The following is a 54,899-nucleotide window of genomic DNA, read 5'->3' as shown; positions in this document are numbered from 1 at the left end:
CGAAGGGATCCGTCTGCTTCCCGCGCTCGACTTGCATGTATTAGGCACGCCGCCAGCGTTCGTCCTGAGCCAAGATCAAACTCTCCATAAAAGTTCGTTTGATTATGATTGACACCAATCAATCATTCTTGTCTTAGCTTTAAAAATTGAAATCAGGGTTTAAAAGTTTAACTTTTTTAACCTGTTTTCTTGACATACTGGTTGTTTTGTTCAGTTTTCAAGGAGCAAATTTCATTGCCGCCTCTCAAAATGGCGACTTTTTAAATATACCATATTAACATCAAAACTGTCAATAGATAATTTAATTTAATTTGTTTAGTTGCCTTTTTTGCGCAACCCATTAAATATATCATTCTAGCAATACGCTGTCAATAAGAAAAATCATTTTAATAAAATAGCGTCGATAGCTGCATTTCTTTGCCACTTAAGCAATTACAGTAAGCTATATTTTTTAACAGCGAGATTAATATTACAGCTTTTCAGGGAAATAGTCAATAAGCTTCAAGAACTTTTTTCAGGTTTTTAGCTGTAAATTATTTCCTTGCCACCATGAAGGAATATACTTAAGCTAACATTCCGTACATTAAATCCTTTTCCCTCTATTATCTAATACTAAACCTATAAACCAAATTTGTTATACATGATCTATATCTATTTACTATTCATATTCGTAATCGAGGTTCCAGGATAATAAAACTGAATAATTTCCTTATAACTACTTCCTGTTTGCCCCATTATATGTGCTCCCCATTGGCTCATCCCCACACCATGGCCAAAGCCCCTTCCTGTCATCGTATAGATCCCATTATTTTTTTCAAGTGAATCAATTAGATAACTCTTAAAGATAGTTCCACCAATCAAAGGACGAATATGATCTATCGCAACCTCTTCACGTACAAGCTGTTCAAATAGGATAGTTCCCTCTGGTAGCCTATGCAAAAACTGGATGGTAATCGATCCAGTTATCCTGCGCTCAGATTCATGCCTTTTATTGGATAACTCAAAGTGGGGAATACTTAGAATTTTAATATTCCCAGGGTAACCATTTCGTTGGAGCCAACGTTTCATCGATGATGTGATTGCCTGATCCTTCTCCACAGTTTCCCTCCACCAGTGTGGATTCTCCCAATTAATCGTATTAAGCGAAATTTGTACTTCCTGCAGATTAAATTTCCAGGGATGAATTGGATCGTATGGATCTTTTTTTACCGGGAAATATGGCAATGGTTTACCATCCCATACATGTGCATTGTTCTCAGTAACCCCGCCATTACTTGCAGAATAGAAAGCATTAATCGGCTTATTTTGGTAGGTAATCACCTCACCATGTGTTTCCTCAACAGCCTTTGAAGTATTTTTATACCACGTATATCCACCATAGACCTGATAGCGTATTGTATCATCGATGACTTCCGATGTATGGGTAGCGGCATACGTCCTTGCAGCCAGTGTTTGTGCCTTCAGCGTTTCAAGCCCCCAGGAGGGGAAAACTTCATTTGGCACTACTCCTTTCAAGTAATCTTCAAGTGGCAATTGATTGACTGGACGAATAAATTTTTTATCCTCAATTACAAATTCCATTGCTCCTAAATATGGCCGGTCATTTACTGCAATACGGTGAGCATGATCGTAATTGCTTGGTATCAGAACCAAGGATTCCTTTATTTTAAGTTTCTCGCCAGCACCCTCCAAAATAAAAAAATCGTTATTTGTGACTGTTAAAGAATAATTCACTCCTTCGTGTAGTGATAACATAGGATCAAGCGTATAATATTCTCCTTTAAACTGAAAATTTAATTCTGATGTTTTATCAATATTATTCACAAGTTTAACCTTAATCATTTCCTCTGCTTTAAGTGACTCCGGAAACATAACTAATATGACTGTCATAAAAAATAGTAGAAGGTGTCTCATATCCTTATAATACCAACGACTGATATGATTATTCACTTCTTCATCGTTTATTTTCCCGACAGGCTATTTAATGTCTTCCGATAAACTTAGAAAGCTTGGTATTCGCCAAGCCTTAATGGCGAGTGCTTTAGTGGCGCTTATGCAATAAGAAAGGATTTATACTTTCTTAACTGCTAAAAAAGGTAAGAAAACAGGACCAACCTGATTTCTTACCTTTATCAATTCTCTTATTCTGTTAGCAGTGGATAATATCCTTCTTCATTATGTGTTTCAGTTCCAACTAGTGGAGGATTAAATACACATACCATGCGCATTTGTGTTCTGGCACGGAGTCTATGCTTTTCGTAATCATTTAAAAGATACATTGTTCCTGGTTTTAGTTGAAAGACTTCACCAGTTTTTAGACTTTCAACTTCTCCTTCTCCTTCTATACAATAAACTGCTTCGATATGGTTTTTATACCAGAAGAAATTATCTGTGCCTGCTTTTATAATTGTATCGTTCATACTAAATCCGACTTTTTCTTTATTTAGAATAAATCTGCGACTCGTCCAATTCTCTCCAGATGTTTCATCTTTTGTTCCTTTTATATCTTCAAGTGATTTTACGATCATACCTAATTCCCCTTTAGCGTATTTTTTTGTAGTATATTCTATTTAGTAAGAACATGTTTTATGCTATCTTCAAGAATTCCCAATCCTTTTTCAAGGCCTTCTATATCAATAATAAGTGGTGGAAGGAATTTAATAACTTCATCGTCTGGTCCGGAAGTCTCCACAATTAAGCCACGTTTAAATGCTTCTGCACAAATATCATCTGCAAGCCCATCAACGTTGATGGCTATTCCCTGCATTAAACCTCTGCCTCGTGGTGTACCTTTAAGCTCAGGATATTTTTCTATAATCCTTTCCACATTTTTAGTTAAAAAGGCTGCTTTTTCCTGAACTGCTAACCCAAAGTCATCTGTTTCCCAATTGGTTAGTGCTTCAGTTGCTGCAATAAATGCAAGATTATTCCCACGGAACGTACCATTATGCTCGCCTGGACCCCAATATTTATCATATTCAGGTTTAATTAGCGTAATTGCCATTGGTAAACCAAATCCACCAATTGATTTTGAAAGACATACTATATCAGGGTTTATACCAGCAGGTTCGAAGCTAAAGAACGTACCTGTACGTCCGTTCCCTGCTTGAACATCATCAATAATTAATAAAATATCCCAGCGCTTACATAACGCATCTACTTTCTTCAGCCATTCCATTCTTGCAGCATTGATGCCACCTTCTCCTTGAACAGTTTCCAGAATAATTGCAGCTGGCAACGCTACTCCGCTTCCGCTGTCTTCCAGAAATCTTTCCAGGTAAGCAATTGTATCTTGATCTTTCACATAATCATCAAATGGCATTGATACTGAATGATGCAGCGGAACTCCTGCCCCATGACGCTTAAATGAATTCCCTGTTACAGAAAGTGACCCAATAGTCATTCCGTGGAACGCATTGGTGAAGCTAATAACCGAATCACGTCCTGTTACTTTTCTGGCAATCTTCAATGCACTTTCAACAGTATTGGTTCCGGTTGGCCCTGGAAACATTACTTTGTAATCAAGCTCGCGAGGTGTAAGGATTACTTCTTTGAAGTTTTCAAGAAATTCTTTTCTCGGGTTAGTTCCCATATCGAGGCTATGAATAATTCCATCATTACGAATGTATTCAATTACTTTATCCTGCATGGTTTGATCATTATGGCCGTAATTAAGCGTTCCTGCCCCTGCAAAGAAATCAATATATTCTATTCCATCAATATCCCACATCTTATAGCCTTTGGCCTTTTGGAAAATGGTTGGCCAGCCTCGACTGTAACTTCTTACTGCTGATTCTAATTCTTCAAACGTCTTCATTTTCGCATCAGTAAGTTCTGCTGTTGCCATTTTATCATCCTTTTATAAGTTTATTTTCTTCCTTAATAGGTCCAATCTTAAACAATAGCTCATCTTCATGTCCTTCCCGAGGGAAGTCATCAGCTGAAAAATAGTCATTTATTAAACAATTCGTTTCAAGTTTCATCGCAAGGCCCTTAAATAATTGCTGAGATGGTGTATTCGATGGGGAGACAGTTGCTTCAACATAGGATACTTCTTCACAAAATGTGCGATTCAGTAACTGATACAACATCTTCGTTCCCAGACCTCTTCCACGCTCAGACTCATTTACGGCAACTTGCCAGATAAATAGTGTGTTCGGGTTGTCGGGATGAATAAATCCGGAAATAAAACCAACCGTGTTCCCTTCCCTTTCAGCAACAATGGATGTTTCAGAAAATAGTTCACACCACATGAGATAGCTGTACGAAGAATTTAAATCAAGAACTCCAGTATCTTTAATCAATTCCCAAACTGCCGCTCCATCATTTTTATCAGGCTTACGAAAGAGAAATTCTGTTTTTATGTCATTTGGTATTGTTATTTCACTAGTTCCGCCTTTATTAATGCTCTCACCTCCCAAAAATTTACTTACTATAATAGCTTATATTGAAACGACCGAAAATATCAAAACGATTTAACCGTTATTTAGCCTGTTTAAATGTTATTTGCAACGGTGTACGCCATTTAGTTGCCATGAACTAATAGTAACTATAAATTATTAAAGAATAGAGCGAATTTTAAAGAATCTGGTGTAAAATACCAAATTATGTAATTTTTAATACAAAAATAAGCATAGTAAAAACAATTTTTCAACCGTTTTAATGTATTAATCTAATAGATCTTTCATATTTATTAGGTATGAATTTTTAGGGTTGTTCCAATAATGTTATTCGCATTAAGTCTTTGCCAATTTTAATAAAGGAGGTAGTTATTAATGGCAAAAACCGGAAAAATAGGGTTACTGCCGCAAATTTTAATTGCTTTTGTAGTCGCTATTATTGCGGGGGTTATTTTTGGGCCTGATATTAAGGTTGTTCAGCCATTAGGTGATCTGTTTTTGCGTCTTATTCAATTTATTATCATTCCTTTAGTTGCATCTTCCCTTATTGTAGGTGTCGCTAGCACTGGCAACATGAAAACACTTGGACGAATTGGTGGAAAAACAATTGGATACTACTTGGCTACAACACTTGTAGCAGTTACCATCGGCTTATTTGCCGGATTGTTGTTTTCCCCAGGAACAGGAGTTGATGTCTCCAATGCTGGAGAAATTCCTGAAGCAACCGAAACAGGCAGTGTGGTCGACATATTACTCAACATCATTCCAACGAATCCAATAGCCAGTTTGTCAGGCGGCAATATTCTGCAGATCATTTTCTTTTCACTTTTCTTGGGTGTAGGGATAACAATGGTAGGGAAAAAAGCAGATCCGGTGTATCATTTCTTCGATGGACTTGCAGAAGTTATGTACAAAATCACTTGGGTTATCATGAAGCTTATCCCTATAGGTATATTCGGCTTATTAGCACCAATTATTGGGGAGTACGGTCTATCGGTATTGCTTCCATTGATTAAGCTGATTTCCGTCGTGGCCATCGCCTGTATTGTACATGTTCTGGTTACTTATTCCATTGCTGTTAAAACGCTTGGAAAAATGAATCCAATCCAGTTTTTCAAAGGAATTGCACCAGCCAGTCTAGTTGCATTCAGTACACAAAGCAGTTCAGGTACATTACCTGTCACAATAAAATGTACCGAAGACAATTTAGGTGTTTCGAAAAAAATATCAAGTTTCATATTGCCGTTAGGTGCAACAATTAATATGGACGGTACATCACTGTATTTGAGTGTTGCAACACTGTTTACAGCACAAGCATTTGGAGTTGAATTATCGCTTGGACAAATGTTAATGGTAGTTTTAATTGCAACGCTTGGTTCAATTGGTACAGCTGGGGTACCTGGTGCTGGCTTAGTTATGCTGGTACTTGTTCTAACTGCAGTAAACTTACCTCTTGAAGCTATTGCGTTAATTGCCGGTGTCGATCGTTTCATGGATATGTTCCGGACCGCAACGAATATTACAGGAGACGCAGCAGGCGCTCTAATTATCGGAAAATCCGAAAATGAAGTTGATCAGGATCTTGATTTTAATTCTGCAGCAAGTTAGATGAAATTTCTCACTTGCTAATCAAAAGGACAATGGGGATAAGTGATATACCCATTGTCCTCTCTGTTTAAATACTTTTATCAATACTCGCTATCATTCTATTTTCGATATCACGGGCAATTTCATTAAGGGACTCATCTTCAACCATTTGGATTAATGCAGTTGGCTTTGGCATACCAATTTTCGTCATTCCAGCATCTTCATAAACAACAATTTTACATGGCAAAAAATAACCTACAAGCTGATTTTGTGATAACACTCGTTGTGCTTCTTCTGGATTACAAACCTCTAAAACTTGAAAAGGCTGATTAAATTCAAACCCCTTTTTCTGCAATGTGTCTTTAACATCAAACTGCCAGAGCACTCCGAATTTTTCTTCCTTCAAGCTTTGCTCAAGTGATTGGGTAGCTTGCTCTAATGATTCGGTTGTTTCAACTGTATAATGAAACATAATAGTCATCTCCTTTTAAATAGTTCGTTATTTTTATTCAAGCTGACTTTACCATTCGTTCATTCCACTAACCATATCTTTCGCTTCCTAACCAAATGCACTAACGTGTTTTGCACGCTACAATCAGGCGGGATTCTTAGCTGTCAGAAATATTGACTTTTTTTATCCTTAAGTCGGTCACGTGAATTGTTTTGCCGTTCGTCTAAACCCAGACCCCCATGCCACCTTTTACATTATTCACTTTCTCGAATCCTTTTTTCTTTAAAATTTTAGAAGCCTTCATACTTCTCATGCCGCTTTGGCAAATTACAACTACTTCTTTGCTTTTATCCAAGTCAGCTGATTTGTTTGCCAGCTCGGATAATGGAATGTTCTTGAAAGGCTTTCGATGATTCGCTTTGTATTCACCGGGTGTTCTCACATCAATAAACTGTGCTCCATTTTTTTCGCTGAATTTATTTTTTGCTTCTTGCGTTGTGATATTTGAGATACCCTTAGCAGGCATAAATCGACTAAATATAAACCATGCTGCACCAATTATTATTATCCATTGAATAATCATTTCCACGACAACTCCCCCTATAATGAAAGCAAATCATGAGAGATTGGCTTTCTATTAATTGAATTCTTATTAAGGCTGTTTCTGCAAGTATGTTGCAATCATCTGTATATTGTAACGTATCCTATACGTTACAAATGAACCACCGCTGTGGAAAAACACTAGATCACCTGGTGCAGTAGTTCATCCTACTCATAACAAATCAAGCTCACTGCTGGGGCATTACTTGCTGCTTTATGAGCTTGCATTTTCCACAGTTGCGGTGTCATACCACCCAAAATATTTTTCGATATTACAGTTTTAATTGTCTGGAAAAGCAACAATTTTGCAGACAATTAACTTAAGAAGTCTAACCAGATTTTGATAGCTGTTCCAAGTATGAGAATAGCTAGAATCCATTGCAGAATTTTTGTATTTACTTTTTGTCCGAATTTCGCACCAAGTGGTGATGCTATTAAGCTTGCTACAATCATAATTATCGCTGGAATAAATAAAACCTGACCAGTCAGCAATTTACCTGTCGTCGAACCAATTGAAGAAATAAATGTAATTGCTAATGAAGTCGCAATCGTCATTCTTGTTGGTACTTTTAAGACAATCAGCATAATTGGAACTAGGATAAATGCGCCTGCAGCACCGACAATACCTGCTCCTACTCCTACAATCAAAGCCAGAGATGCTGCTAACCATTTGTTAAACGTAACCTGATCAAATGGTATATCATCTAGACCATTTTTCGGCACAAACATCATAACAGCAGCAATTGTAGCTAATATGCCATAAACGAGGTTAATTCCCGCATCTGTCATGAATTGGGATCCATACCCACCGACAAAGCTACCGATTAAAATACTGATTCCCATGTAAATGATCAACGTCTTATTTAAATAGCCACCTTTACGATATGCCCAAACACCACCGATAGTGGCAAACAGAACCTGAACGGCACTTATCCCAGCAACCTCATGAGCAGTAAATGTAGATAGACCTACCATTGCTGGGATATATAATAGCATAGGATATTTAATGATAGAGCCACCGATTCCAACCATTCCTGAAACAAAAGAACCGATAAACCCAATAAGAAAGATTGTTACTAAAAATATAATACTGTATTCCATAGTTTATCCCCCTAATAAGAGGGGACCCATGCTACCGGGTCTCCTTTATCCTTTTTTAATCCAAAATTTGAGTACATCGTCTTCTTCTGTATCTTTTAGTAATTCATGACCACCAGATTTTGCCCATGCAGCCAAGTCGCTTTTAGCTCCTTTATCAGTAGCATGAATTTCTAAAACTTCGCCTGTATTAATATCCTTCATTGCCTTTTTTGTTTTTACAACAGGCATTGGACATGCCATTCCTTTTGCATCTAACAATTTTACTGAATCCATTATTATTTCCTCCTTATATTATCCTTGAACCGCACAACGGTTAGGTCCAATTTCCATTTCTCTTTGTTTTTCGTTTTCAGGTGTTATTTTACCCATATTTGTTTTACGAATATCTTCATATGCGTTTGGCTGTGGCGGAAGGTTTTCCGTTACCATTTTTCTGAATTCATTCTCATCGTCTACTTGTAAACCATCATTGTTTTGGTAAAGATCTCCCAAACGAGCTGATACACTACCATCATCCCCTAGTTCTTCTGCAAATGAGTAATGTGCAGGTAACACAATTAAATCATCAGAAAGCTCTTTGTAACGACTATAAAGTGTATTGCGAAGATCTCCTACCCAATCTTCTGCTTTTCCTGCTAAGTCGGGACGACCAATTGATTTCACAAATAGAATATCTCCTGTTAACAAGTACTTATCATCAATAATAAGTGAAGTACTTCCAAGCGTGTGTCCAGGTGAATAAACAGGTTGTACGTTAACGGTTGTATTTCCAACAACTATATCATTACCTTCTTCAAGTGCAGCATAATCAAATGTGACTTCATCCGCATCCTTTGGAGGCAGATGATAAGTTCCACCCGTTTTTTCTGCTAACTCACGACCACCTGAAATATGATCAGCGTGTAAGTGAGTATCAATGAGATGCTTAATCTGCACACCCTCTTCACCCGCAAATTTTTCATAATTACTAATCATGCGGTTTGAATCCACAATTGCTGCTTCACCATTGGATTCAATAAAGTACGACAAGCACCCTTTACCAAGACGGACAAATTGATAAAGACTTCCACCATCTTTTAAGTCAGCAATTTTCACTGGTTCTAAATGTTCGCTCCATGCTTTCATTCCACCTTCAAGATCATACACATTGGTAAAACCTTCTTCTTCCATCATCTCAGCTATCATCTGTGATGATCCGCCTTTTGCACAGACAACGATAATCTCCTGATCCTTATTAAGTTTGTCAGCTACAGGCTCTACACCATCTAACAAATTAAAATACGGTTCATTTATTACTTCTACTTTTCCGCCTTCAATTTTCCAGTCATCAAATTCATCTGTATTACGAACATCTAAAATTAACGTTTCCTCATGATTAACAACTTTCCTTGCTAGTTCTTTTGTTGTCATTGTTTGTGACATAATACTTTTTCCCTCCTAAATTAAAATGTTAATGTTATATTCGCATCCTTCGCATAATCGATAAATGAAGCAGCACCGCCAACTTCTATCCCTTCAATAAATGCATCTTTTTCTAGGTTCATAACATCCATAGTCATTTGACATGCAATTAGCTTAATTCCCATTTCCTGGGCGATACCTACAAGTTCCTCAATAGAAGGAACATTTGCTTGCTTAAATCCTTCTTGGAAGTGCTCTTTTCCTTCAGGAAGCGGCAAGTTTTTATGTCCTTCCTTATGAATTAAATTTAACCCTTCAAACGTAAAGAAAATTCCTACCTCTTCGTCTGAAGCTGCAGCTGCTGTAGCTACGTTAAATACCTTATAAGCGTCAAATAAACTTCCGTTTGCAGCAATAATTGCTACTTTTGTATTAGCCATTTTAAATTCCTCCAATTTATTTTAGTTATTTTTTTCTGTTGAACCTACCCATTTGGACATTCCTGGTATTACATTTTTTACATTTTTATAGCCTTTTTCAGTTAGCTTTTGAGCCGCTAAATCACTACGGTTTCCTGTACGGCAAACTACATGCAGTTCTTTATCCTTAACTAACTCTTCAAATCTTTCTTCAAGTTCCCCAAGGGGTATATTTAAAGCACCAGGAATATGTCCAAAAGCAAATTCTGCCGGCTCACGTACATCCAAAATGGTGATATCCTCATTGCCATCTACTTTACTGCGAAGTTCTTCCAAATCTGTAATTTCCTCATGTTTTGTTTCTTCTTTCGCTTCTGCCTCATCTGCCTTTCGCAGATAGTGCTTCAATACTTTTTCTTCTTCAACTGTGCCAAGATAATGATGACCTGTACTCTCTGCCCATGCTTTAATATCGGCAGTAGACCCTTTATCAGTTGCTTGCACTTCCATCACTTGACCCGGATCCAGGTTTGTAATAGCTTTCTTTGTTTTAACAATTGGCATTGGACAAGCCAACCCTTTTGCGTCTAACGTTTCATTTGCTGTAATAGTCATGTTAACTCCTCCTTTATTTCTCTACTTCATCTTTCCAATCAAGCATTCCGCCTGCCACGTTCGTTACATCATATCCTTGTTCTTTAAGAAATTCACTTGCTTTACCACTTCTTCCCCCGGAACGGCACACCATATAATGATGTTTATCTTTATCAATTTCATCTAACCTCTCCGGGATTTGGCCAAGCGGTATATGGGTTGCACCTGGTATTTTCCCTTGAGCTACCTCATCATCTTCTCGCACATCGATAATATTTACGTTCTCTTCACCTTTTAATTTTTTTGCTAAATCTTTCGTTGTAATTTCCTTCATTACTTTCCCTCCAAATGGTTATATTTCTATATTCCCCTAGCAGTTTAAAATCATAATTTATACCTATCGGGGTATATTTACAGCTAAAAAAATTTGATAAAATATGCAATGAGTAATGGTTTCATGGTAATTAAACCGAGTCCGCGCTCTCATAAACCTGGCCGAGCAGGCCTCATTACATTTATATTAAATAAATAAACTTACATTGCCGTCTTCTGCTTCACCAATATATGCTGCTACTCCTCCATATTCAATTTCATCAAGTAATTCATCTTTTTGGAGTCCAAGCAAATCCATTGTCATGGTACATGCAATTAGATTTACATCTTGTTCTTGTGCCATTACTACTAGCTGAGGCAGAGGCATTGCATTGTGCTTTTTCATAACATTTTTGATCATCTTTTGACCCATTCCTAAATAGTTCATCTTGGAAAGTCCCATTTTATCAACGCCTCTTGGCATCATTTTCCCAAACATCTTTTCCATTAAACCTTTTTTAACTGGAACCTGGTTCTCTTTACGAAGTGCATTAAGTCCCCAAAAAGTATGGAATATGGTTACTTCGTGGTCATATGCCGCAGCACCATTCGCTATGATATATGCTGCCATCGCTTTATCATAATCACCACTGAACAGAACAATCGTTGTTTTTTTCTGGTCTGACATTCCGCATTCTCCTTTTCAAATTAGATAATAATCCGAAATACACATACCTGTATGGGTATTATTTCGCCTTTAAAAAATGGGTTAACCTTTTTCGCTTAACCCAATTTGTATAGTAAAGGACTTAAAAATAAATGTCAACTTTATCTGCTTATCTGCTTTTAACTAGTAAATTAACTGCTTCCTTGATAAGGTCTTCAGATGTTTCTCCTTCTCCCTTTTCCTCACGAATGCATTGCTCGAGATTAGTGCTGACGATTAATGCTGCAGTACGATCCATTGCACTTCTTACTGCTGACATTTGTGTTACAACATCACGGCATTCCTTTTCTTCTTCCATCATTTTCAATAAACCTCTAACTTGTCCCTCAATACGTTTCATTCTATTTTTCATTTGATCATCATATTTCATCTTAACGACACTCCTTTCGTTAATCTTTGACCATGTGATAACCTACTACACGTTTCCCTTTATTTCGTAGAATTCTTGTACTTACATTTCTCCCTACGACATCAGAAGCAATTACTACAATGTTTTTATCTGGGATATTATGAAAGTGCCGACTTAAATATGGCACCGGAATGCTATACGCTTGGTCTATTATATCATTAAACGAATCCTGATAATCTCTTGTGTCAACAATTGCTACATCTTCTTTAGAATAGGATACATAATTTAGGTCCATTTTGCCAATCCCAAAGACCGGCATATACCTATGGTAGAGAAAAAACAGGAGAAAAGTTATTATTATAATAAGTGCTATACTCATTGCTTTCCCCTTTCACTATTTATCAAATCATCACCAATAATATACCCGTATAGGTATTTTGTCAATAACTAAATTTGCAGAAGAAATAACCGCCAAGCAGAGGCCCTGCAAAAAATAAGGAAAAATTAACATTAAAGCAGACTTTAGCTCGATCCCAATCGTTAATAATGTAGGGAAGGAGAGATGAGCAGGTGACCGAATATACAAATAATACGACTAACCTTACTCGTGATCAAGCAATTGAATTCATCATGGATCATTATGGTGAAGCCGTTAAACGAATAATTTATTCATATGTTAAAAATCATCACACAACTGATGATTTATTTCAGGAAGTACTAATTCTTATCTATAGAAAATGGGAAAAATATGATGGTCGATCTCAATTAGTAACTTGGGTGATCAGAATTGCCATCAACCGTTGCAAAGATTATTTGCGCTCACCACTCCATCGCATCAAACTCGTAAAAGATCAATGGCTCGACCAAAAGGATTATCAGGATGCAGAAAAAACTGTTATTCAACAAGAACAATGGGATGAGCTCGCAGAAGCAATATTAAATTTGCCCATCAAAAATAGAGAAGTAATGATCTTAACGTTTCAGCAGAACATGTCCCTCAAGGAAATTGCCGAAGTAACAGGTGCTCCTGTTTCAACAATAAAAACCCGCATGCAACGAGCGAAAAGGCTGTTAAACCAACATGTCAGTAAGGAGGAATGGACCCTTGAATAAAAAAGAACTTAAAAAATCCCTTGACCGGAATATAAGTGAAAAACCCCTGTTTACCGATGAAGACCGGGAGCGATTTTATGAATGGAAACAAAATACAAATCATAAAAAGAAGCGGTTTAGCGCATTCCCAAAGGTAGTTACAGCATTGTTCTTTATTGGCTTGGTAAGTGGAGTTATGTATTATGCAGATTCAGAAAATCCATTTCAACAGCCTTTACCTCCTGATCAATCTGCTGACAAAGATAACAAGGAACCAAATGAAAATAAAAATCCAATTGATTTCTCTTCTAAAGTCGAACCGAGAGCTGAACAAATTAAAGAAAGCTTCAATTATGACTTAACTTTACAGGAAGCACAATCATTATACGGAAAGTACGGAGAAGGAATAACGTACGAGAAAACAAACCCATCAACAGGCAGAACGAATTTAACCAGTGAGTTTGTCTATTTCAAATCTGATGAATTCAAGCATGTGAAAAACATGTCTTTTAGTGAAAAAGACTTTAGACAAGGAAAACTTGGTATCCTATTTCAAATTACCTGGAAGAACGAAAACGAATTGCAATCAGCAATGCTCACCTATTTATCAAAAAACGGCGAACGTATTGTAACTGAAAAATTTACTTCCGATGGTTACTTTGAAGGTAAGGATCAAGAGCGGGTACAACTGAAATACACACTCGATATGCAAGGGCTAGTATTGGAATCCATAGGTGAATCCATTAATAAAAACCCAGAGAGTTTAACAAAAAATGACCTTCAAGAGGTAGAAACATTAACGATAAATGCTTCTGAATCGAGCGGTATCTATGATGTAAAAGGCGATCTTGAACACTTTAGTTCCATGTCTCAATTAACATCGCTTACCTTAAATCAAGCTATCATTCCTGAACACCTTTTGGAAGTAATTCCAAACCTGGATAAAATGACATTTATTGGACCAACTCTTAATGATTTAAGTTCTGTTTCATCTGCGTTAGATAAAATCACTTATTTGAACATTAAAGAAAGTTCATTTAGAGGAAATGCTGAAGATATTATGAAGTTAGAAAATATAGAAATCGTTATACTGGACAAATCGACCGTGACAGACTGGAACAAACTAGAACAGAACGGAATTACAGTACTGGAAAATCCTCCATCAAATTAATAAACACGAAGTATCGTTAAAGAGAATCATACTTCGGGGTGCAAGCCTTAAATTGGTGCAGTATCCTTTCTGAACTGCCAAAAAAAACAGTGATGAACAAATCTGTCATCGCTGTTTTTTTGTTAGTCAGACTGACTCAATATCAAAAATACTTATATTCATTATTCAACTTTCGCAGCGTAAAATGAACGCATAAACCTTGAAGGAATAAGAAAGGCTGAAGATACACTACTTGAGTTGACCTTGGATCAACGGTACGTATTTGATATATAATGAAACTTAGCTTTTTGCTGCTTTCCCTATTTTTAATGAAGGCTGAGTGCTTCGATTCGTTCCGGCAGAATACTTCGCTTTCCATGGGCACGACCTCAGCCTCCTTGCCCCGGCAAGGGGTATGCCGACGTTGTCCGCAAAGGACGGTCTTAGTCGGCCTTCATTTAATTGCTTCTTCCGGGGTATTCGGAACGTGCTGTTCCCATAGGAGTCTGCGTATTCTGCCTCCACTGGAAGAGGCTTTCTTGATTAGAGGCTGAAGTGTACCCTATGGATAAGAAAATCAAGGTAAAAACAGTCCTGCGTAGGAAATACACGGAGACTCCTGCGGGAATAGCAACAGCTGAAGATCCCGCAGGAAGCGGTTTTTGCTTCCGAGGAAGCTGAAGTGTTGCCCGCGGAAAGCGCAGTGTATTTCCGGAGCGGCTTCATAGCATTTAATACTTTCTACAAAAGATTTTAACTACGTCGCATTTTATATCTTATGTGTACAAAAAACTTTTATCAATGTTGTTTAGAAAACAATTAAAAGCGTTCTTAGATTATCAAGATAGCTGTTTGAACTTATTCTATAGATACGAAAGTTAAATTCATTATTTATCCGAACAATGTTACGAACTTATTTTTTTCAGGTTTAACTATATGATAGTGAAGTCAGGGAGAGATACTTTCTATAGAGACAATCTTTATTAAAAATAACGTTATTAAGGAAATACGGAAAAACCGGCTAAATGAAGATCAAACGATACTCCACGTTACAGATGCACAAGTGTTTGGAATTAAACAAGTAGAAGCTTATTACCAGAAAGTCTTTCAAAATGGCGATGATTGGGGGATCGCCGGTGGGCTTATCCAGGAAACACATATGCCGGAAGAAGACAGAGCCTATGTCGCTGAAGGTGATCAGATTAAACAAATATCTCACTTCTTTTTCTGGACTGCTTGGATTTCCAGTACCGAAAGAGTTGGTGGAGAAATTACGTACACAAACAACTGGCCTTATTATAAGGATGCTGGCAACACCATGTCATATTCGGCCATACTCTGGAGTGGTGTAAGTATTACAATTCTGGCACCGTTTATCGCTATCATTCTATATGTTTTTTATCGTTATCATTTTGGTATGGAACCAGCATTTACTAAAGATAATTAAGGAAGCCTGGAAATACAACAGAAAAATCATTGCCGGATGATGAATAACATCTGTTAGGAAAACGTTAGCTTTTCTGTATTTGTGTGAAATAAGGTCCTTGGTGTCCGCTAACCTGCATTCAGCAGCCATGGTGATTGCTTAACTACTGACAAAAAACTACTGAAAACTAAAAAGCATTCGCTGTAAACTGAATATACCTAAATTAGGACTGAATAACACTGGGCGAAAACTGATTAATCGCCCTTGTGATAGATCAAAGACTGAATAATTGCTGGGAGGACTGAATTGGGGTTCTCCTCTCCATGGATTATGACCAACGTCCTTCCCCGGCATCCCTCATGCATAAATATTTACAAATAAAAACAGGATAGACAGTTCATACTTTGTCTATCCTGTTCAAGCTTTATCTCATTTAGTCGGCGCTAATACTTATTTTTCCAGCCATTTATTTACTTTGTCCTGATTTTCCTCAACCCAGGCTTCTGCTAATTCTTCAGGTGTTTTACCTTCAGAATCAATGGCCATGATCCACTTCTCCACTTGTTGAAGCGTCAGTTTCATATTAGAAAACAGCGTATAGGCTGTCGGCGATTGTTCTTGTAAGTCAGGAGTAACACCTACTTGAACATCATCAAGCTTCCATACATTTTTGGGATCATCTAAAAATTTCAAATCCATTCGCACGAACATCGGATGAGGACGCCATGCATTAAAAACAATTCCACCTTTATCTTTCATTACACTTTCGACCTGAGCAAGCATCGCTGCTGTACTGCTGTTTTTTATTTCAAAGTCCTTCATGTCATATGCTTCTACCATTTTCTTTGTCGTATCTGCCATCCCACTGCCCGGATCGATTGCATAAACATTTTTGTCGAATTTCTCTTTATACTTGTTTAAATCCGCAATTGAATTAACATCTTCCATGTATGCTGGAACAGCAACTCCTAATGGCATTTCGGAGTACAATGTACCTGCAATCTCAAATTGGCCTTCATATTCCTTCAAATAGGAACTTTGCAGGTTTGGTGCCCAAATATCAATAAATGCATCAATTTCCTGATTAGCTAGCGCTTCATATAATATACCAATCTGTCCTTCTACAATCTCTACCTCAAACCCTTCCTGCTCTAAAATTTCCTTTGATAGATATGCAGGTACGGTTGCATAATCATATGGATCTAACCCTATTGATATTGTTTGTTGTTCTTTTTTGTTATCTTTGTTGTCTTGACTTTCCTGTTGCTCCCCATTACATGCTGTTAACACAAGAATAAAGCTCAAACTCAAAAAAAGGATCATCCTTCTTGCACTTTTTGCTGAATTAATAATTATACTCACACTCTTCCATTTTTATTTTTAAGTACGAATTAAACACTAACTCCTTATCTTCTCGTCGCACTTCGAACTTTATAATAACACATTCTGAACATTTTTTTTAGAAAACTTGGCTTATGCCAAGCCTTTATATAGATAAGCCTTAGTTGCACTTATGCAGTAAGAAAGGATTTATACTTTCTTATCTGCCAATGAAAATAAAAAGGATTACCTGCCTTCACCTTTATTATAATGAAATAATCCGTGAACTCTAATAAATTAGAACTCACGGATTTGGTAATATTTACTATTTACTTTTTTATAAACATTTGAGTCCAATGGCGACCATCATCCACATAGCCTACACCAATGTGTGTGAAATCTTCATTTAAGATGTTTTCTCTGTGTCCAGGACTATTCATCCACGCATTTACAACTTCTTCTGCGGATGCTTGACCCCTTGCAATGTTTTCCCCTGCTGATTTATAGGAAATTCCAAAGTCCTTCATCATCGTAAATGGTGAACCATAAGTTGGGCTATTGTGGCTAAAGTATCCAACATTATTCATATCTCTGGATTTATATTTTGCTACTCTAGCAAGCTCCCAGTCGTATTTCAATGCAGGTAATCCCGCTTCGGCTCTTTCCTTATTAACGAGTCTAATAACTTCCTGTTCCTGATTATATTCCTCATTTATCACGATATTAATTTTCTGTCCGGGATAAATCAGATTGGGGTTTGAAAGCTGAGGATTTGCTTCAATTAGCTCACTTACCCCTGTAGTAGTTTTTAAAGCGATTTTCCAAAGGGTATCCCCAGGTTCAACAGTATATGAATCTGCTGCCATTGTCGTTGCCGGAAATAGTAAAGCGATTGACAGGATTGATATGATAGCGATTTTACTGATTTTATTACTCATGAAAAACATCCTTTCTTTTGGCTATACTGATAGAATAAAGAGTTTCAGAGATTTAGTCATTACTAAATATTTGGAAAGTTTATTACAATATAATTACATTGATCCATAAAAATCGGCAAACATTATGATAACGCATTCTATTAGACTATCTATCGTAATATAAACGAAATATTAATGCGTATATTTTTTATAAAAACATTTGCCTTAAGCTCAGTTGCCCTAATCCATTAATAAAGAGTGCCTTCTTATCTGACAAAAAAATCACCATGCAAGTAATTCACATGGTGATACTAATGATAGATTAACAAAACGAATCTTTTGATTTAGGGACAGACAACCCGAAGAGTGGTCTGAGATATAGTGCTACAAAGGTTCCAGCTAATGCCAGTATCCCCCAAATATACCCGTGAAGACTGAATGACGCAATTCCACCAAAGTATGCGCCAATATTACAACCGAATGCGAGGCGTGCGCCATAACCTAACATTAATCCTCCAATTACAGCCGCAGCAACATTTTTACTATTTATTTTCGTAAATTTGAAAAGTCCACCCGCCGCTGAAGCGAGAAATGCTCCTAAAATAACCCCTAGATTCAAAACAGTTGTGGAGTCCATAAAAATCGATGACTCTAAGACAGCTGCGTTTGCTCCTTGCCAATACCCCCAGCTAGCTACATCGATTCCTAGAAATTGTGCTGCTTTAGATCCCCATAATGCGAAAGCTGAAGTAACGCCCCAAGGTGCACCTCGAGTCATTAGTGTTATCGCATTAAGAACTGCCAATGTAATTGCTGCTGCGAACAATGGCCATGATCCACGTAGAATTCTCTTCCATCCTCTAGTTGACGGAATGGTTGCCATTTTAGGTGCTTTTCTCTTTTTCTCTACAACTAAAGTAATCCAAGAAATTAAACCAAATAACACAATCGACAAAATCCAGGCACCACCATATCCTAGTCCTGTGGATGTTGCTAAAGAAATAGGTTCAAACGCTGGTAGCTCTTGAGTCCAAAATGGAAGATGATAAGCTCCGATTGTTGAACCAACAATAAAGAATAATAGCGTTACAAACATAACAGAGCGTCCACCACCAACAGCATAAAGCGTTCCGGATGCACACCCTCCGCCAAGCTGCATGCCTATCCCAAACATGAAAGCACCGACAAAGAGACTAACACCAACTGGCGCTACATATCCAGCTACTCCTCCTCCAAAGAATGAATAACCAAATGCCAGAATTGGAGCAAATAATGTAACTGCAACAGCTAACATCAGCATGTGCGAACGTAACGCCTTCCCATTCCCAACAGACATAAGCCTGCGAAATGCTGATGTAAAGCCAAAGCGAGCATGAAACAGCGTATATCCAAGCGACAGGCCAATTACAAGCAGTAACGGCTGAACAATATTTTGCGTAACCATAAGATAAATCATTAAGATAGCCCCAACGATCAGCCCACCAATTATTAGCGGCATTTGAGGCTTATTTAATTCAGTACTATTCTGTTGTACCGGATCTTTCACTTCATCTATAGGTTGAACTTTAGTAGCCATTTAAAACATCCTTTCCTTATAAAGTTAATAGGAATTATTCCATAATAACGACTAATCATTTTAGTGTCAACGGAAGTTTCGCAAAATAAATAACCCCGAGTAAGACTCCATTAAATGAAATCTTACTCGGGGTAAAAAACACCTTTATTATAGATTATTTTTCCTGAATAATTGCAGTAAAATGAGAAATAATCTTTGCAGTCATCCCCCATATAACTTTATCTCCGTAAGTATAGAAGTATTCGTCAATTTTTCCGTTCCGCCAATTATAGTTACGTCCCCCAACGATCAAATCAAAAGGAAAATTTTCCTCCGGTTCAATACCCATGTTTACGCTATGAATTTCCGGATTCGTTTCCATAAAAAACTTCAGCGGAACCGTAAATACCTCCTCAACTTCGGAAGGATTTGCTTGTATACGATCAGTTTCCCTCAGAAAACCTGCGTACGGATAAACAATCATTCCAAACGGAGAAACAAGATAATCTAATGGGTGAACTTGTGAAATATCTGTACTCTCAATACCCAGTTCTTCCGTTGTCTCCCTTATTGCAGCATCCTTTTCTGTTTTGTCACGGTTATCAAGCCTTCCTCCAGGAAAACAAATTTCTCCCGGCTGTCTCTTTAAAGAATGTGAACGAACTTCAAATAGCACATGAATTCCGTCATCCTTCTCAACAAGTGGTATAAGTACTGCAAATTTAGAAAAACTTTCACTGCCAAGAATTTTAGGGGTATGTTCTTTCACTTTAGTAAAAATTGAATTTGCATTCATATAGTCACCTCAATATAATTTAGAAGAGATTATATTCAATCATAACATACCATTGAATGCCATTACTTCCATTTAGAAAGCAAACTATAATCACGAAAAAACTCTGGAAAGAATTATCGATCCAGAGTTGTTCAGTAAGTGTTATTTTACCTTATTGACATATTGCCGTTTATTATCATCCATACCTGACAAGCAAATGGACGCAGGATCGTTATTTATATCCAAATTAATGGTTGATCCATCAGTTGGCAGCGTCTGCTGGAAAATTTCTTCATATTCCGAAACCGTTACTTCTTTTCTTGAGGAAAATAAATCGTTATGTTTTCCAACATACAAGTGCTCTCTGTAGTTTGGCTGCAAGATACCGGTGAAGAACTCTCCAACAGCCCCGGAACCATAGCTGAATAACCCAATTCTTGCTCCAGCTGCCAAATCATCTTTTTGTTCAAGAAGCGAAAGCAAACTTAAATATAATGAGCCAGTATAAATGTTTCCTACATTCCTATTGTAGCCTGTACTGATTTTGTAGTTTGCTACTAATCGTTGTTTCACATCCTCTGATCCCTCATCCAAAACAGTTCTCAACGCTTTAAGTCCCATCTTTGTGTATGGAAGGTGGAAACAAATTGCCTCAAAGTCATTTAGCACAAGATTCGCTTTCGTCTTGTATTGCTCCCATACTTTGGAAAAGAAAGAAATGTATTGCTCATTGGACAACTTCCCGTCAACAAAAGCTTTATCTGAATACACTGGACGCCAAAAGTCCATAATATCAGAGGTGAAATATACACTCTGATCCTCAAGTGCCATAATATTAGGATCTGCACTAACTACTAATGCAACTGCTCCAGCCCCTTGCGTTGCCTCTCCTGGCGTATTCAAACCATATCTTGCAATATCTGAGCCAAGCACCAATACCTTACTCTTAGGATTCAATGCAATATGTCCTTTCGCCATTTGAACACCAGCTGTCGCCCCATAACAAGCCTGTTTTACTTCAATAACGCGAGAATATGGATTTAACCCTAATAAGTCATGTACATAAACACCAGCTGACTTAGAGCTATCAATACCTGACTCTGTTCCAAAAATAACAAAGTCAATCGCTTCCTTATCTTCCTCGTCCAAAACTTCCAATGCGGCATTCGCTGCTAATGTAACAGGATCTTGTGTGATTGGAGGTATTGACATCTTTTCCTGTCCAATACCAATTGTAAATTTCTCAGGCTCCACATTTCTGCTGACAGCCAGTTTGTTCATATCAACATATAAATGAGGTGCATAAAACCCTATTTTATCTATCCCTATTTTCACGATGAGTTCTCCTTTTCTTACCAATATTAGAAAACTTGGCAATCAATCGTCAAGCCTTAATGGTGACTGCCTTAGTGCATTTATGCAGTAAGATAATTATTATTCTTCCTACTACTAAAATCAGGCCACAATATATACATAAAGTGGCTAAACTATATTTTACTATAAATAACACGAGAATTAAATTTTCATGATGTTGAAAAATTCTAGTCGTTATTAAGTATCCTGCTCAAGCTGTAATTTAATATAGATGTTTATTGTTATATAAATGAGGAGTCAGTTATCGAATTAAAGCAATTAAAAAGGTGGATAACGGAATGGGGATCCGACAAATCAGCAGGATGAATCCTCATTCCGCTAATAGGTGGAAAATGTCTTTCAAGAGGGGTGAATCGGATCCTCGTTCCGCTAATTGCTTAATATTTATCGAATATGAGGTTTAAACAGACCAATAACGGAATGAGGATCCGAAAGTAGCCTTTAAACGAAGAATTTTTAAGGAATAACGGAACGAGGATTCATCATCCTAAATCCTCTAATGAAATTATTTAAGCGGACACTAGTATTTCTGCTTCAGCTAGATTCAATGCCTGCTTTCAAAAGTGCAACTTATTTGCTTAATATACTTTATCCCCATTAAAAATGGAATTCTTCACAACAACATAGTCTACATTACGTATTGCCTGCAATTTGGTTCCTCCAGCATAGGAAATGGCAGATTGAAGATCCTGTTCCATTTCAATCAATGTATCTTTGAGTGAGCCTTTATGCTCCACAAACATTTTCTTGCCTTCCACATTTTTCTTTTCACCTTTTTGAAACTCTGAGGCAGAACCAAAGTATTCTTTAATAAACTTACCATCTTTTTCAATCGTTTCACCTGGAGATTCCTCATGTCCAGCGAACAATGAACCAATCATGACCATAGATGCTCCAAATCTAATCGACTTAGCTATATCGCCATGCGTACGAATGCCACCATCCGCAATTATCGGTTTACTTGCTGCCTTTGCACACCATCTTATGGCTGCTAATTGCCAGCCCCCAGTTCCAAATCCTGTTTTTATCTTTGTTATACATACCTTCCCTGGGCCGATACCTACTTTTGTTGCATCCGCACCAGCATGCTCCAGTTCTCTTACCGCTTCTGGAGTACCAACATTCCCAGCGATAACAAAACTTTCAGGCAGGTTTTTTTTAATATACTCAATCATGTTAATGACTGCATTGGAATGTCCATGTGCAATATCAATTGTGATGAATTGTGGTGCAAGCTGTTCATCAGCTAAATGCTGTATAAAATCATATTCTTCTGCTTTCACCCCTACACTAATAGATGCGATTAATCCACGTGAAATCATTTCTTTTATAAAAGCGACACGCGCCCCAGGTTCGAAGCGATGCATGATATAAAAGTAACCATTTTCAGCTAAGGATAATGCAATCTTTTCATCTATTATAGTTTGCATATTTGCCGGAACGACAGGCATTTTAAAAGTGTACCCACCTAAGCTTACAGTTGTATCACATTCGGACCTGCTATTTACCACACATTTTGCGGGAATTAATTGAATATCTTCATAATCAAATGCATTTTCCATAGTAACACCTCTTAAAAACGAATATTTTATTAATATTTATAATCAATGTTCGTACATTAGGTAATTTACATCATTAATTGTATTCTGTCAAAGGATATTGCAACTATTTATATAAAACTCCTTTTTTGCATAAAAAGCAGAATTTATTCTCATCCTATATTTCGAGGTGAACCATATGTTAAATCGATCGATAATAACGGCTTTAATAGGTATAGGTGCTGCTCAATTTCTAAAGGTCCCACTGAAATATTTAGAGGAAGGTACATGGGACTGGACGAGGCTGATTGGTTCTGGCGATATGCCAAGTTCTCATTCTTCAGCAGTTACTGCCCTTACCACTTATGTAGGACTTGAAAAAGGTGTTCCTTCAATCGAATTTGGGGTCAGCAGTATTTTTGGTTTAATTGTCGTTTATGATGCAATGGGAATTCGCAGACAAACTGGTGAAATCGCCATGGAAGTAAATGTGTTAAACGAACAACTGGAAAGATTTGCAAATGAGCATCCCGGCGTTTACCACAAAGAACGTAAGAAAAAATTGGAAGAATTGCTTGGTCACATGCCAATAGAGGTAGCTGGTGGTGCGTTATTAGGGATTGCAATAGGAGCTATAAGCTATGTAACCGAAAAAAATGATTCACAGTGAATACATATCAGAGTTGTACGCTGTAAACGAACTTGACCCACAAGGCTGTTTTTATATTCCTGTTACGAAGTCATTACAAAGCAAATCTTTGTATGAAATAGTTTCAATTACACATATTACTGTCGAGTAAAAATTATGGAGGTTTTAAAATGGGAGTATTATCAACATCACCAACAAACATGGATAACTGTATTGATGCATGTCTAAAGTGTGCTCGAGCGTGTGAGGAATGCACAACCGCTTGCCTGCAAGAACCAGATGTTCAGGCTAGAATCAGATGTATTCAAACATTAAATGATTGTGCTGAAATTTGTTTTCAATCGGCAGCTTACATGTCCCGAAACAGTACATTTGCCAATCAGCACTGCCAGATTTGCGCGACTATCTGTGATGCGTGTGCAGTCGAGTGTAAAAAATTTACAGATAACCATTGCCAGGAGTGTGCAAAAATATGCCGTGAATGCGCGGAAATATGCAGGAATATGGTTTCTTCTTAATCTTATCATCCCCACTTATAGTGGGGATTTTCTTCATTAATATAAAGGAGAGATAGTAGTATGGATTTATGGTTATCAGTGATCCCGCCAATTGTTGCAATTATTTTTGCTATATGGACAAAACAAGTAATCCCATCCTTGTTAATCGGACTTTGGATTGGCAGTTTCATTTTAACGCAGTCGTTTTTTGGATCGTTTTATAAAACTGTTGATTACATAACAGGTGTTTTAACCACCTCTGGCAATATTCACGTTGTCTTGTTTCTATATATTTTTAGCGGTCTGGTTGCTCTTATCCAGTTATCAGGAGGGATACAAGCCTTCGCAAAATTTGTTGGGAAATATATTGACAGTAGTCAGAAAACATTTGTCGCATTGTGGGCATTGTTGCCTGTTACATTTGTTGACTGCGGTTTTCGTGTTGTAGCTACTGGAGCAATTATTAAACCTTTAGCTGAAAAATATAAAATTGCTAAAGAAAGATTGGCATACATGTTAAATAACTCATCGAGTCCTGTCATTTTGTTAATCCCTATTGCAACAACATTCGTAGGTTATATTATCGGAGTTGTTCAAAATGGAATGAACACTACTGGTATTGAGGGGTCAGCATTTTCTTACTACTTGCAGTCACTTCCTTACCAATTTTTCAGTTACTTTTCTATACTTATCGCACTAACTACAATAATGCCCAAGTTAAATTTGGGTCCAATGAAGGAACTAATTCAAAATCACTCTTCAAAAAAAGCTGATTTACAAACTGAATTTGCTGAAGATATGTCCCACCATCACAAAGCGGAAACAAGTAAAGACCAAACTGGTAATGCCATGAAAGGTAATATGGAACATAACCATGATATGAATCAGGAACCATCACTTAAGCCAAAGTTAATGAATCTTTTAATTCCCTTATTAACTTTAATACCGCTAAGTTTCTTTCTGATGATTGGGAGCGAAGAATCATCAAAAGCAATGTTAGTAGCATTGATTCTTACACTAATTGTGACCTTTCTTTTATATTTTTTTCAAGGTCTCAAACTGGCTGAACAAGTGGATAATTTCATTAAAGGGGGTAATAAACTTATTGTCACCATAGGTATTTTAATTGTTGCTTGGCCAATTTCAACGGTATCACAGGACCTTGGATTAACAACACTCATTGAAAATACCCTTTCGAATACGATTAGCTCCACTTTTGTCCCGGTAATTACTTTTGTTGTAACAGCTGCTGTCTCTTACTTTATTGGTTCATCTTGGGGAAGTTGGGCTTTAATGATGCCTGTTGCATTTACATTAGCTGTCGCAACTGGGGCTTCCATTCCTATGATTGTGGCAGCAGTATTATCAGGTGGAACATTTGGGGATGTTACCTCGCCAGTATCAGGAATGACTGCAATGTCTGCTGGTATCGCAGAAGCAGATCATATGAAATATGTAAAAGCTATGTCTCCATATAATTTAGGAGCTGGTGTGTTGGCAGCCAGTGCATTTTTTCTTGTACCAATAGTTTTTTAACATCATATAAAAAGGCAGTCCCAATATTGGGACTGCCTCTAATCTAAGTTATAATATCTTGCTTAAAAATGATTGAGTTCGCGGATTTTGAGGGTTATCAAAAATTTGCTGCGGATTTCCTTCTTCCATAATAATACCTTCATCCATGAATAACACACGGTCCCCCACTTCCTTAGCAAAACCCATCTCATGTGTCACAACAACCATTGTCATCCCTTCTTCTGCTAAATCCTTCATTACCTCAAGTACATCTCCAACAAGTTCAGGGTCAAGAGCAGATGTAGGCTCGTCAAACAGCATAACTTTCGGATTCATAGCAAGAGACCTGGCAATTGCCACACGTTGTTTTTGTCCACCGGATAGACTATCTGGATAATCATCTGCTTTATCAGATAATCCTACTTTTTTGAGAAGTGAAAGTGCGACATCTTTCGCTTCATTTTCGGATAGATTTTTTACTTTGAGTGGACCAAGTGTAATATTTTCTAAAACCGTTTTATGAGGGAATAGGTTGAAGTGCTGAAAGACCATACCTACTTGAGAACGTACTTCATTAATATCGACATTGGGATCTGTTAATTCGTCTCCGTCAATTGTAATTTCCCCTGCCGTGATATCCTCGAGAAGGTTAATACATCTAAGAAATGTACTTTTTCCGGAACCAGACGGCCCAACAACGCATACAACCTCACTCTCATCAACTTTAGCATCAATCCCTTTCAACACCTCTAAGTCACCGAACGATTTGTGTAAATCTTTTACTGTAATCATTTATACATCCAGCTTCCTTTCTAGTCTGTTCAAATAAAGTGCTGTTGGCACCGTTATACATAAGTAAAGTAAACAAACCATAACTAATGTTTCAAAAATTTCAAAAGTCGTATTGTAGTACTCTTTTGCCATAAACACGACATCATGTACTACGATAACCGAAAATACAGATGTATCTTTTAAACTGATAATAAATTGGTTTCCAAGAGGTGGAATCATTCGTTTAAATGCTTGTGGCCAAATAATATAACGCATCGTTTGGTTTTCCGTTAATCCCATCGAGCGTCCCGCTTCATGCTGCCCTTTGTCAATTGAATAAACAGCGCCACGAACAATTTCAGCAATATATGCACCAGCATTAACAGCAATTGCAATAACACCAGCTGTAAACGAAGTAATGTTCAAGCCTATTAAATCCTCGGAAACACCATAGTATAGAAATAGTGCTTGAGCCAGTATTGGTGTCCCACGAACAACCTCAACATAAACCGACCAGAACCCTCTGATTATTTTGTTTTTAGAAAGTTTCCCCAGGCCAGCTAACGACCCAATAATCATACCTATAAACAAACCGATAACTGTAATCATTACTGTTATTTTCAGGCCATTTAATAAGAAAGGCAAACTTTGAACATATGCTGATTCCATAAACGAAGTGTAAATCATTCTGTATATCTCTCCTTAATAAAACAGCGTAACAAGCAAATACTTGTTACGCTTGATTTGTAGTCTGCAATGATGACTATTCTAATTCTGGTGGTTCTGTTCCAAACCACTTCTTATAAATCTCTGCATATGTTCCATTTTCTTTAACTGCCGCTAAACCTTCATTTATCGGTTCGACAAGGTCTGATCCTTCTGGTAACGCAATGCCATATGGCTGACCTTCCATTACTTTACCAACTGTTTTTAATTTATCTGGAGCATTTTCCTTAATATAATACTTCACATTTGGTAAATCATATAAAACAGCATCAAGACGGCCTCTTTCCAGGTCCATATAGGCTGTAACAATCTCAGGATAAGCTTCAACCTCTGCATCTGTATTAGCCTTTAAATAGTCATTACTTGTTGACCCTTGACGTGATCCAACTTTTAATCCATCTACATCCTCAATTGATTCAATATCAGAATCCGAAGGGACTGCAAGGATTAAACCGGAATCATAATATTTGTCAGAGAAATCGATGAACTCCTCACGTTCCTCTGTAATAGAAATACCAGCAATACCTATATCATTTTTTCCTGTTCTCATTGATGCAAGCAACCCATCAAACGCCATCGTTTCAAATTCTACATTAAAGCCAGCTTCTTTAGCGATAGCTCTCATCAATTCAATATCAAAGCCTTCCATTTCACCTGTGTCGGGATTCTTATATTCAAATGGCTGAAAGTTGGAATCCGTAGCAACCGAATAAGTTTTTCCCTCTCCATCTCCATCTCCGCTAGTCTCACTTGATCCACAAGCAGCAAGTAAGCTGATCGAAATAATTGCAATAAATAATAACGTTAGTTTCTTTTTCACGTTAACTATTCCCCCTTATTAATATAATTTATATTGTATTTTTATATATTCTCATAGTATTCACACTTTTCAAATTCCTGTTTGAGGCTATTTACCTATAAATATTGGTATATTTCAGACTCTTATAAATTTAGTGTATATTTGTGTACAATATCTCTTATATACTCAATTTATATAATACATACTATAATTAATAGATTTTATACAATAATTGGAAGGAATTTTCTAGTTACTGTAAAAAATATTACGCCAGCTTTCCTTTAAAAACCTTTAACTCCTCGATAAACGTATTAAATTCAGGAATATTCATCTGTTGAGCTGCATCGGATAATGCAACTGCAGGGTCTGGATGAACTTCCGCCATAATGGCATCTGCACCGATTGCCAATGCTGCTTTTGCTGCTGGAAATAGTAAATCCTTTCTTCCCGTAGAATGTGTTACATCAACTACAACTGGTAAATGGGTTTCTTTTTTCAGAATAGGGACAGCTGATATATCTAAGGTATTTCTTGTTGCTTTTTCGTAAGTTCGAATACCACGTTCACATAGAATGATCTGATCATTTCCTTGTGAAATAATGTATTCTGCTGCATTAATAAATTCCTGAATAGTTGCAGAAAGCCCTCTCTTCAGCAATACAGGCTTATTGACTCTTCCTACCGTTTTCAGTAACTCAAAATTTTGCATGTTGCGGGCACCCACTTGAATAACATCAACATAATCCAATGCCTCTTCTACATCATGTGGAGTAAGAATTTCACTTACAACTGACATGCCTACTTCATCAGCAACTTTTCTTAAAATATGCAGACCTTCTAACCCCATACCTTGGAAATCATATGGAGAAGTACGTGGCTTGAATGCGCCGCCCCTCATTAAGGTAAGGCCCTGTTCCTTCATTGCTAAGGCAACTTCTTTCACTTGTTCATAGCCTTCAACAGCACATGGCCCCATAATAAATCCTTGCTCACCATTCCCAATTTTCTGGCCATTAATATCTACAATTGTGTCTTCAGGACGTGCTTTCCGTGAGACTAATAAAGCCTTTTTGTGGTCGTCCTCCTGAAGCTCCAGACTTGCTTTAAAAATCTCCTTAAAAATATGTTGAATAGTTGATCTTTCAAAAGGCCCGTCATGGTTCTCGTTAATTAAATCAAGTGATTGACGTTCACGAACAGGATCAAACCGTACTGTACCTTGTTTCTCCTTTTGCTGGCCAATTTCCTGAACAACTTCAGCCCGTTGGTTCAATAATGTTAAAATTTCCAAGTTGATTTCATCAATTTTGTTACGTAGCTCATTTAATTCGTTTGCAGACATAAGATAATTCCTCCTGATTTTGTTTTATTTTTGACTCATTGCATAAACTATCAACCTGCTTCCGGTTCTCCAGAAGCATCACCTCCTCAAATAAGTAAAAAATCGCCCACTGCCGTCATATACGACAGGGACGATTTCACACGCGGTACCACCCATATTGTGAACAGTATAGTTCACCTCTTAAAATTGTTAACGATCATATGACCGTCCTCCCCTTTGCAAAGAAAAATTTCCTTACTTCGAGAAAGAAACTCCAGGATTGTAATTCATGCTTATCTATGACTGATTCACACCACCATCAGTTCTCTTATAACAGGGAGATAAGACACTACTTGTTTCCTTTCGTTGCCTTTAGCATTATTCAATTATACTAAAAAGTCCCTACTGGTCAGTAAAATAACCAGTAGGGACGATTAATATCGCGGTACCACCCTAGTTGTGAAGAATTACGCTTCACCACTTAAAATTGTTAACGGCCAATTCACCGTCTTTTCCTTCATAAGAATATTACCCTTACTACGAAAAAGAAGCTCAAGGATTGTAATTCATGTTTATCTTTGACTGATTTTCACCACCATCAGCTCTCTGGAACAGGGAGACAAATCACTAATAATTTCCTATCATTGCAAAATTATGTTAATTAATTTTTGTTAATATTATATTTTCATAATTGTATGCTAAAATTCAGTCATTTGTCAACGCTTTTTTGAAAAAAACTTATTTTTGTGTGATGCTACTTTTTTATGTTGGCATTCGATTATATTTTATCATTCTCCGACAGAAGACTCCCTCTTCAGTTGTGCGAAGGGCTTCAGTCCAGCGATAAGGGGAGATGAATGTCGGTTGGCGGTAGCCAAAACGCCTACTTCTATGGTATAATTAGAACAAACGTTCCTATGAAGTGGGTGGATTTCATGTTCGTCAAAAAAGCTTTCAATTTCCGCATATACCCCAATCTAAGGCAAATCGAATTGATCAACAAGACGATTGGTTGCTCCAGGTTTGTGTTCAATTTCTTCCTTGCAAAGCAGAAGCAAAAAGATGCCTACTGGTACATAACAGAAGAGATGGTACAAAACGGCCAGCTGCCTTCTAATAATTGGAAAGGTGCGTTTTTCAATAAATATGGCACGATAAAGGCGGTGCGCCAGTTAAAAGAACAAAATCCTTTTTTAAAGGAAGTGGACAGTATTTCCCTTCAAAAGTCCGTTGAGAATCTGACTGATGCTTAGCAACGGTATTACAGAAAACAAAATAAAGCGCCTCAATTCAAAAGCAAAAAGAATAAGGTCCAGTCGTATACCACCAAACAAACCAATGGGAATATCGCAGCTTTGGATAACCACATCAAGTTGCCTAAACTTGGTCTCATACGGTTTGCTAAAAGTCGTGAAATCGAAGGGCGAATCATCAATGCCACAGTCCGACGTAACCCGAGCGGAAAGTACTTTGTATCTGTTCTTGCGGAAGTGGAGATTGCGCTATTACCGAAGACCAACTCCAATACCGGTGTTGACCTGGGATTGAAAGACTTCGCTGTTCTGTCGGATGGAACTATCTACAAAAACAATCGTTACTACAAGTCCCTGGAGCAAAAACTGGAAAGAGCTCAACAAGTGCTCGCAAGACGTGTAGTGGGTTCCCGCAATTGGAACAAACAACGCATCAAAATAGCCCGCATTCATGAGAAAAACGCAAACAAGCGCGAAGATTTCCTGCATAAGACCTCTACCGATATCATTAAAAACCACGATGTGATTGGAATTGAGCGTCTGCAGGTATCGAATATGATGAAAAACAAGAAAAGTGCTCAATCCATTGCTGATGCGTCCTGGTATCAATTCAAGGTCATGTTGAAATATAAAGCTGAATGGTACGGCAAGACTTTTATGGAAGTGAGTAAAACCTTTCCCAGTTCGCAGCTGTGTTCGTGTTGTGGCTATCAAAACAAAGACGTTAAAGACCTGCGTGTGCGTGAGTGGACCTGTGTATGTGGCGCACATCACCATCGAGATATCAACGCAGGACTAAACCTTAAAAACGAAGCAATAAGACTTCTAACCGCAGGAACTGCGGGGATAGCCTAATCCATAACTGGCGGTTACGCCGGTGTTCTTAGGAACCCCCCACTTCAATCAGACCGTAAGGTTGATAGTGGCGGGGAGTTCAAAGAAAGGTACTATATGCAGTTCCCAGCAAAAAAGTTTATAATTGAACACGTTAAATGATAGAATTATTTTTTGAAAGAAAGAAACAAGGAGTGACATATATGCAAAAGACCATTCGAACTCTTAATAATGATGATTTTCGACACGTGGAAGCAATGGACACAGGAATTGAGGATGATTATATAAAGCGTGTTTTCAATAGACTGATAACTGGAAGGAATCGTTTATATGGATTATTCCTAGATGATCAAATGGTCAGTTTGGGAGGACACTCCATTTATGCCAGCCGTTACGTAATGTTAGGCAGATTGAGAACAGATCGTCGGTATCTGGGTAATGGCTTCTCAACTGAATTGATGAACCATATGACGAACAAAGCATTTCAAATTAATGGAATAAAATGGGTTGGTGCGAATACACAGGAATTTAATATATCTGCGCGACGTGTATTAGAAAGAACTGGTCTAACGCCGTATATCCCGCAACATGCTGCTCAAACCAAGGATACTAAGGCCCTTGAGACTGGCTCAGAACCTTTGACTCCTGTAACAGATCTTCAGCGAAAAAAAGACTGGATTGGGAACATGTATAGTAAACCAACATCAATATTTCCATACGAATGCTACTATTCATTTCCGGTTTCAGAAGATCTATTTCAAGAACAGGATTTAATGAAATGGTCTTTTTATGAAAATAAATTAAAAACCCGGGCACTTATCACAAAAACGGATCAAAAGAAACATCATTATCTGCATGCAATTTACCCATGGAATGACATTACCTCACAGGAAGGGCTATGGGAAACAATCGCAAACGACTACCAACAGCTTCGCAAGCAAAAAGAAGAAGAAACATATATATGGATGGATCTTACAAAAGAACAGGTTAACGCCCTGCCTGCAGATCACCAATTTGCATTGCCATCCCCATGGATCTTACATGGAATTGATAAATCAAATTGGGAAATGGTTCAGGCTCTTGCTTAGGTCAACCACTACTTATGCAGCAGGAAAATTTTATACTTTGTCTACTGCGAAAAAGACTGAATACAACTAAAATGCGTTCAGTCTTTTAATAGTAACGTTTCTATTAAAATGCAGCTGTCCAGCCTCCATCAGCTGTAACAACGGTCCCATTTACAAAACTAGATTCATCAGAAGCCAAAAACAGTGCAACTTGTGCAATTTCTTCCGGTTGACCTGACCGAGGCATTACTCCATGTGCGAGTTGGGTACGGCTTGCTCCGAATTCATTAATGTTTTTCATACTGGATGCAATGTTTGTTTCTACACCGCCTGGTGCAATAGCGTTACAACGAATGCCTTTTTCTGCATACATGAATCCTGTATTCTTCGTCAACCCAACGACTGCATGTTTCGATGCGCCGTAAGTAGCACCAGCATGAGCACCATTTAGCCCGCCAGTGGAGGCGGTATTAATGATGACACCTTTTCCCTTTTCTAGGAAGATGGGCAGTGCTTTACGTGTAGCACGCATAACTCCTTTTGTATTAATATCAAAAATCAAATCCCATCTTTCATCCGTAATATCACCGACTGGCTCCATTCCATCCATTATACCAGCATTATTGACAAGAATATCCAGCGTCCCATACTCACTCACGGCAGTATCAATCATGTTTTCAATATCTGCTAATTCTGCTACATTTACTTTTACTGCCTTAGCTGTTCCGCCATTACTCGTAATCTCTTCCGTAACTTTCTCAGCACCTTCAAGATTAAGATCAGCCAACAGAACTTTTGCTCCCTCTTTTGCATAGAGCTCAGCTATTGACTTTCCCATTCCGGAAGCTGCCCCTGTAACAACTGCAACTTTACCATCTAATTTCATGCTTATTCCCCCATAAGTTAATATTTAAGAATTAAATCAAGCGCTTTTCTATGATTATAAGGATTAACTTTTATGATAACGCTATCATCCTATAATCAAATCTTAATACACTATAACTTTATTATCAATAAAAATAAACGACCTCACTGCCTCCTTAATAGATTATTTAATCAATTTACGAATATCTATGTTCAACGACCACTCCTTTATTTTCTGCTCGACTACACTAGTATAAACAAGTTAGGAGGCTGCTTATGGGAAAGTATAAAATAATAGTTGAAACAACTGGACAGAAGAACAGTGCACAACAGCGATATAACGTAATGACAAGAAATAAAATAAATGCCGACATTAAAACTTATAAAACGGAGGGCGGTGAACTGTATAGTGTAGAAGTTGGACCATATTCAGGAAAAAAGCAAGTTCTTAAGGATGTTGATAACATTAAAAGCTTAGGAATAACAAATGCTTTTATAACGGGTGCATAGACATTTGCGATTAAAAAGCAAGTTTCTGTAATTAGCAGAGAGTTGCTTTTTTAATTTACATATTTAGAGTCAATTTCATAAATACTTCTATTTATCATTAACCGGACAATGATTGGAATGGAGCGCCGACTTCTGTTTGAAGGACTAACTGCTTTATCTTTAAAACGTGAAATGTAAAAAATAAAGAAGTTCACACATTTGACTCAGTTTCTCCATAAAAAATGGATATTTAGAAATTACAATTGCACTGTAGTAAACAAATAGACTTAAAGTTTAAAGGAGGATTTATATGAAAAAAGGATTATTAGCAGTACTGGCTCTAGGACTTATCCTATTTCTTGCAGCATGTGGTGGAAGTGACTCAGGTGACTCCAGCAGCGGGGATGACAGTTCATCAGCATCAGCTGCAGGCAATGAACTAAATATAACTGCATCAAATTTTGAATTTGATAAAGATAAATATACCGTTACTGCAGGTGAGGAAGTTGTAGTTTCTCTAACAAATGAAGAAGGTATGCATGGTATTTCAATTGACGAATTTGATGTGAAGATTGAAGGTGAAGGTGAAGCATCCTTTACCCCTGAAGAACCAGGTGAATATACCATTTACTGCAACATCCCTTGTGGTGAAGGGCACGCTGACATGCAAACAACATTAGTTGTTGAATAAATGTAGGTACTAAGAAGCTGTTCTTATGGAATAGCTTCTTATTTTTGTACATAAAGTGAGGGAGAGTATCTATGCATAAAAAGTTAATTGGAATTGGCCTTACAGTAGTGATTGCACTAACGCTTGTATTATTCGTTACCTTACCATCAGAAAATAACACTGCTGGGAATAGTCTGACACAGGAAGAAGTAGAAAGTGGGCTAAACCTACAGGAAAACGGGGAAAGCGGAACATATACTGTCAATCTTATTTCCGGAAACTTTGGTCAGGAATCAAAAGGAAAAGTACTTAATGATACCGACTGCACACCAGACGAAGAAGGTATCAGCCGCTGCCATAACGACATAGAACTAGTGGACTCAAACAAGAAAATCACCATTGTTAACCCCCATAACATGAAAAATAATCGTTGCTTAAGACCTGGCGAGACAGTCCATTTATCACGAAATCAAGATGGTAAGGTAACAGTTAAATTGATGGAATTATAATTGTTTAAAAACGGTGCCAAAAGCAGTTGTGCTTTTAGGACACCGTTTTTTAACAGGCAGCCTAGAAAGTACAAGAGACTCTAATATAACAATGTACCGTACTTATAAGAATCTCTTTGAATGGCTGGTTATCTAAGCTTTTAATAATTTAGCGTTAATCGCAACAATAATCGTGCTTAAACTCATTAATACCGCTCCGACTGCTGGACTCAATATAATACCTATTGGTGCCAGGACGCCCGCAGCCAATGGAATGGCAAAAATATTATAGCCTGCAGCCCACCATAAGTTTTGGACCATTTTCTGATACGTTTTCTTCGATAAATCCATTAACGAAACAACATCTTTAGGATTGCTCTTCACAAGAACAACATCGGCAGTTTCCATTGCTACATCGGTTCCTGCACCAATGGCAATTCCTAAGTCAGCTGTTGCCAGTGCTGGTGCATCGTTAACCCCATCACCAGTCATGGCCACCTTCCAGCCTTTTTCTTTAATTTTTTTCACTTGATTTGCTTTATCATCAGGCAATACTTCTGCATATACCTCATCGATACCCAATTGCTTAGCGACCCAATCAGCCACTTTTTGATTGTCACCCGTCAGCATGATGGAATGAATACCGTTTTCTTTTAAAGATGCAACTGCTTCTTTTGCTGTTTCGCGTACCATATCAGCAAGTGCAATCATTCCAATCAATCTATCTTCAACAAGTACAAATACAACCGTTTTTCCGTCTTCGGACATTTGATTGAATGCTTCATGATCATATTCCATATTCTGCTGATCAACGTAGCCAGGACTGACAACATTCACTTTTTTCCCATCTACTTTTCCTTCAATACCTTTTCCAGTAATCGATTCAAAGTCACTTATTTTTTTCAACGTCAGTTCCTTCTCACTTGCCTCATTAACAATACCTTCTGCAAGAGGATGCTCGGAATTTTGCTCCAGACTTGCAGCCCAAACTAATATATCTTCTTTTTTCACTTCATCAGAAGGGACAATATCTGTTACACCGAACTCTCCTTTTGTCAATGTGCCAGTTTTATCAAAAACAACTGCATTCAGATTCCGTGCACCTTCGAAATTAGCACGATTACGAATTAACAGACCCTGTTTTGCTGATAGTGATGTGGAAACTGCCACAACAAGTGGTGCCGCAAGTCCCAGTGCGTGTGGACAAGTAATTACCATCACAGTTACCATGCGTTCCAGTGCAATAACAAAAGAATATCCTAAAATAAGCCAAATAAACAAGGTTATGAACCCGGAAGCTAATGCAATATAAAATAACCATTTAGCTGCTCTATCCGTGAAGTCCTGCGTCCGTGAGCGTGATGCCTGTGCCTCTCTAACCAATTCTATCACTTGCGATAAATAGGAATCATCACCCGTTTTCTCTACTTGAATTGTCAGGGATCCCTCATTGTTAACAGACCCACCGATTACTTCATCACCTTTATACTTCTCAACAGGAACAGACTCACCGGTGAGCATGGATTCATCTACTGCGGATTTGCCATCAATAATTGTCCCATCTACCGGAATTTTTTCACCAGGTTTAACGAGTACTCTATCTTCATTTTGTAAATCAGATATTGCTACATCTTCTATATTATCCTTCTCATCCAATTTATGCGCTTCACTTGGCATTAGCTTAACAAGTTCTTCCAGCGCATTTGATGCTCCCATTACCGATCGCATCTCAATCCAATGACCAAGCAGCATAATATCAATCAGCGTGGCCAGCTCCCAGAAGAAGTCTTTGCCTTCCCAGCCAAAAACAGTAAGCGAACTATAGCCGTAAGCAACTACTATTGCAAGACCAATCAAAGTCATCATACCAGGGTTTTTATCTTTCAATTCACTAATACCGCCAGTAATAAACGGCCATCCACCGTAGAAAAACACGAATGTAGCAAGCGCAAACAGGATGTATTGATCAGCCGGAAATCCCCAATCAACGCCAATAAAACCCTGAATCATTGGAGACAAAATCAGAATAGGGATTGTTACAATAAGGGATATATAAAACCTTTTTTTAAAATCATTGACCATATCACCATGATCATGATGACCGTGTCCGCCGTGATCATGGTGATTATGTTCATCGTGCTGGTGTTGTTCATGATGTTCATGTCCGCCGTGTTCATTCTGATTATGTTCATCATGTTGGTGTTGTTCTTGTTGACTATGATTCTGATGTTCATGCTGCTTGTGGCCACGTTCAAAAGACTTACCATCTTTCCGTTCCATACATATGCCTCCTTACATTTACTTACTATATTTATTATCTGCTTGACACTATACCCCTATACAGTATTTTTAAATCATAACTTTCATTTTTTAACTTAAACAACATTGCATTCGTTCTTAAGCTTTCCTGACTGTTAAAAAACTTGGCTTATCGCCGATCCTTTATGGCAAAAGCCTTAGTTGGAATTATGCATTAAGAAAGGATTGCTTTCTTATCTACTTAAAAAAACGGAACCATCTCTAAGAAAGATAGTTCCATTCATGTTAGCTAATATAATAAACACTAAAATTGGTTATCCATGTGTCGATAAGGAAATTCATTACCATTGGAACCATGACAGTCTTGATACATCTGCTCCATCTCTTGTTGGTCCATGTTTGGGTGCATATCCTTCATAAAAGGAACCATATCTTCAAAACTCCACCCATTTTCACCATCGTTATCAGCAGTACCATGTGCGAAAACAACATTACCTAAACCTAATGCCATAAAACCAGCCAATGTTATTGCCAAAAGTTTCTTTTTCATTATGTGTTCCTCCCTTCATTCACTACTATAAAGATGAGGTTTCGAGAACTTATCAAGAAAATGTTACAACATAATGAACATTTCCGATTCTAGTTTATCCACTTATACCCAACTCCCCAAACTGTTTTAAAGTGATCATCAACCGGAAATCCTGCTTGTCTAATTTTTTCTCGCATATTCCGCACATGTGAATCAACCGTTCTTCCTTCTGTATTTGTATCAAATCCCCAGATTAAATCAATTAGCTGCTCCCTGGAAAATACCTGATTTGGCTTTTTCAATAGATGACCAACCATAGCGAACTCCTTAGGGGTTACTTTAATAGGCTGGTTCTTATAAGAAAGCTCATACCTTTCCTCATCCCATAACAGTCCATTCGTTTCTATGCGAGTCGCTGGAGTTCTTCTTCGTAACAAAGCTTCCATTCTGGCCAATAATTCATTTTCATCAATAGGTTTTGCTATATAATCATCTGCACCTAACTTTAGGCCTTTAACAATATCTTCTTTTTGGTCACGAGCTGTTACCATAATGATTGGCACATCAGATATACTTCTTATTTCCTGACAGAGCTCCCAACCATCCATTTCAGGCATCATAATATCAAGTAAGACAATATCAAAGTCTTCCTCTTCTAAAAATAGTAAGGCTTCATTAGCTCCTTGTGCTTTTTTACACGTATAATCATGCGGTCTTAAGTACAATGCTAATAAATCTAACATACGCTTTTCATCGTCAATTATAAGAACCCTATTCATCATTGCCACCTCTAATTAGTCTTATGATAACGCTCGTACTTTCACCTTGTTCACTTTTAATTTCTATCTTGCCACCGTGTGCTTCTATTATTTCCTTGGCAATAGTTAGCCCTAATCCCGATCCGCCGCTTTCCCTTGACCTTGATTTCTCAACCCGGTATAAACGATCAAATATATACGGCAAATCCTTCGCAGGTATGCCTTCTCCTTCATCGGTAATGGTAACGATCACTTCTTTTCCTACTTGACTTACTTCAAGCTGAACATTTGTACCTTCAGAAGAATGTTTTTTTGCATTATCGAGAATATTTACAAGAACTTGTTCAAATCTTTCAGGATCAACAAAGGCAACTGAATTTTCAGGACATTTTATTGTAAAGTCAATATTTTTTTCAGCAAAAGCAGGCTTAATCCTATCAGCTATAGAATGAATAAACTTATGCAAAAAGACTTCTTCACGATGAATTGTGAATCTATTCCTGTCCATCTTAGCTAATTCAAATAAATTCCTGATTAATATCGATAGGTGCTCTGACTCTTCACGAATGATAGTGATATACTCTTTCACCTCAGCCTCTGTTATCCCCTCCCTGTTAATAATGTCAGCATATCCTTTTATATAGGTCAAAGGTGTTCTAAGTTCATGCGAAATACTTGCCAGAAAATCGTTTCTCGCAGTTCTTAATTGATCCAGATCATTAGCTAATTTTGTAATTGACCCGGCCAGCTCTCCCAATTCATCCCTGCGATCATTATTTAACTCAACTCTATTTTCCCCACGGCTCAACTGTTCTGTAGCTTCCTTCATTTTAATAACCGGATGTGTGATAAACCTGGACAAAATAAAGATGGTAATAATCGTTAAGCCGATTGTGAGTAGAGCAATTACGATAAACTGATTGCTAAGCTGGTTCACATTTTTCTTTACATCAGCTGTGTCTGCAAACATAAAGACATGGCCTCTTTGCTCCCCATCAATATTTACAGGGCTTTCAGCCGCAATATATTGTTTATCATCCCACCGATCTTCAACGACTCGTCCTTCCATTTGGTCTGAGTTGTAATTAATGGCTTCAATCACTGGCCACATTTCCTGCTGAATAGTATCAGAATGATTTATTACATTACCTTCTTCATCTGTAATGACGACCACAAAATCAGAAGCTGATTCCATTATACCAACGTGTTCTAAGGTTGATTCATTAAAGTTCATCTCCAATACCTCGCTATGTGTATTGGCACGTGCTAATAAATTGTCAAGCACATCTTCAATTCGTTCATTCGCTATATTCGTGTATAGTACAAAAAATAAAAGCGATTCAATAATTAAAATAAATACAAAAAATAGAAACCCAATTTTAAATGAAAGTTTAGTAAACATAAACTACCTCTTTATTTCTAAATATAGATGACAGACTTATAACATTATTTTACTTTTCCATTTTCCAAAATCTGCAACCACGTTTCAGTTGAATCCTCAGATATATAGGCATTTCCTTTTGTAGTATAAATAGCTAACTCCTTATTATTTTGTTGATTTTCGGCAATATATACAGGCCCATCTTCAGTTAACTCTGGAAGATTAATTGTCACTTGCTCGCCATTTTTAATGTTAAATTTAGCAAGGGATGGTGTAGAGTCATAGCTTGCATAAATCAAATTTTTCTCATTAAAATAAACAGCTGTCCCCTGGACACTTTCGGTTATCATCTTAAAATTCTTTCCTCTGTCATTGGACAGAAAAATACCAGTAGTTGTCGCTACTGCTAAATAATCAGAATCAGACGGATGAATAGCTAATGCAAAGACCTCACCTTCTACACCTGAAGCGACAACGCCTTCCCACGACTCTCCATTGTCAGAACTTATATAAAAACCTACACCCAGCTTAGAATTTTCCTTATGATTTTTTAAAAAGATATCATGGCTAGTATAACCTACAGCCATTTCATGGAAGTCTGTTTCACCTACAAAATCGATACTTTTTAAAGTTTCTCCACCATCAAAGCTACGCTGAATACCTAGCGGATTCGGTAAGTCTGAATCTTTACCAGGATGTCCTGATGTGTAGAAACCTTGATCAACTGGACTAAATCCCATATAATCGTTAAAATTCTTCGTCGTTTCAAACCATTCACCACCCCGATAAATTTTCAGGCCAGTATGAGATGCAAAATATAATCCGCCATCATTTCCAGCATACCCCATTCCATGAACATGCTCTACTATCCCATCAAACGGCTCTTCAAATGCTTGATCGTCATTACTGTTACATCCAATTATTAAAACTCCCGTTAAAATTATAATAAGAAATACTAACTTTTTTATCATTTGGTACTACCTCCATTCAGTTATGGTAATGTGCAGCGTTTATTTTTCAGGAGTCAATACCAACTTTCTCATAATGGATGTCATTAAATAGTTTTGCTCCTTAACTGTTAAACCAGCCTTTTCTAAGTTTTCGATTGTTTTACGATTTACATTAGCACCTACAATCCTTACTGTTAGCGGGTTCACAGCATCAAGTATTCTGGCTGCAAACGGATGCTCACTCCGCATATGCTCAAGCATTACTATCTTACCGTTAGGCTTCACTACACGACGAATTTCTTTAAATCCGGCAACCGGGTCAGGTACTGAACAAAAAACACATGTTGAAACTACAACGTCAAACGTATTATCAAGGAAATCCATTTGTTGTGCATCCATCTCTTTTAGTGTAATAGAAGCTTCAGTCTTGTCTGTTTTGCCATACGCCTTTGCCAGCATTTTGGGACTGAAGTCAATTCCGGTGACATTTGCGTTTGAAGGATAGAATGGAATGTTGGACCCTGTACCCACCCCAACTTCCAAAATATCTCCTTGCAAATTACCAAGTAACTCCTCACGCCACGATGACCTAATCATATGATCCATCACATCGAAAACAGATGATATCCTATCGTACCTTTTTTTAATGATATCTGTATGTCGGTTCATGCTCATTACCCCCGTTTATCGCGTTCTAGTACGGATTTTAACTGTTCATACTCTGCTTCACTTATTTCTCCTTTTGCCAAACGTTCTTTTAGAATCTGTAATGGGGTCCTCTTGCGACCACCATTAAGATAATTTGTAATTAGGAGAATTCCTAAAATAAATAATCCAATCCAAAATATAATCATTATCCACCCAAAAAAACCATAACCATTCATCATGTGCATCGCATAACCACCTCCTAGCTTGTCTCAGTATATCCCAAAATTATCAAGAAAGTATGCAAATTTGCTAAGAGGTCTTATGTTTTACTATCTATTTAACTTAATTCCAATTATTTCAAACTCCTACGATAAACTCAATTCACTGAGCCTAATTTTACAAACTTCTGTTTATCGTTAGTTAATTCAAAATTAACAAGACTAGACTCATCCGCAAAATAAAAAGCGCCTTCCTTTATTACGGATAAGCGCTTGACCTAAATTGCGTTATAAAACATCACTATTATTTTGCTGTGCTTCCTGCACTTGCTGACGAGTATCGTGCAGCTGCTCATATGCTTGCTGAAATTGCGGGTTTTCTGTCGCTTCAGTTCCTGCTTGCTGCGCCTTTTGCAAAACCTGCTCTGCCTGCTGCAACTGATTGAGAGCTTGCTCCAACAATTGGGGATCTGATCCTTGCGCAAGCCTTGCAGCCTCTTGAGCATCCTGTATCTGATGACTCGCTTGCTGTAACTGTTGATGTAGATTCTGCTGTACCATAAAAGCAACCTCCATTTGTTTTAATCATCTATATTATTCCTTTGATTGAATGTTTTATGCTATTAAAGAAAGTAGCTGAGACATAACTAATTTTTTAATATTAAAGACGAATAATAACAATATAAGATGTTTGATTGTTCGTTTTAAATGGCTGGATATAATACATAGTTAGTATAAACTGCAAACAACTTTATCTAAATTCCTTCTATTCCTTATAAGATGGGTGCTAATCCAACGCTGCGGAACGTTAATCTTATGGAAAATAACTGCTTATTAATCAGGAAATCTCTATCAGTGGAGGCAGAATACGCAGGCTCCTATGGGAACAGCACGTTCCGAAGACCCCGGAAGAAGCAACTAAATGAAGGCCGACTAAAACCGTCCTTTGCGGACAACGTCGGCATACCCCTTGCCAGGGGACAAGGAGGCTGAGGTCGTGCCCATGGAAGGCGAAGTATTCTGCCGGAACGAATGTAAGCACTCAACTACCATTAGAACAAAAGAAAACCTTCACTAACTCGCAGTTTATACCTATCAGCAAAAAAAATAAATCCGAACTATTTTGAATCCTAGTTCGGATTCCACTTTAACTAAAACACTTTGGTCCTAGCCACTTTCAAAATGCAATTACTCTTCTAAAAGTCGTACTCCGCTTCTTTTGCTTCACGAATACTCGTATATGTTTCTGTTAATACGACTGTATCTTCAACTAAACGATCAATGCGGAATAACACATCATCATTGGTAATTTCTTTTCGATAGAAATCCTCTTCCTCGATAAATACATACGTCTGAACAATTTGTGCTTTCATATAACCTAAAATAGGCTTTAATTGATTTTCAGCAATCAAATAATGCTTAGGCGAACCTGCTGTCACCAGCATACTGACAACTTTATCACGAAATGAATTTTCAGGAAGTAAATCAAATATGTTTTTCAACGTAGCTGGTATAGATGCCTGAAAAATTGGCGTACCAATAATGATTGCATCTGCTTCCATTAATGTTTGTGCAATATATTTTGTATCGCCATCATATTCCAAATAATTACGTCCATCACTAAACTGAACATTATATTCTGCTAGATCAATTAATGTCACTTCTATATCTGGATATTTTTTTGTAACTGCTTTAATGGTGTAGTCCATAGCTGTCCTTGTTTTTGAACCGACTATTGAACCGGATAACCCAACAATCTTCATGTTTACTCCCCCTACTATTTTGCTGTATATTTCTTAATAGCTGGTAAAATTTCTGTCCCGATCAGTTCAATATTTTTCATTAGCCGATCATATGGTACGCCGCCAAAGTCAATTTGTGCAATATAACGCTGGTGACCAAACACTTCATGCTGATAAAGAATTTTTTCAATTATTTCTTGCGGGCTGCCGATGTTCATGACATTATGTGGATCTACGCCCTGTGCGAAGTGCTGCTTTGGAAAACCTTGCCCGTTCGTTCGCTTCATCCCTTCATTGATATGGGGGTACATATCTTTTAAAGCTTGTTGTGAAGTCTCTGCTGCATAGAAAAACCCCGCAGTCGCTACCGGAAGTTCAGCTGGATCAAATCCGCTGCGCTGGGCAGCATCACGATAAGCATCAACAGCTTGTTTAAAGGCGGTAACTGGACCACCTAAATGAGCTAAGAACATCCCAACTCCAGCATTACCAGCCTTTCTGGCGCTGGCAGGTGAACCACCAACAGCACGCCATATCGGCATGGATCCATTTTGCGGACGCGGAATAACCCGTGCATCCTTCAATGGCGGTCGATAATCTCCACTCCAATTGACAACTTCCTCTTCATTCAGTTTCAGCAGTAGATCAAACTTTTCTTCATATAAAGCCTCGTAATCACGGAGGCTATAGCCTAGCAAATCAAAGTTCCCTACTCTGGATGCACGACCAGCAATTATCTCCGCACGACCCTTAGAAATCAAATCGATTGTAGCAAAATCCTCAAATACACGCACAGGGTCCAATGTACTGATAATCGTTGAAGAACTGGATATTTTTATATTTTCTGTAGCCTGAGCAATAGCAGACAAGACTACCGAATGTGCCTGGGTTGCGAAAAAATCCTGATGACTTTCACCAACACTAAAAAAATCTATACCTGCCTGATCAGCAAGCTTCGCATAATCAATAATTTCATTAACGCGTTGTCCCGCAGAAATTCTCTCTCCTGTTGAAGGATCTGGTAAATGGTCACCTAATGTATATATACCAAACTCCATTCCCTTACTTTGATCAATACGGTAATTTTGCATTATTTTCCTACCTTTCTATGTTGCCTATAGAGGAACAAAAATTTCTCCTTGTTAATTAATGTTTACCATTAGTACCGTTTAGAACCAGCGTAAACATCAGATAAACTCAAAGGTCGTCAACTTCTCCTTTGGAACAAAGTTATTTTTCATAAGTACAATTATTTCAAACTACGTAAATTTAATCAATTACTTAGTCTGAAGATAAGCTAAAATGCGCCAGATGGAAAGTCGGCCCGCAGAAAGCTAAAAACTGAATTATTCCAATTGAATACCGAATAAACACGCACGAAGACTGAATAACCATGGCCGAAAACTGATTAATCGTATAAAAGACAATTTAAAACTGAATAATCGCTGTAAAAACTGAATAAAAACCACTTTTCACCCTTCACCACAAAAATCATTAAAAAAGCAGCTCAATCAAGGGTACAAAATGTCTTTGTACTCCATAACCGAACTACTTAAAGTGCAAGTAACACACTTTTATTTATTCTGCTGCATAGATTTATCTTTCCTTACATTAGTTAACCATGCCTGATCTTCATCCATCATTTTCTTAGCAGCGTAAATTGTCAGGAATTGTATTACGATAATTGGTATACCCATTAGACCGGATAGCACTTCCAATGGAGCAAGACCACCGATCCGCATCAGTATTAAAGCAATTACTGTTATAATTGCCGCAACAATTATTCGTAAAGTCTTTGATGGCTCTGCTTTACTCATATTCTCTGTACCTGTGTAGGATGCAATCGTGTACGTTGTCGAATCTAAAGTCGTCGTCAGGAAAATGGTAGCCACGATAATAAAGACTGTAATAGCAATAGTTGAAATTGGCAATGAAGACAATATTTGCGGTATCGCTGCCATAGAATCCTCTTTTACTGTTTCCAATACAGGAACAGCTCCGGTCAGATACCTGTGTACGCCAAGTCCTCCAAGCACCCCTGTTGCCACCCAGGATATGAGTGTTGGCGCAAGTAAATAGGTTAATATCATTTCTTTTATTGTTCTGCCCCGGGATATCTTTGCAGCAAAAACACTGTGTAACATTGCCCATGTCGCGCTATAAGCAAACCAAAACACGGTATAGCTTTCAATATGCGAGCTGCCTTCCATATCCAGAGAGTTGGTATAAAGCGACATATTAACATAATTTGATAATAAAAATCGAACACTATCTGTAAAATAATTGAGAATGAATATTCCAGGTCCCGCTATAATCACGAATAAGGCAAACGCTCCTGCAAGGTACATATTAAAGGTACTCAGTCGTTTAATACCTCTTTCTATTCCTAAATAAGCACTTAGTGAGAATAGGAATACCCAGATAATCGTCACACCAAGCGTTAAACCAAACGATAGCTCTATATTGAATAATTCTGATAAGTTATAAGTAACAATTGGCGCTCCAAGCCCTAAGGTTACAGCGGCCCCCGACAGGATACTGACAAGAAAGATAACATCCAGGACTTTGCCACCAACACCGTCGGTAAACTTGTCACCAAAAATGGTACGACATGCTTCAGATATTCGCATAAACGGTTTTTTACGAACATGCAGAATATAAGCCATTGCAGGTGCTGCCATGACAAAGATGGCAAAAACTTGGAAGCTCCACAGAAACATACTGTAGGAATTACCCCACATTAAAGCTTCTGTTGTCCCCGCACCCACACCAGCTGGTGGGTCATTTGCAACAGACGCCCATTGAACCATTCCAGTCCGCATAATTGTCGATCCAAGTCCCATGGCAATTAGAATCGAGGAATACTCGAACAATGTGAACCTGGGTTTTTCTGTTGGATCACCTAAAACAACATTGCCATACTTCGAAAATGACAAATATAAAGCTGCAATTACTAATATAATTGCGTACCAAATATAACCCCATGTGAACATTTCAACAATCTTATCAAAAATGCTATTCAGCAGATTTAATGATTTTGTCTCATACATGGAAAAAGGGATAGTGATTAAAATTACAATAAGTAAAGATGGCGCAAAAATCCGATAATCTATTAACTTTCTTTTGCTCGTCTCTTTACTCTTCTTACTCATTTTGAATCCTCCAATTACAATAATTTCTGCAATAAACAGCATAATTATTTATACCACGTGACTATCTAAATAAACTTAAGATATTCACGGGACATAAGGGACAGGAACCTTGTCCCTTATGCATCAGAGGAATAAATACATTAAAATTAAATCCTGATACGCATTTTTCAGTTTTACTCCCTTTACTTTCCGACCTTCCTCACGAAACCCCGATTTTTCATTTAACGTAATGGCACCTTGATTCCCTTCCATTACCTCCAGACATATTTTTTTCGATGGTACTGTTAGCTTTTGTCCAGTGAACCAACGTCTGTAATAATGCTTTTCCAATACCATGGTTTCGATAGCTCGGCAGCACGGTCATCCCAAAAGAGCCTTGATGACTAATCTTATCTTTCTCTTCATTTCTGAAATCTATTGCACCCACCTAAATATTGTCCGCTTCAGCAATATACTGAACATGATTTGGGTTTCGGTTAAAAGCATTAATTAACTTTTGCATATCTTCTAATTTAACCTTTTTTGGCAGATAAGAAAGTATAAATACTTTCTTACTGCATAAGTGCAACTAAGGCTTTCGCTATTAGGGATTGGCGATAAGCCAAGTTTTCTAACATCTTCCACGGTACTTAGCATATATGGCGTATCGACTAATACTTCAGAGGAAGCAACTAACATCGCTTCTGCATCCGTAGTTTTGCTTCACGAATTGTAATTGTTTTACCACTTTTTGACTTATATGTAAAAACATCTGTTGGAATAGTAACTTAACCCTTTTCTAATCTTCTCAATATAGGTGTGATCCCAATTCTTTTCTAACCAGATCTGGTATTGGCTCAGACTTTTGCTTCTTTAAATCATAATTCACATATGTGACGGTTCCTTTTACACACAACCGTCCATCCTGCCAAATCTCCTCATATAACTGCAGACTGGTATTCCCTATCCTCTTCACCCATGTACAAACAGTTACATCTATTCCAAAATAAACCTGACCAACGTAATCAACATTCATATTTAAAATAATCATTTTCCAATCATCAAAGGAAAGGTCTGGCATAAACAATCGAAATAAATCATTCCGTGCGGCTTCCAACCAAACTGGAACCACCGTATTATTGATGTGTCCAACCCCATCCGTCTCAGAGACTCTTGGCTCGATAACTGTCTGGTACATCTGATCTCAACCTCGCTATTATGAATTTTGCAAAATACCTTCATATGCATTCGTGTAAATCTGTTTAATAGATTTCTCATCTAACACTTTAGGACTTCTAGCAAGCAGTCTCGTCTGTTGTACGCCGTTTTCAGTCAAAACGTCAATATCATGTGATTTAATATTATAATCTCGTATTGTTGTTGGCAACCCGACATCCTTGATTAAATCTAGTAAACTTCTTACTACTTGCTGGGCCACTTCCCTGTCTGTCTTTCCACCAGTTGGCAGCGATAAAGCCACAGCGATATTTTTCATTTTGTCCATACATGCCATCCATATATGATCATACACATATGGCAAAAGAACGGCATTCGATTCACCATGTGAGATTTTAAATAATCCACCAAGCGGATAAGCTAAAGCATGAACACCCGCGACCCCCGCATTATAAAAGCTTAATCCGGCAAGCAAACTGCCTAAGGCCATCTGATCTCTGGCATGTTCGTCATTGCCATTCCACACGGCTGTTCGAATATTACCGGCAATTCGTTTCATTGCATCAAGTGCAAGCGAATCAGTTAAAGGTGTGAAATTCACAGATGTATAAGCATCAACTGCATGAGTAAGCGCATCAACCCCACTTGCAGCAGTTACCCTAGGCGGTAACGTATAGGTTAATGCAGGATCAACGATTGCGTAGTCTGCCAGCAGATACTCGTGTGTAATTACATCTTTTGTATTTTCTAGTGAAAACACTGCAATATCCGTAACTTCTGCGCCAGTCCCAGAAGTCGTTGGGATTAAAACCTTTGGCAGCCCTTTATTCATTAACTTCCTTGTTCCACTCAAGTTCAAGTAGTCTTCCACATGACCTTCATTACCGGCAAGTACTGCAGCAATCTTTGCTAAATCAAGCGCACTGCCACCACCAATTCCAATAACTAAATCTGGTTGCTTTTCTCTTACTTCTTCAACTACCTGATCACCAACCTTGACAGGTGGCTCTGGAACAACGTTTGTAACAACATCAACTTTCACATCATATCTAGCCATAATCTCCAATAAAGGGTCGATAACCCCAAGTCTTTTCAAAACAGGATCTGTTAAAATAAAAATTCTCTCAGCCTTTAACTCTTGCAAAATATCCTCTAACTTAGTAAGGGACCCTTCACCATGATAGATTTTCTTCGGAGATATAAACTGATCCATCAATTAACCTCCCAGCTCAATAATTCTGATAATTTTAAATAATAATCTATATTTTATCAGATATGTAGTATAATAGTTAGTCATTATATAGTAATTTAAAATAAGAAACCTCCATCGTCATAAACGATGAAGGGGGTGATTTAATACTATAAGGATTTGTTCTCGTCTGCTTAATTTTTAGCAGGCTGGTATTTACCTGGAACCGCCCGCATCGTTATAGCAATACGATTCCAACTATTTATTGTATTAACTGCATAGACCAAATCAACAAAATCTTTTTCATCAAAATGCTCTCTGACCGAGTTGTATAGTTTATCTGAAATTGGATTTGTAGAAATTTGGGTTATTGCTTCAGTTAGGGCTAATGCTGCACGTTCTTATTCAGTGTAAAAATCGGTTTCTCTCCATGCATTTAATGCGTATAGGCGCTGTTCGGTTTCACCCTTAGAACGAGCATCTTTTGTATGCATGTCCAAACAAAAGGCACAACCATTTATTTGTGATGCACGTCCGGCTTTTGACCAATTCCAATAATGTTGAATCAAGAGTGGATTTTAAATATTTCTCAAAATCAACCATTATTTTTGCGGCCTCAGGAGCAATTGCATAATAATCTAAACGAGCTTGCATAAGTATCCCCTCAAATATTTTTCCCTCAAGTTAATTGTAAGACTATACGCAAACTAAAACACATTTAATACTCAAAAAAATCGTGTCAATCTTGTGACACACATAATTTATGATTTTTGTCTCTAAAAGATAACGCATACGAATAGACAAGGAGCTCCAGCCCCTTGTCTAACCAAAAGTTAAGTTCCTAAAATATATTACGGGGAATCTTTTAACGAAGCTTTAGCTCCCATATTCTTCTTCTTTTTATTAAATCCTTTGTCAAGTTGCCCGGCATTTTCAATATCTCCAGACATTTCGTAACCTTCAACCTCTACATTGCCCGTGGTTCCATACAACCCCATACCACTAAGCTCAGTATTAACATTTTCCTTCGTTTTCTTCTTCTTTTCGTCAGCCAACTTTTTCACCTCCAGTACTCCTAACTTTCCCAGTGAAAAAAATGTTATCCTGTTATCGCCTGGAATGTTGGACAGACGTACGTTTTGAATAAAGTTCAGTAATTCTGCTCAAATATCACTACAATAGTTTTTCAATTTCGTTTCTATTATAATTATCAGCGACGCCTGGTTTTGAACTTAAATAATTTAAAACTTCAGTATCTTTGAGTTCTAAAGTTGTTTTTAAACCATTAATGATCATGCTTAAATATTCTTCAGATGGTTTATTATAAGGAACATCTAAGTCCCAATCAGCCGTGAATGTAAGAACTGGGTATCCGTCATCTTCACCTAAATACAAAATAGTTCCATACCATGAATCTCTAAGTGTTTTTGATCCATTCTTGATAATGTCAATTAAATCTATATTCAATACAGCACCGTTATTTTCCTGTTTTACCACATCCATAAATTGCTCTACTGTTATTAAATATTTCCTGCTGTATGTATAATATTTTTCATCTTCATTTAATCCGATGAAAGCTACTCCCTTGTTTTGCCAACGATCTGATGATTTTGCAAAATATAAAAGATAATGCATTATATATGTCGTTTCTTTCACAGGAAGAGATTTATCTTTACACCCAACCTCAAGTTTTTCAGCTCCTTTTGGTTTACCGCCTTTTATGTAACATAAAAATCTATCTCTGCTTAAATTGGAACCATAGCTCGCATACCACACATATTTTATATTTTCCAGCCTGGAATCAATCACAATCACATCCTAAAAACCTTTATAATATTAGAAAAGCTATTACCTTTACTGTACTGTATTTATACACTCACCTACAAACGTTTGAAATAATTTTTGCATAGTCGGATCCTCTCTAGCCATCTCTTCAGGGTGCCATTGTACTCCCAATAAGAGCTTGGTGTATTTGCCTGTTCCCTCAACAGCTTCAATGATACCATCTGGAGCAACTGCTGCAATTCTAAGATCAGATGCGATTTCATCAATAGCCTGGTGGTGCATGCTATTTACACGAAGCATTGGAGTATTGAGAATTTCATAAAGCCAACTGTCACCCTCAATTTGAACTTCATGAGTGGGCTCAGGTCTTGCTGCTTGCTGATAATGATTAATAGCATTTGCTTTATTGGATTCAATGTCTTGTACAACTGTTCCGCCTAAAGCAACGTTTAGCATCGTAGCTCCTCTGCAGGTGGCAAGAATCGGCTTTTTCTGTTTTAAAGCATGTTCCACAAGCCCAATTTCCGTTTTATCACGTTTTTCATTGGTTTTTTGTATTCTGGGATCAGGGTTTGCTCGATACGAATTTGGATCGACATCCTCTCCACTGCTTAAAATAATACCATCACAGATGGATACCCATACTTCTGGCATATCTTTTGTACCGGTTGGAATTATGACTGGGATTCCACCCGCTTGTATTACAGAACGAATAAACCTCTCGTGCAAATTAACACTCTTAATATTATTGTGATTAACAATAGAACTGGTAATTCCAATTACAGGATTGATTGACGGATTCATTTCAGTACCCCCTTCTCCTTGTCCCCGTATTAGTTAGGAAAAAACAATTACACTCATTTATGTTTTCCAATAGTCGAAAGACAATTCATAAGGGCACAGAATTCAGAGTTCACATTCCTAATTAAAATAGTTGAAAATGAGGTGATTAGCATATAGCTGTTATGTTGGGGCGAATAAAAAGAGTTGGTTCGTAAGTTCGCTATACTGATGAAATTAGCTTAAAAAGCTCTTAATACAAAATAAAAAGACAACAATAGTAAAAACTATTGCTGCCCATAGCTAATTATGGTAAACTAATTTAATGACCATTATTTATATAATTGAATACAAAAATATGTAAATATATTATATCATTAAAAGTATTTAAAAGTCAATATAAAGTTTTCAGGAATGGGGTTGGTTGCATGAGTCGGGAAACTGAACAGCATCGAGTCAATGAAATTATCAATGAAATTAACAACAAAGAGGATGCAATTTATAAAAAGTCTGCAGGATTAAAAGATACCATCATCAATCTGCGCGAGAATTTTTGGGATGATGTTACGGTTAACCTGGAAGAACCTGATGACGTGATTGAAACGCAGGCAAGTGTCAAACAACAGGCAGAATTGTTGATTGAGCGGGAACAGGTCCATGGCAATATGGACAAGGAACTCAAAAAACTCAAACGGCTAAAAGACTCTCCCTATTTTGGACGGATTGATTTTATTGAGAGCCCGGGAAATGAAGAAGAGAAAATTTATATTGGCACCTCCTCCCTCATGGATCTCGAGGAAGAAAACTTTCTAATATACGATTGGCGCGCCCCTATTTCCAGTCTTTATTATGACTATGCTCCTGGAAAAGCGCAGTATGAAACAATGGATGAAACAATAGCCGGGGAAATCTCATTAAAAAGACAATTCATTATCAGACATAGTAATATTATCAGCATGTTTGATACCGGACTTACAATTGGCGACCAGCTTCTCCAGCAAGCCCTGGGAGACAATGCAAGTACAACCATGAAAAGTATTGTCGCAACCATCCAAAAGGAACAAAATAAAATCATCCGAAATGAACGGAGTAATCTTTTAATAGTACAAGGTGTTGCCGGGAGCGGTAAAACATCTGCAGTCCTGCAGCGTATTGCATATCTTATGTATCGATTTCGAAAAGAGCTCAATGCTAACAATTTACTGCTCTTTTCACCAAACCCATTATTTTCAAGCTATGTTGCCAACGTACTTCCTGAGTTAGGGGAAGAAAATATTCAGCAATCCACTTTCTATGATTTTTTAGAAAGAAGGATTGAAAAAGGGATCACAATTGAATCCCCTTTTACCCAGATGGAATATACATTAACAGAAATGAACCAGGAAGATTATGATAGTCGTCTAACGAACATGACGTACAAATCAAGCCTGGATTACAAATCACTATTGGATGAGTACATCTCCCAACTGAACTATCACGGTATTCAGTTTAGAAATATCACGTTACATCACGAAGTCCTCATTTCAAAAGAGCAGATTTCCGACTACTTCTACTCATTAGATCCGGAGATTTTCCTTCCAAACAGAATGGAAGCAGTTACTAACTGGCTTTTGCATGAATTACGAGAAATCCAAAAGCAGGAAAAGGATAAGGACTGGGTAATGGAAAAAGTTGAACTGCTGGACAAGGAGGAGTATTTAGAAGCATACCATTCCAGCCAGCAGGAAGATGAGGAAAATTCAAGTTTAGAAGAAGAATTCCTGCGTAAAGAAGTTGTAAAGCGTCACTTTTCCCAGATTAAAAAACGGGTAAAACGCTTTGACTTCGTTCATATATTGGCGACATACCGTGAAATGTTTTTGAATTGGGAACCATCTCAGGCACCAGTTGACTGGGAAAAAATTCAAGCCCAGACCGCAAGAAACTTATCGCAGAAATTTTTAACCTGGGAAGACGCCACACCATATCTATATTTTAAAGGCCGGCTGCTTGGTGCCGATTCAGAACGGTCTGTCCGCCACCTGTTCGTCGACGAAGCACAGGATTATTCAGCATTCCAGTTTGCATATATCAGGCATATTTTTCCTTACACCAGAATGACATTACTGGGTGATATTAATCAGGCTATATACGCATACGCGACTGAGGATAACCCGTTAATACCTGCGACACTTGAGCAGAATCATGAACGAATTACCCTGACAAAAAGCTATCGTTCAACAAAACAAATTGTCGAATTCACAAAAGACTTTGCCCCCGGTGAAGCAGTGATCGAATCATTTGAGCGATCCGGCCACAAACCTAAATTGATTACGCTCGAGAATAAAGCCAATTTAACCGTCACCTTAATTGCCGAGATTGAAAAACTTCGCAATGATGGAAATGAAACGATCGCAATTATTTGCAAAACACTCAAAGAAAGCGATGAGCTTTACCAAAAGCTTCAGGATAAAGTAGTAATCAGACAAATTACAGAGCAGACTTATTCATTCGAAAAAGGATTGCTTATTCTGCCTATTTACTTGGCAAAAGGAATCGAATTCGATGCTGTTATTATCCCTGAAGCTTCTGCCGGGCATTATAGCAAAGAGGAAGATCGTGCACTCTTTTACACCGCATGCACCAGAGCAATGCATGGCCTCCATATGATTACGTCAGAAGAACCATGCACATTTATTAAAGAGGCAAAACCGGAAACATTTGAAGTTATCCGCATATAATACGAAAAGGCGTCGGCTGGATATCACATCCCCGGCACTTTTTTTGTTTTTAAATAATTTTTATGCCGGCCATCTAAATCTGCTTTCAAGTTGTGAACATCGGCGGGGAAACTGTGAACTTCGAGCTACCTTATTGCGAACATCGGCGAAATCAGTGTGAACTTCGGCGCTTTCCTTGTGAACTTCAGCATTTTCGCCACAAACGCACCTCCACAGCAACTAAAAGAGCATGCCATTATGGACATGCTCTCCCATTTATCGCTTTCTCTTGTTTCTTTTATTATCGAGATTTAGAAATTCTGTGTCATCAGCTATTTCTGTATCATCTTTCTTTTCTCTTTTTGGTTCTGTATCATATTTCAGCACATTTTGCTGCTTACCTGTATCCCGATTGCGGTTTTTATTTTGTTCTGACATGTAATGAACCTCCTGCTTATCTTGGCGGCCGGTTTTGCCGATATTTTTTGTCATCCTTCATATCGTTTAGCTCTTCCTTACTCTTATTCTTTTTCTTCTTGCCCTTACTCAAAATAGATCCCTCCTTTTTTCGTTAGTTTTAACAAATCGTATATTTTAATACTCCTGACAGAAGTATGAAGTCA

General features: G+C 37.7%; 55 protein-coding genes, 1 rRNA gene, 3 pseudogenes and 2 other annotated features. Of the genes and pseudogenes, 13 read left to right on the top strand and 46 right to left on the bottom strand.

Features of this window, described 5'->3' with window-relative positions:
* The 5 genes from ACTWQM_RS17050 to ectA form a co-directional block, all read right to left on the bottom strand.
* Positions 1 to 91, bottom strand: a 16S ribosomal RNA gene (locus tag ACTWQM_RS17050); the annotation flags it as partial.
* Between the two features lie 560 nt (positions 92 to 651).
* Positions 652 to 1,890, bottom strand: coding sequence for a SpoIID/LytB domain-containing protein (locus ACTWQM_RS17045; protein ID WP_443259362.1), 1,239 nt, complete (start codon positions 1,888 to 1,890; stop codon positions 652 to 654).
* A gap of 251 nt (positions 1,891 to 2,141) precedes the next feature.
* Complete coding sequence (locus tag ACTWQM_RS17040) at positions 2,142 to 2,528, bottom strand: ectoine synthase (protein ID WP_209482357.1); 387 nt, start codon at positions 2,526 to 2,528, stop codon at positions 2,142 to 2,144.
* Positions 2,529 to 2,566: 38 nt separating this feature from the next.
* A complete protein-coding gene (gene ectB / locus ACTWQM_RS17035; RefSeq protein WP_443259361.1) occupies positions 2,567 to 3,847 on the bottom strand; it encodes a diaminobutyrate--2-oxoglutarate transaminase in 1,281 nt (426 codons plus the stop codon).
* Positions 3,848 to 3,851: 4 nt separating this feature from the next.
* Positions 3,852 to 4,421 carry a diaminobutyrate acetyltransferase gene (ectA, locus tag ACTWQM_RS17030; protein ID WP_443259360.1) on the bottom strand — a complete coding sequence of 190 codons (570 nt, stop codon included), beginning with the start codon at positions 4,419 to 4,421 and terminating at the stop codon, positions 3,852 to 3,854.
* A 354-nt stretch (positions 4,422 to 4,775) separates the two neighbouring features.
* Here ectA and ACTWQM_RS17025 point away from each other — a divergent pair, with 354 nt between their 5' ends.
* On the top strand, positions 4,776 to 6,008 hold the full coding sequence (locus ACTWQM_RS17025) for a dicarboxylate/amino acid:cation symporter (RefSeq protein WP_443259359.1): 1,233 nt from the start codon (positions 4,776 to 4,778) through the stop codon (positions 6,006 to 6,008).
* Between the two features lie 67 nt (positions 6,009 to 6,075).
* Here ACTWQM_RS17025 and ACTWQM_RS17020 read toward each other — a convergent pair whose 3' ends face one another.
* The 11 genes from ACTWQM_RS17020 to ACTWQM_RS16970 form a co-directional block, all read right to left on the bottom strand.
* Positions 6,076 to 6,459 carry a DUF302 domain-containing protein gene (locus ACTWQM_RS17020; RefSeq protein ID WP_443259358.1) on the bottom strand — a complete coding sequence of 128 codons (384 nt, stop codon included), beginning with the start codon at positions 6,457 to 6,459 and terminating at the stop codon, positions 6,076 to 6,078.
* Positions 6,460 to 6,661: 202 nt separating this feature from the next.
* Complete coding sequence (locus tag ACTWQM_RS17015; RefSeq protein WP_443259366.1) at positions 6,662 to 7,021, bottom strand: rhodanese-like domain-containing protein; 360 nt, start codon at positions 7,019 to 7,021, stop codon at positions 6,662 to 6,664.
* A 332-nt stretch (positions 7,022 to 7,353) separates the two neighbouring features.
* The gene (locus ACTWQM_RS17010) at positions 7,354 to 8,139 is read right to left on the bottom strand and encodes a sulfite exporter TauE/SafE family protein (RefSeq protein ID WP_443259357.1); all 786 of its coding nucleotides are present in this window, start codon (positions 8,137 to 8,139) and stop codon (positions 7,354 to 7,356) included.
* A gap of 45 nt (positions 8,140 to 8,184) precedes the next feature.
* Positions 8,185 to 8,412: a sulfurtransferase TusA family protein gene (locus ACTWQM_RS17005; RefSeq protein WP_443259356.1), complete on the bottom strand. Its 228-nt coding sequence runs from the start codon at positions 8,410 to 8,412 to the stop codon at positions 8,185 to 8,187.
* An 18-nt stretch (positions 8,413 to 8,430) separates the two neighbouring features.
* Positions 8,431 to 9,561 carry an MBL fold metallo-hydrolase gene (locus tag ACTWQM_RS17000; protein WP_443259355.1) on the bottom strand — a complete coding sequence of 377 codons (1,131 nt, stop codon included), beginning with the start codon at positions 9,559 to 9,561 and terminating at the stop codon, positions 8,431 to 8,433.
* Between the two features lie 20 nt (positions 9,562 to 9,581).
* Positions 9,582 to 9,980: a DsrE/DsrF/DrsH-like family protein gene (locus ACTWQM_RS16995; protein WP_443259354.1), complete on the bottom strand. Its 399-nt coding sequence runs from the start codon at positions 9,978 to 9,980 to the stop codon at positions 9,582 to 9,584.
* A gap of 21 nt (positions 9,981 to 10,001) precedes the next feature.
* Positions 10,002 to 10,574 carry a sulfurtransferase TusA family protein gene (locus ACTWQM_RS16990; protein ID WP_443259353.1) on the bottom strand — a complete coding sequence of 191 codons (573 nt, stop codon included), beginning with the start codon at positions 10,572 to 10,574 and terminating at the stop codon, positions 10,002 to 10,004.
* A 13-nt stretch (positions 10,575 to 10,587) separates the two neighbouring features.
* The gene (locus ACTWQM_RS16985) at positions 10,588 to 10,887 is read right to left on the bottom strand and encodes a rhodanese-like domain-containing protein (protein WP_443259352.1); all 300 of its coding nucleotides are present in this window, start codon (positions 10,885 to 10,887) and stop codon (positions 10,588 to 10,590) included.
* A gap of 186 nt (positions 10,888 to 11,073) precedes the next feature.
* Positions 11,074 to 11,553, bottom strand: coding sequence for a DsrE/DsrF/DrsH-like family protein (locus tag ACTWQM_RS16980; protein ID WP_443259351.1), 480 nt, complete (start codon positions 11,551 to 11,553; stop codon positions 11,074 to 11,076).
* Between the two features lie 148 nt (positions 11,554 to 11,701).
* Positions 11,702 to 11,962, bottom strand: coding sequence for a metal-sensitive transcriptional regulator (locus ACTWQM_RS16975; RefSeq protein ID WP_443259350.1), 261 nt, complete (start codon positions 11,960 to 11,962; stop codon positions 11,702 to 11,704).
* 19 nt (positions 11,963 to 11,981) lie between these two features.
* Positions 11,982 to 12,236, bottom strand: coding sequence for a hypothetical protein (locus ACTWQM_RS16970; protein ID WP_443259349.1), 255 nt, complete (start codon positions 12,234 to 12,236; stop codon positions 11,982 to 11,984).
* Between the two features lie 275 nt (positions 12,237 to 12,511).
* Here ACTWQM_RS16970 and ACTWQM_RS16965 point away from each other — a divergent pair, with 275 nt between their 5' ends.
* The 3 genes from ACTWQM_RS16965 (at position 12,512) to ACTWQM_RS16955 (ending at position 15,630) form a co-directional block, all read left to right on the top strand.
* Complete coding sequence (locus tag ACTWQM_RS16965; RefSeq protein WP_443259348.1) at positions 12,512 to 13,054, top strand: sigma-70 family RNA polymerase sigma factor; 543 nt, start codon at positions 12,512 to 12,514, stop codon at positions 13,052 to 13,054.
* A complete protein-coding gene (locus ACTWQM_RS16960) occupies positions 13,047 to 14,204 on the top strand; it encodes a hypothetical protein (RefSeq protein ID WP_443259347.1) in 1,158 nt (385 codons plus the stop codon). Before ACTWQM_RS16965 ends, ACTWQM_RS16960 begins: the two co-directional genes overlap by 8 nt.
* 937 nt (positions 14,205 to 15,141) lie before the next feature.
* Positions 15,142 to 15,630: a hypothetical protein gene (locus ACTWQM_RS16955; RefSeq protein ID WP_443259365.1), complete on the top strand. Its 489-nt coding sequence runs from the start codon at positions 15,142 to 15,144 to the stop codon at positions 15,628 to 15,630.
* 429 nt (positions 15,631 to 16,059) lie between these two features.
* Here the strand turns inward: ACTWQM_RS16955 and ACTWQM_RS16950 are convergent, their stop codons facing one another.
* The 6 genes from ACTWQM_RS16950 to guaC all read right to left on the bottom strand — a co-directional run bounded on the left by ACTWQM_RS16950 (position 16,060) and on the right by guaC (position 23,112).
* Positions 16,060 to 16,920, bottom strand: a complete 861-nt coding sequence (locus ACTWQM_RS16950) for a glycine betaine ABC transporter substrate-binding protein (protein ID WP_443259346.1) — start codon at positions 16,918 to 16,920, stop codon at positions 16,060 to 16,062.
* Positions 16,921 to 17,258: 338 nt separating this feature from the next.
* Positions 17,259 to 17,867: a SafA/ExsA family spore coat assembly protein gene (safA, locus tag ACTWQM_RS16945; protein ID WP_443259344.1), complete on the bottom strand. Its 609-nt coding sequence runs from the start codon at positions 17,865 to 17,867 to the stop codon at positions 17,259 to 17,261.
* Positions 17,868 to 18,168: 301 nt separating this feature from the next.
* Positions 18,169 to 19,422: a YeeE/YedE family protein gene (locus tag ACTWQM_RS16940; protein ID WP_443259343.1), complete on the bottom strand. Its 1,254-nt coding sequence runs from the start codon at positions 19,420 to 19,422 to the stop codon at positions 18,169 to 18,171.
* Positions 19,423 to 19,576: 154 nt separating this feature from the next.
* Positions 19,577 to 20,197: an NUDIX hydrolase gene (locus tag ACTWQM_RS16935; protein ID WP_443259342.1), complete on the bottom strand. Its 621-nt coding sequence runs from the start codon at positions 20,195 to 20,197 to the stop codon at positions 19,577 to 19,579.
* Between the two features lie 141 nt (positions 20,198 to 20,338).
* The gene (locus ACTWQM_RS16930) at positions 20,339 to 21,511 is read right to left on the bottom strand and encodes a hydroxymethylglutaryl-CoA synthase (RefSeq protein WP_443259341.1); all 1,173 of its coding nucleotides are present in this window, start codon (positions 21,509 to 21,511) and stop codon (positions 20,339 to 20,341) included.
* A gap of 617 nt (positions 21,512 to 22,128) precedes the next feature.
* Complete coding sequence (gene guaC / locus ACTWQM_RS16925; protein WP_443259340.1) at positions 22,129 to 23,112, bottom strand: GMP reductase; 984 nt, start codon at positions 23,110 to 23,112, stop codon at positions 22,129 to 22,131.
* Positions 23,113 to 23,287: 175 nt separating this feature from the next.
* Here guaC and ACTWQM_RS16920 point away from each other — a divergent pair, with 175 nt between their 5' ends.
* The 3 genes from ACTWQM_RS16920 to ACTWQM_RS16910 all read left to right on the top strand — a co-directional run bounded on the left by ACTWQM_RS16920 (position 23,288) and on the right by ACTWQM_RS16910 (position 25,770).
* On the top strand, positions 23,288 to 23,758 hold the full coding sequence (locus ACTWQM_RS16920) for a divergent PAP2 family protein (protein ID WP_443259339.1): 471 nt from the start codon (positions 23,288 to 23,290) through the stop codon (positions 23,756 to 23,758).
* 149 nt (positions 23,759 to 23,907) lie between these two features.
* Complete coding sequence (locus ACTWQM_RS16915; RefSeq protein WP_443259338.1) at positions 23,908 to 24,255, top strand: four-helix bundle copper-binding protein; 348 nt, start codon at positions 23,908 to 23,910, stop codon at positions 24,253 to 24,255.
* Positions 24,256 to 24,315: 60 nt separating this feature from the next.
* Positions 24,316 to 25,770, top strand: a complete 1,455-nt coding sequence (locus ACTWQM_RS16910) for a Na+/H+ antiporter NhaC family protein (protein WP_443259337.1) — start codon at positions 24,316 to 24,318, stop codon at positions 25,768 to 25,770.
* Between the two features lie 48 nt (positions 25,771 to 25,818).
* Here the strand turns inward: ACTWQM_RS16910 and ACTWQM_RS16905 are convergent, their stop codons facing one another.
* The 4 genes from ACTWQM_RS16905 to ACTWQM_RS16890 form a co-directional block, all read right to left on the bottom strand.
* Complete coding sequence (locus ACTWQM_RS16905; protein ID WP_443259336.1) at positions 25,819 to 26,541, bottom strand: amino acid ABC transporter ATP-binding protein; 723 nt, start codon at positions 26,539 to 26,541, stop codon at positions 25,819 to 25,821.
* Complete coding sequence (locus ACTWQM_RS16900) at positions 26,542 to 27,207, bottom strand: amino acid ABC transporter permease (RefSeq protein WP_443259335.1); 666 nt, start codon at positions 27,205 to 27,207, stop codon at positions 26,542 to 26,544.
* Between the two features lie 76 nt (positions 27,208 to 27,283).
* Positions 27,284 to 28,066: a transporter substrate-binding domain-containing protein gene (locus ACTWQM_RS16895; protein WP_443259334.1), complete on the bottom strand. Its 783-nt coding sequence runs from the start codon at positions 28,064 to 28,066 to the stop codon at positions 27,284 to 27,286.
* 244 nt (positions 28,067 to 28,310) lie between these two features.
* Positions 28,311 to 29,387 carry a bifunctional 3-deoxy-7-phosphoheptulonate synthase/chorismate mutase gene (locus tag ACTWQM_RS16890; protein WP_443259333.1) on the bottom strand — a complete coding sequence of 359 codons (1,077 nt, stop codon included), beginning with the start codon at positions 29,385 to 29,387 and terminating at the stop codon, positions 28,311 to 28,313.
* 123 nt (positions 29,388 to 29,510) lie between these two features.
* Positions 29,511 to 29,742, bottom strand: a binding site (T-box leader).
* Between the two features lie 47 nt (positions 29,743 to 29,789).
* Positions 29,790 to 30,020: a binding site (T-box leader), on the bottom strand.
* A 281-nt stretch (positions 30,021 to 30,301) separates the two neighbouring features.
* On the opposite strand from ACTWQM_RS16890, the pseudogene tnpB reads away from it, so the two are divergent.
* Together tnpB and ACTWQM_RS16880 are read left to right on the top strand one after the other, a co-directional pair.
* Positions 30,302 to 31,474, top strand: a pseudogene (gene tnpB, locus ACTWQM_RS16885) (IS200/IS605 family element RNA-guided endonuclease TnpB).
* Positions 31,475 to 31,656: 182 nt separating this feature from the next.
* Entirely contained in the window at positions 31,657 to 32,541 is an 885-nt protein-coding gene (locus ACTWQM_RS16880; RefSeq protein WP_443259332.1) for a GNAT family N-acetyltransferase, read from the top strand.
* Between the two features lie 103 nt (positions 32,542 to 32,644).
* On the opposite strand, the gene ACTWQM_RS16875 is transcribed toward ACTWQM_RS16880, so the two are convergent.
* The gene (locus ACTWQM_RS16875; RefSeq protein ID WP_443259331.1) at positions 32,645 to 33,406 is read right to left on the bottom strand and encodes an SDR family oxidoreductase; all 762 of its coding nucleotides are present in this window, start codon (positions 33,404 to 33,406) and stop codon (positions 32,645 to 32,647) included.
* 254 nt (positions 33,407 to 33,660) lie between these two features.
* Between ACTWQM_RS16875 and ACTWQM_RS16870 the strand changes: the two genes are divergently transcribed.
* From ACTWQM_RS16870 to ACTWQM_RS16860, 3 genes are all read left to right on the top strand, one after another.
* Positions 33,661 to 33,894, top strand: a complete 234-nt coding sequence (locus tag ACTWQM_RS16870; protein ID WP_443259330.1) for an SPOR domain-containing protein — start codon at positions 33,661 to 33,663, stop codon at positions 33,892 to 33,894.
* A gap of 289 nt (positions 33,895 to 34,183) precedes the next feature.
* On the top strand, positions 34,184 to 34,564 hold the full coding sequence (locus ACTWQM_RS16865; protein ID WP_443259329.1) for a cytochrome C oxidase subunit II: 381 nt from the start codon (positions 34,184 to 34,186) through the stop codon (positions 34,562 to 34,564).
* Positions 34,565 to 34,635: 71 nt separating this feature from the next.
* The gene (locus ACTWQM_RS16860; RefSeq protein WP_443259328.1) at positions 34,636 to 35,052 is read left to right on the top strand and encodes a hypothetical protein; all 417 of its coding nucleotides are present in this window, start codon (positions 34,636 to 34,638) and stop codon (positions 35,050 to 35,052) included.
* Between the two features lie 132 nt (positions 35,053 to 35,184).
* Here the strand turns inward: ACTWQM_RS16860 and ACTWQM_RS16855 are convergent, their stop codons facing one another.
* The 18 genes and pseudogenes from ACTWQM_RS16855 to ACTWQM_RS16770 all read right to left on the bottom strand — a co-directional run bounded on the left by ACTWQM_RS16855 (position 35,185) and on the right by ACTWQM_RS16770 (position 51,601).
* On the bottom strand, positions 35,185 to 37,311 hold the full coding sequence (locus ACTWQM_RS16855) for a heavy metal translocating P-type ATPase (RefSeq protein WP_443259327.1): 2,127 nt from the start codon (positions 37,309 to 37,311) through the stop codon (positions 35,185 to 35,187).
* A 283-nt stretch (positions 37,312 to 37,594) separates the two neighbouring features.
* Positions 37,595 to 37,840, bottom strand: coding sequence for a hypothetical protein (locus ACTWQM_RS16850; protein ID WP_443259326.1), 246 nt, complete (start codon positions 37,838 to 37,840; stop codon positions 37,595 to 37,597).
* 89 nt (positions 37,841 to 37,929) lie between these two features.
* Positions 37,930 to 38,598, bottom strand: coding sequence for a response regulator transcription factor (locus ACTWQM_RS16845; protein WP_443259325.1), 669 nt, complete (start codon positions 38,596 to 38,598; stop codon positions 37,930 to 37,932).
* The gene (locus ACTWQM_RS16840) at positions 38,591 to 39,979 is read right to left on the bottom strand and encodes an ATP-binding protein (RefSeq protein WP_443259324.1); all 1,389 of its coding nucleotides are present in this window, start codon (positions 39,977 to 39,979) and stop codon (positions 38,591 to 38,593) included. Before ACTWQM_RS16840 ends, ACTWQM_RS16845 begins: the two co-directional genes overlap by 8 nt.
* 44 nt (positions 39,980 to 40,023) lie before the next feature.
* A complete protein-coding gene (locus tag ACTWQM_RS16835; protein ID WP_443259323.1) occupies positions 40,024 to 40,929 on the bottom strand; it encodes a F510_1955 family glycosylhydrolase in 906 nt (301 codons plus the stop codon).
* Positions 40,930 to 40,968: 39 nt separating this feature from the next.
* Positions 40,969 to 41,577, bottom strand: coding sequence for a class I SAM-dependent methyltransferase (locus ACTWQM_RS16830; RefSeq protein WP_443259322.1), 609 nt, complete (start codon positions 41,575 to 41,577; stop codon positions 40,969 to 40,971).
* Between the two features lie 5 nt (positions 41,578 to 41,582).
* The gene (locus tag ACTWQM_RS16825; RefSeq protein ID WP_092493887.1) at positions 41,583 to 41,801 is read right to left on the bottom strand and encodes an SHOCT domain-containing protein; all 219 of its coding nucleotides are present in this window, start codon (positions 41,799 to 41,801) and stop codon (positions 41,583 to 41,585) included.
* A gap of 261 nt (positions 41,802 to 42,062) precedes the next feature.
* Positions 42,063 to 42,335 (bottom strand): hypothetical protein, encoded by a 273-nt coding sequence (locus ACTWQM_RS16820; RefSeq protein ID WP_443259321.1) that lies wholly within the window; start codon positions 42,333 to 42,335, stop codon positions 42,063 to 42,065.
* Positions 42,336 to 42,970: 635 nt separating this feature from the next.
* Positions 42,971 to 43,537 carry an NADPH-dependent FMN reductase gene (locus ACTWQM_RS16815; RefSeq protein WP_443259320.1) on the bottom strand — a complete coding sequence of 189 codons (567 nt, stop codon included), beginning with the start codon at positions 43,535 to 43,537 and terminating at the stop codon, positions 42,971 to 42,973.
* A 14-nt stretch (positions 43,538 to 43,551) separates the two neighbouring features.
* Positions 43,552 to 44,607, bottom strand: coding sequence for an LLM class flavin-dependent oxidoreductase (locus ACTWQM_RS16810; RefSeq protein ID WP_443259319.1), 1,056 nt, complete (start codon positions 44,605 to 44,607; stop codon positions 43,552 to 43,554).
* A 483-nt stretch (positions 44,608 to 45,090) separates the two neighbouring features.
* Positions 45,091 to 46,668: a BCCT family transporter gene (locus ACTWQM_RS16805; protein ID WP_443259318.1), complete on the bottom strand. Its 1,578-nt coding sequence runs from the start codon at positions 46,666 to 46,668 to the stop codon at positions 45,091 to 45,093.
* Positions 46,669 to 46,791: 123 nt separating this feature from the next.
* A pseudogene (locus ACTWQM_RS16800) lies at positions 46,792 to 47,429 on the bottom strand (GNAT family N-acetyltransferase).
* A 26-nt stretch (positions 47,430 to 47,455) separates the two neighbouring features.
* Entirely contained in the window at positions 47,456 to 47,845 is a 390-nt protein-coding gene (locus tag ACTWQM_RS16795) for an acyl-CoA thioesterase (RefSeq protein ID WP_443259317.1), read from the bottom strand.
* Positions 47,846 to 47,863: 18 nt separating this feature from the next.
* The gene (locus tag ACTWQM_RS16790) at positions 47,864 to 49,036 is read right to left on the bottom strand and encodes an iron-containing alcohol dehydrogenase (protein WP_443259316.1); all 1,173 of its coding nucleotides are present in this window, start codon (positions 49,034 to 49,036) and stop codon (positions 47,864 to 47,866) included.
* A gap of 170 nt (positions 49,037 to 49,206) precedes the next feature.
* Positions 49,207 to 49,666 (bottom strand): annotated as a pseudogene (locus ACTWQM_RS16785) (carboxymuconolactone decarboxylase family protein).
* A 197-nt stretch (positions 49,667 to 49,863) separates the two neighbouring features.
* Positions 49,864 to 50,076 (bottom strand): hypothetical protein, encoded by a 213-nt coding sequence (locus ACTWQM_RS16780; protein ID WP_443259315.1) that lies wholly within the window; start codon positions 50,074 to 50,076, stop codon positions 49,864 to 49,866.
* Between the two features lie 109 nt (positions 50,077 to 50,185).
* The gene (locus tag ACTWQM_RS16775) at positions 50,186 to 50,827 is read right to left on the bottom strand and encodes a hypothetical protein (protein WP_443259314.1); all 642 of its coding nucleotides are present in this window, start codon (positions 50,825 to 50,827) and stop codon (positions 50,186 to 50,188) included.
* Positions 50,828 to 50,866: 39 nt separating this feature from the next.
* Positions 50,867 to 51,601 carry a gamma-glutamyl-gamma-aminobutyrate hydrolase family protein gene (locus ACTWQM_RS16770; protein WP_443259313.1) on the bottom strand — a complete coding sequence of 245 codons (735 nt, stop codon included), beginning with the start codon at positions 51,599 to 51,601 and terminating at the stop codon, positions 50,867 to 50,869.
* A 404-nt stretch (positions 51,602 to 52,005) separates the two neighbouring features.
* Between ACTWQM_RS16770 and helD the strand changes: the two genes are divergently transcribed.
* Positions 52,006 to 54,297 carry an RNA polymerase recycling motor HelD gene (gene helD / locus ACTWQM_RS16765; protein ID WP_443259312.1) on the top strand — a complete coding sequence of 764 codons (2,292 nt, stop codon included), beginning with the start codon at positions 52,006 to 52,008 and terminating at the stop codon, positions 54,295 to 54,297.
* A gap of 255 nt (positions 54,298 to 54,552) precedes the next feature.
* On the opposite strand, the gene ACTWQM_RS16760 is transcribed toward helD, so the two are convergent.
* On the bottom strand, positions 54,553 to 54,714 hold the full coding sequence (locus tag ACTWQM_RS16760; RefSeq protein WP_443259311.1) for a hypothetical protein: 162 nt from the start codon (positions 54,712 to 54,714) through the stop codon (positions 54,553 to 54,555).
* Between the last annotated feature and the right edge of the window lie 185 nt (positions 54,715 to 54,899).

It is taken from the genome of Virgibacillus sp. L01, assembly GCF_052246775.1.
GTDB lineage: Bacteria > Bacillota > Bacilli > Bacillales > Amphibacillaceae > Lentibacillus.
This window is presented reverse-complemented; position numbering and strand designations above follow the sequence as displayed.

What these genes read in the sequence shown, in the direction of transcription:
- ACTWQM_RS16820 (WP_443259321.1), bottom strand. Translation starts at nt 42,335, where the DNA reads ATGGTACAGCAGAATCTACATCAACAGTTACAGCAAGCGAGTCATCAG.
- ACTWQM_RS17005 (WP_443259356.1), bottom strand. Translation starts at nt 8,412, where the DNA reads ATGGATTCAGTAAAATTGTTAGATGCAAAAGGAATGGCATGTCCAATG.
- ACTWQM_RS16840 (WP_443259324.1), bottom strand. Translation starts at nt 39,979, where the DNA reads ATGTTTACTAAACTTTCATTTAAAATTGGGTTTCTATTTTTTGTATTT.
- ACTWQM_RS16970 (WP_443259349.1), bottom strand. Translation starts at nt 12,236, where the DNA reads ATGGACCTAAATTATGTATCCTATTCTAAAGAAGATGTAGCAATTGTT.
- ACTWQM_RS16940 (WP_443259343.1), bottom strand. Translation starts at nt 19,422, where the DNA reads ATGGCTACTAAAGTTCAACCTATAGATGAAGTGAAAGATCCGGTACAA.
- ACTWQM_RS17020 (WP_443259358.1), bottom strand. Translation starts at nt 6,459, where the DNA reads ATGTTTCATTATACAGTTGAAACAACCGAATCATTAGAGCAAGCTACC.
- ACTWQM_RS16795 (WP_443259317.1), bottom strand. Translation starts at nt 47,845, where the DNA reads ATGTACCAGACAGTTATCGAGCCAAGAGTCTCTGAGACGGATGGGGTT.
- ACTWQM_RS16915 (WP_443259338.1), top strand. Translation starts at nt 23,908, where the DNA reads ATGGGAGTATTATCAACATCACCAACAAACATGGATAACTGTATTGAT.
- ACTWQM_RS16845 (WP_443259325.1), bottom strand. Translation starts at nt 38,598, where the DNA reads ATGAATAGGGTTCTTATAATTGACGATGAAAAGCGTATGTTAGATTTA.
- ACTWQM_RS16825 (WP_092493887.1), bottom strand. Translation starts at nt 41,801, where the DNA reads ATGCACATGATGAATGGTTATGGTTTTTTTGGGTGGATAATGATTATA.
- ACTWQM_RS16910 (WP_443259337.1), top strand. Translation starts at nt 24,316, where the DNA reads ATGGATTTATGGTTATCAGTGATCCCGCCAATTGTTGCAATTATTTTT.
- ACTWQM_RS16760 (WP_443259311.1), bottom strand. Translation starts at nt 54,714, where the DNA reads ATGTCAGAACAAAATAAAAACCGCAATCGGGATACAGGTAAGCAGCAA.
- ACTWQM_RS16860 (WP_443259328.1), top strand. Translation starts at nt 34,636, where the DNA reads ATGCATAAAAAGTTAATTGGAATTGGCCTTACAGTAGTGATTGCACTA.
- ACTWQM_RS16920 (WP_443259339.1), top strand. Translation starts at nt 23,288, where the DNA reads ATGTTAAATCGATCGATAATAACGGCTTTAATAGGTATAGGTGCTGCT.
- ACTWQM_RS17010 (WP_443259357.1), bottom strand. Translation starts at nt 8,139, where the DNA reads ATGGAATACAGTATTATATTTTTAGTAACAATCTTTCTTATTGGGTTT.
- ACTWQM_RS16975 (WP_443259350.1), bottom strand. Translation starts at nt 11,962, where the DNA reads ATGAAATATGATGATCAAATGAAAAATAGAATGAAACGTATTGAGGGA.
- ACTWQM_RS17015 (WP_443259366.1), bottom strand. Translation starts at nt 7,021, where the DNA reads ATGATTATTCAATGGATAATAATAATTGGTGCAGCATGGTTTATATTT.
- ACTWQM_RS17000 (WP_443259355.1), bottom strand. Translation starts at nt 9,561, where the DNA reads ATGTCACAAACAATGACAACAAAAGAACTAGCAAGGAAAGTTGTTAAT.
- ACTWQM_RS16890 (WP_443259333.1), bottom strand. Translation starts at nt 29,387, where the DNA reads ATGTCTGCAAACGAATTAAATGAGCTACGTAACAAAATTGATGAAATC.
- ACTWQM_RS16835 (WP_443259323.1), bottom strand. Translation starts at nt 40,929, where the DNA reads ATGATAAAAAAGTTAGTATTTCTTATTATAATTTTAACGGGAGTTTTA.
- ACTWQM_RS16805 (WP_443259318.1), bottom strand. Translation starts at nt 46,668, where the DNA reads ATGAGTAAGAAGAGTAAAGAGACGAGCAAAAGAAAGTTAATAGATTAT.
- ACTWQM_RS17025 (WP_443259359.1), top strand. Translation starts at nt 4,776, where the DNA reads ATGGCAAAAACCGGAAAAATAGGGTTACTGCCGCAAATTTTAATTGCT.
- ACTWQM_RS16790 (WP_443259316.1), bottom strand. Translation starts at nt 49,036, where the DNA reads ATGGATCAGTTTATATCTCCGAAGAAAATCTATCATGGTGAAGGGTCC.
- ACTWQM_RS16865 (WP_443259329.1), top strand. Translation starts at nt 34,184, where the DNA reads ATGAAAAAAGGATTATTAGCAGTACTGGCTCTAGGACTTATCCTATTT.
- ACTWQM_RS17045 (WP_443259362.1), bottom strand. Translation starts at nt 1,890, where the DNA reads ATGACAGTCATATTAGTTATGTTTCCGGAGTCACTTAAAGCAGAGGAA.
- ACTWQM_RS16770 (WP_443259313.1), bottom strand. Translation starts at nt 51,601, where the DNA reads ATGAATCCGTCAATCAATCCTGTAATTGGAATTACCAGTTCTATTGTT.
- ACTWQM_RS16855 (WP_443259327.1), bottom strand. Translation starts at nt 37,311, where the DNA reads ATGGAACGGAAAGATGGTAAGTCTTTTGAACGTGGCCACAAGCAGCAT.
- ACTWQM_RS16900 (WP_443259335.1), bottom strand. Translation starts at nt 27,207, where the DNA reads ATGATTTACACTTCGTTTATGGAATCAGCATATGTTCAAAGTTTGCCT.
- ectB (WP_443259361.1), bottom strand. Translation starts at nt 3,847, where the DNA reads ATGGCAACAGCAGAACTTACTGATGCGAAAATGAAGACGTTTGAAGAA.
- ACTWQM_RS16935 (WP_443259342.1), bottom strand. Translation starts at nt 20,197, where the DNA reads ATGAATGCAAATTCAATTTTTACTAAAGTGAAAGAACATACCCCTAAA.
- helD (WP_443259312.1), top strand. Translation starts at nt 52,006, where the DNA reads ATGAGTCGGGAAACTGAACAGCATCGAGTCAATGAAATTATCAATGAA.
- ACTWQM_RS16905 (WP_443259336.1), bottom strand. Translation starts at nt 26,541, where the DNA reads ATGATTACAGTAAAAGATTTACACAAATCGTTCGGTGACTTAGAGGTG.
- ACTWQM_RS16995 (WP_443259354.1), bottom strand. Translation starts at nt 9,980, where the DNA reads ATGGCTAATACAAAAGTAGCAATTATTGCTGCAAACGGAAGTTTATTT.
- ACTWQM_RS16850 (WP_443259326.1), bottom strand. Translation starts at nt 37,840, where the DNA reads ATGAAAAAGAAACTTTTGGCAATAACATTGGCTGGTTTTATGGCATTA.
- ACTWQM_RS16875 (WP_443259331.1), bottom strand. Translation starts at nt 33,406, where the DNA reads ATGAAATTAGATGGTAAAGTTGCAGTTGTTACAGGGGCAGCTTCCGGA.
- ACTWQM_RS16980 (WP_443259351.1), bottom strand. Translation starts at nt 11,553, where the DNA reads ATGTCAGACCAGAAAAAAACAACGATTGTTCTGTTCAGTGGTGATTAT.
- safA (WP_443259344.1), bottom strand. Translation starts at nt 17,867, where the DNA reads ATGAGTAATAAAATCAGTAAAATCGCTATCATATCAATCCTGTCAATC.
- guaC (WP_443259340.1), bottom strand. Translation starts at nt 23,112, where the DNA reads ATGGAAAATGCATTTGATTATGAAGATATTCAATTAATTCCCGCAAAA.
- ACTWQM_RS17040 (WP_209482357.1), bottom strand. Translation starts at nt 2,528, where the DNA reads ATGATCGTAAAATCACTTGAAGATATAAAAGGAACAAAAGATGAAACA.
- ACTWQM_RS16815 (WP_443259320.1), bottom strand. Translation starts at nt 43,537, where the DNA reads ATGAAGATTGTTGGGTTATCCGGTTCAATAGTCGGTTCAAAAACAAGG.
- ACTWQM_RS16880 (WP_443259332.1), top strand. Translation starts at nt 31,657, where the DNA reads ATGCAAAAGACCATTCGAACTCTTAATAATGATGATTTTCGACACGTG.
- ACTWQM_RS16990 (WP_443259353.1), bottom strand. Translation starts at nt 10,574, where the DNA reads ATGACTATTACAGCAAATGAAACGTTAGACGCAAAAGGGTTGGCTTGT.
- ACTWQM_RS16870 (WP_443259330.1), top strand. Translation starts at nt 33,661, where the DNA reads ATGGGAAAGTATAAAATAATAGTTGAAACAACTGGACAGAAGAACAGT.
- ACTWQM_RS16985 (WP_443259352.1), bottom strand. Translation starts at nt 10,887, where the DNA reads ATGAAGGAAATTACAACGAAAGATTTAGCAAAAAAATTAAAAGGTGAA.
- ACTWQM_RS16830 (WP_443259322.1), bottom strand. Translation starts at nt 41,577, where the DNA reads ATGAACCGACATACAGATATCATTAAAAAAAGGTACGATAGGATATCA.
- ACTWQM_RS16810 (WP_443259319.1), bottom strand. Translation starts at nt 44,607, where the DNA reads ATGCAAAATTACCGTATTGATCAAAGTAAGGGAATGGAGTTTGGTATA.